Raw genomic sequence first — 57,671 nt, 5'->3', positions numbered from 1 at the left:
AAGAAGCGGCGGCGCGCAGCAATTCGGCACGGGGTGGCGGTCGGACGATGGGAGGGCGAACTGATGCCGGACAACGATTTCGGGTACACCAGGTGGGGCAAGGACTGGGTCCGGCTCGCCGAACCACTGCGCCAGACGCGGCCCGAGCCGCTGCTCCCCCGCGCGCGTTCGATCGCGCGCAACCACGGGGTGCAGGCCACGATCGACGGGCGGATCGTGCGCGCCACCATCCATCGCGGCAGCGAGGCGTCGGTGATCCATCTGGAGGTGGCGCCGCTGACCCGCGCCGCGATCACCGCGATCGACGAGATCGTTCCGGATACCTCTGTGCTCACCGACGAGATGCACGCCGCAGTGCTCGCGGCCGGGCACTCGATCGCGCCGGTGCTGGCGGGCACGGACTGCTCGTGCAAGGCGCGCACGGCGCGGTGCCTGCATGTGCTGGCCACCTTCTACGACATAGCCTCCCGGGTGGACGAGAATCCGCGGCTCGCGCTGGAGATTCAGGGATTTTTCCAAGCGGCCCAGGATGATTCGCCGGCATTCGTGGCGGAGCAGCGGTGGGTGCCGATCAACACCTACGACCCCGCCCGCTACTTCGGCGACCTGACAACCGCCTGATCTCAGGACGCCATGTCCCAGCCGAGTCCTGTCGACCCGGCCTACTTTCACGGATGCCACACGCCCTCAGCGACTCCGCGGGTCTCGTAGGTCACTCGGGACGACGGGCGCGGAAGCGGAAACTGGTTGCGCCGGTTTCGATTTCGGCGTCGGTGAAGCCGACGCGGGTGAGCCGATCGACCGCGTCCTCCGGTGGCACGGGGACGCAGGTGTCCCCGACGTGCATCAACCGGAAAATGCGGCTGTCGAGACCGTCGCTGCCGGCGAACACGCCGCCGGGACGCAGGACGCGCAGCGCTTCGGCGAACAGCGCGTCCTGCGCGGCGGGCGAGGGCACGTGATGCAGCATGGTGAAACACACGACCGAGTCGAATTCCTTTACCGGGAAAGGCATATCGGTGCCGTCGCCCTCTACCACCGTCATCGCCGATCCGTGCCGGGTACGTAACCGGGCGGCGAGGTCGGGGTCGATCTCGACGCCGGTGAGGGTGGTCGCGCGGTCGAGCAGTGCGCGCACGTTCGCGCCGTAACCCGGACCGATCTCGAGCGCGGAGCCGCCGAGGTCGAGGCCGGACAACGCCCACGGCACGATTTTCGTCGCGCTGGTGCGTTCCCACATCGCCGAGCGGCAGCAGAATCGGTGGAAGATGTTCATCGCCATGCCCTCGACGCTATGAGCAGACGGCGATGACCGCGACGAGCTACGGTGACATATTGTGTCGCGAAACGGCCATCCGTCCGTCCAGCCCGACCCGCCCGGCTCCACCGCGATGGTGCTCGGTGCCGGGGTGCTGCCCGCCGGCTACTGGTTCGATCTGCACGAGCATCCACTGCACCAGATCGCCTGGGCCGCAAGGGGAGTCATCGCGGTCGAGGTGGGCGACAACCGCTGGGTGCTCCCGCCCACCCGCGCCCTCTGGATCCCCGGCGGCATCCCGCACCGCACCGGCAGCGCGGAGGGCGCCGAGATGCGCGGCATCTACGTCGACCCCGAGCGCTGTCCCGTCGCCTTCACCGCACCGACGATCCTCCGCGTCACCCGCCTGATGCACGAACTCTTCGACCACCTCGGCGCCCCCGGCACCTCCTCCGACCGCCGAAAACGCGCCGAAGCCGTCGTTTTCGACCTGGTCGAACCGGTCGAGGTGATCCCCATCGGCGCCCACACCCCCACCGACCCGCGCGCCGCACAGGTCGCCGACACCCTCACCACCGACCCCGCCGACCCCCGCACCCTCACCGAATTCGCCACCGCCGTCGCCACCAGTCCCCGCACCCTGGCCCGCCTGTTCCTCACCGAAACCGGAATCACGTTCGGCCAGTGGCGAACCCAGATCCGCCTCGCCGCTTCCCTCCCCCTACTGGCCGCCGGCCTCCCCATCGCCCGCATCGCCGGCCGAGTCGGCTACGCCACCCCCAGCGCCTACGTCGCCGCCTTCCGCCGCGCAGTAGGCGTCTCCCCCGGCAAGTACTTCACCGGCTGACCGGAAGCGACCCGCACCCTCACACCCGGGATCCACACCCACTTTGTGGCGTTGGTGCCGCGGTCGACGGCGAGGATCGAGCCGGGCATCGGCGACCGGAACGAGTTGGCGCGCCGGGGTATTCGGGCCTCGGTGCGCAGGCCGAACATGAGCGCCGCGCGGTCGCCGCCGCCGCGTCGCCGGACCGCCGGCCGGATCAGACTCCACCGCAGGCGCACCCGAGACGCCATGCAGCGGACGCCCCAGCGCGCGATTCGGGCGAGCGCAGCGAAGTTCCCTCATGGCCGCACCGCCCAGGTGTGCACCGAATTGCCCTCGCGGACAAGCCGACTAGGCGTTGGTGCCGCCGTCGACGGTGAGGATCGAGCCGGTGATGTTGCGGCCGGTCTCGCCGGCGAGGAAGGCGACCATGGCGGCCATGTCCTCGGGCTCGGCGAAGCGGCCGAGGGCGTTGAGGCCGACTTGCAGGTCGTAGTGGCCGCCGTCGAGCGGGTTCATGTCGGTCACGGTGGAACCGGGCTGGAGCAGGTTCACCGTGATGCCGCGGGGGCCGAGTTCGCGGGCCAGCGCCTTGGTGAACCCGTTCAGCGCCGACTTGCTCAGGTTATAGAGCGAGAGTCCGGCGAAGGAGGCCTTCTCGGACAGGTTGCTGCCGATACTGACGATCCGGCCGCCGCCGGTCATGTGCGCCACCGCGGCCTGCGCGCCGACGAACGCGGCCCGCGCGTGGATGTTCAGCGCGCGGTCGATCTCGTCGAGGGTGAACTCCTCGAACGGCTTGGCCGGGAAGATGCCCGCGTTGTTGACCAGGATGTCCAGCCCGCCGAGGTCGGCCGCGGCCTGATTCACCGCACGCACCACGTCACCGGCGTCGGCACTGTCCGCCCGGATCGCCACCGCCCGCCGGCCGCGCGATTCGATCTCCGCGACCACGAATTTCGCCTGGACCTCGGCGTTCTGATAGGTGATCGCCACGTCCGCGCCGTCGGCCGCCAGCTTCTGCGCGATCGCCGCCCCGATTCCGCGGCTGCCGCCGGTCACCAGTGCCACCTTGCCCGTGAGATCCGACATCGGTCCTCCTCTATTTCTGTGTCGATCAGTACATAAATAGCTAAGCGCATCGACCGCGATCGCGTCAAGGGGTATATTTAACGATCGACACAGAAAGGATCGACCATGGCCGAACGGGGACGACCGCGCGCATTCGACCGCACGGACGCGCTGCGCCGCGCCATGGAGGTGTTCTGGGAGCACGGTTACGAGGGCTCGTCGATGAGCGACCTCACCTCGGCCATGGGCATCAACTCCCCCAGCCTGTACGCCGCGTTCGGCGGCAAGGAGGCGCTGTTCCGGGAGGCCATCGGCCTGTACGGGAAGACCGACGGCGGATACACCGCACGGGCCTTGCGCGAGGAACCGACCGCGCGGCAAGCGATCGATGCGATGTTGCGGGACAACGCGATCGCCTACACCGTCGAGGACAAACCGCACGGCTGCATGGTGGTACTCGCCGGCTCGACCTACACCACGCGCAGCGAGAGCATTCGCGACTTCCTGGTCGAAAAGCGCAGGGAGACAACGGAGGAAGTGCGCCAGCGGCTGGATCGCGGGATCGCGGAAGGCGATCTGCCCGCGGCGACCAACACCGCCGGGCTGGCCCACTTCTACACCACGGTGCTGTACGGCCTGTCCATCCAAGCCCGCGACGGAGCGTCACTGGCCGAATTGACGCAGTCGATCGACTGCGCGATGGCAGCCTGGCCGGCGTCCGCTTAGATCTATGCCGACTCGTTGCGACCTACATGCGCCGCAGCGCCGCGATCCGTTCCTCCAGCTGGTCCGCTGTCGCCAAAGCGGTCGGCGGCCCACCGCATTCGCGCCGAAGCTCACCATGGATCACGCCGTGCGGCTTGCTGGTGCGATGGTGATGCATGGCGACCAAGCTGTTGAGCTCCCGCCGCAACTCACCCAATCGGTCGGCGGTAGCCACTCGTTCGGCCGAACTCGCCACCTGCGGACCGGGTTCGGCGGCCGCCGATTCACCGCGATCGGCGATCTGCTTGCTCTGCCGCTCGCGCAGCAACGCCCGCATCTGGTCCGCGTCGAGCAGACCGGGGATGCCGAGATAGTCGGCCTCCTCGTCGCTGCCCGCGAAAGTCGCTGTGCCGAAGGAAGATCCGTCGTAGATCACCTGATCGAGTTCGGCGTCGGCGGCCAGCGCGACGAAGGATTTCTCCTCCTCGCCCGGCTCGTCCTGCTGCTTGTTCGCCTCGTTCAGCAGCTCGTCGTCGAGGCCGTCCTTTTCCCGATGCGGCTTGCCGATCACGTGGTCGCGCTGCAGCTCCAGCTGCGCGGCCAGATCCAGCAGCACCGGCACCGAGGGTAGGAACACGCTCGCCGTCTCGCCGGGCTTGCGGGCCCGCACGAACCGGCCGATGGCCTGCGCGAAGTACAGCGGCGTCGAGGCGCTGGTCGCGTACACGCCGACCGCGAGCCGCGGCACGTCGACGCCTTCGGACACCATGCGCACCGCGACCATCCACGGCTCGGTGCTCGCGCCGAACTGTTCGATCCGATCCGATGAGGTCGGCTCGTCGGACAGCACCAGCGCGGGCTTGGTGCCCGAAATGTGTTCCAGCAGTTCGGCGTAGTCGCGCGCCCGCTCCTGGTCGGTGGCGATCACCAGGCCACCCGCGTCCGGCATGCCCGTGCTGCGCAACTGCCGCAGCCGCATGTCCGCGGCGCGCAGCACGGCCGAGATCCAGTCGCCGGCCGGGTCGAGCGCGGTGCGCCAGGCGCGGGCGGTCTGTTCGGCGTTGAGCGGCTCGCCGAGGCGGGCGGTGTGCTCCTCGCCCGCACTGTCACGCCAGTGCGCCTCGCCGGAGTAGGCGAGGAACACCACCGGACGGACGACGCCGTCGGCGAGCGCCTCGGAGTAGCCGTAGGCGTGGTCGGCGCGGGAGCGCGGGAAACCCGACTCGTCGGGTTCGTAGGTGATGAACGGGATCTGGCTGTCGTCACTGCGGAACGGGGTTCCGGTGAGCGCGAGCCTGCGGGTCGCGTCGCCGAACGCCTCGGCGGTCGCCTCACCCCAGCTCTTCGCGTCGCCCGCGTGGTGGATCTCGTCCAGAATGACCAGGGTCCGGCGGTTTTCGGTGCGCACCCGATGCCGGGACGGATGCGAGGCCACCTGGGCGTAGGTGACGACGACACCGTGATAGTCACCGGACGTGCCGCCGGTCGCGTTGGAGAACCGCGAATCCAGCTGGATTCCCGAGCGCGCCGCGGAGTGCGCCCACTGGTGCTTGAGGTGCTCGGTCGGCGCGACGACGGTGATCTGGTCCACCGTGCGATCCGCGAGCAGCTCGGCGGCCACCCGCAGCGCGAATGTGGTCTTACCGGCGCCCGGCGTCGCCACCGCGAGGAAGTCGCGTGGCTTGGACGCGAGGTATTTGGTCAATGCCCGGCGCTGCCAGGCACGCAGCGAACCGCCGCTCGATGTACCGGAGCTGTTCGGCGTCCCCGACGCGTCGGGTCTAACCGAATCGCCCGGTGTCTCCGCTTTTCCCGCCACAGCGGCGCCACCCGACCCAGTCACCCGATCGACCTTACTGGCCCGGCACGGCGTGTTGCTAAACCGACGCGGCATGGGCGATCGGCATCACATGTTCAACTACCGACACGCCGGAGTTCACCGGCTGCCCGACGACACGTCGCCCCCGGAATCCGGTGCGGGGGCGCCGGGTGCGCGATGCTGTAGTCACGATGACCGACCAGAACGCCTTGCCGAGCGACCCGCTGCGGACCGACATACCGTCGCTCAGCGGGGGCATCGCCGCGCGCGAACTCACCTTCGGTCAACGTGTCACCATCCGGGCGCGTCGCGCGCGCCGCAATACCGTCAAGCTCGTCGTGCGGGTCGCGGTGAAGGCCTGGGACGATTCGATCTTCGCCAAATCCGCGGCCGCCGCGTTCTGGCAGACCCTCTCGCTCGCGCCGCTGCTGCTCGGCGTGCTCGGCAGCCTCGGGTACGTCGGCACCTGGTTCGGGCCGGACACCGTGCAGATCGTCGAAGCCAAGATCATTTCGTTCAGCCGGGATCTGTTCAGCTCGAGCGTGGTCTCGGATCTGATCGAGCCGACCGTCAAGGACGTGCTCGGCAAGGGGCGCGGCGCGGTCGTGTCGGTGGGTTTCGTGCTGTCACTGTGGGCCGGGTCGTCGGCGATGGCGACGTTCGTCGATTCGATCGTCGAGGCGCACGATCAGCAGGACCTGCGGCATCCGGTGTGGCAGCGGATCTTCGCGCTGCTGCTGTACGTCGCGTTCCTGGTCGCGTCGGTGTTCATCCTGCCGCTGGTGGCGCTCGGGCCCACGCTGATCGGCCGGGTGCTGCCCGCGCCGTGGCGGGCGACCGGGTTGCAGCTGCTCGATTTCTTCTACTACCCCGGTGTCGGGTTGCTGCTGATCATCGTGCTGACCACGTTGTACAAACTGGCGCTGCACACCTCGCTGCCCTGGCACCGGCTCTTCGGTGGGGCGCTGGTCGCGGCCGTGTTCTTCATCGCGGCCAGCGAGGTGCTGCGCCGGTATCTGTCCTGGGTCACCCAGACCGGTGTGAGTTACGGCGCACTCGCGACGCCGATCGCGTTCCTGCTGTTCACTTATTTTCTCGGGTTCGCGGTGATCCTCGGCGCGGAGTTCAACGCCGCCGTGCAGGAGTTCTGGCCTGCGCGGGCAACCCGGATGGAGCAGGTCAAGGAATGGATCACCAACCAGCTGAGCGGGGATTCGTCCGGCTCGGAGACAGCGACCACCGCGACGACGGAGAAGTCTCCGCCGTCAGCTGCGGACACACCCGATCAACCGCGCGCGGCGTCCTAGCCGGACGTCGCCTCAATCGCCCTTCTTGAGCCCGTCGTAGACCTTCTTGCAGTCCGGGCAGACCGGCGAACCGGGCTTGGGCGACCGCGTCACCGGAAAAACCTCACCGCACAGGGCGACGACATGGGTGCCCATGACGGCGCTCTCCGCGATCCGGTCCTTCTTGACGTAGTGGAAGAACTTGGGGGTGTCGTCGCTCGTCGACTCGTCGGTGGTCGAATCGGGGCGAACCATGGTGTCGGTGCTCACGGATTCCATGATGCCGCATCCGTGGCGGCGGTGACCGATCACGGTCCGGTGTCCGCCTGACCACGCTGTGTGCGCTGCTGCTCCGACAGTGGAAGACTCGAAGGCATGCAGCAGCACGGCGACTCCCCCAACGCCGACGACATCGGCCGTGGTGAGCGCCCGGACGTGACGATGCCCCCGGCCTCGACCGGCTCCGCCGGATACTTCCCCGGCACCGACGACAAGCGTCCCGTCCTGATCACCGAGGCCCAGCCGTCGCTGGAAGATCAACATCGTTCCCGGGTCCGCCGCTACACCATCATCATGGCCTTCCGCATCCCCTGCCTGGTCCTGGCCGCGATCGCCTACAGCACCTTCGGCAGCGCCCTGCTCGCCATCCTCATCATCGCCGTCTCCATCCCCCTCCCCTGGATAGCCGTCCTGATCGCCAACGACCGCCCACCCCGCCGCAAAGACGAACCCAGCCGCTGGGACGAACGCCGCACCGCGATCGAGGCCCGCTCCCACAAGTCCATCGACGGCTGACGGGTCGCCGTCCAACGGGACCGCTCAGCACGCGAACGACGCCCTAGCCAACGGGACATAACAGCGACGTCGTCGAGCCACCTCGCGTCCCGCTGCGAATCCCGTTGGCATCCACGCGGACATGCCAAGCTACCGGCCGAGTATCCCCTCGACGTCCCACTCGCGAATCGGGATCACACCTAACTGGCTGTCCCACTGGCGAACCAGCCCCCTCGACGACGTCGACACCTCATGGACATGACCCTGGCGTCGACGGACATGACCGAGGTGCCGAACGAGAAGCCCGCCTTACTGCCCGTTCGCGCGCGGGATGGCTGCGCGATGAACCAGGCGGGGCAAGGTGGAACATGGACAGCCGGCGAGCGCTCACGTGTCCCACTCACGAATAGCGTCGGCATCCAACGGGACATCGCTGAGACATCGGCCGAGTAGCGCCTGCCTCATGTCCCGTTCGCGGACAGGTTCGAGACCGCTCGGGACATGGCGGAGGCAACACGCCAGTGGAAGCCCAGTCAGGTCCCATTCGCGAACAACGCTGGCATCCAACGGGACATAGCTGAGACATCGGCCGAGTAGCCCCTGCCTTATGTCCCGTCCGCGAACAGGATATAGATCGGACGGGGCACAGCCAAGGGATTGCGCAGCTAGCGACTCGTCAGTGCCCTTCAGCTACAGCGCCGACGGTCGATGGGGACATGACGGCGGTCCGGGCGAGTGGACCCTCTGTCATGACCCGCCCGCGAGCAGCTCCAGTAACCAACGGGACACGGCGAGCGGAAGCGGCCCAGCAGCCGCGCTTTCATGTCCCGCTCGCGAATCGCGTTGGCATCCAACGGGACATAGCCGAGACATCGGCCGAGTAGCCCCTGCCTCATGTCCCGTTCGCGCCCAGGTTCGACACCGCTCGGGACATGGCGGAGGCAACACGCCAGGGAAAGCCCAGTCAGGTCCCATCCGCGAACAACGCTGGCGGCCAACGGGACACGGCGGCGACAGCAGCCGAGTAGCACCTGCCCCACGTCCCGTTCACGCCCAGGTTCGACACCGCTCAGGACACGGCGGAGACAACACACCAGTAGAAGCCCAGCCAGGCCCCATCCGCGAACAACGCTGGCGACCAACGGGACACGGCGACGACAGCAGCCGAGTAGCACCTGCCCCACGTCCCGTGCACGCCCAGGTTCGACACCGCTCAGGACATGGCAGAGGCAACACGCCAGGGAAAGCCCAGTCAGGTCCCATTCGCGAACAACGCTGGCGGCCAACGGGACTTGGTGGCGACAGCGAGTGGCCCCTCCGTCACGTCCCGCTCGCGCACAGGGGTGACGTTGGATGGGACACGGTTGAGGAATTGTGCGGTTGGAGGCTCCAGGATGTCCCGGTCGCACGCGTAGGCCGTGCCGGGCGGGAGATAGCTGAGGCATCTGGTGAGGAGGGGTGCTGCCGGACGTCGGCAGTCGGCAGGGGTTGCTGCGCGGTCAGCGGCCGACGCTGCGTCGTTCACTTGGCCGGTGGCGGGTCGGTATCGGTCGATTACGTCGGTGGCGACCGCGGGGTCAGGCCTTACGGCGGATGACGGCGGACATGATCGCGGCGGTGGCGCAGAGGGCGCCGGCCAGGTACCAGGCGAGGTCGTAGGTGCCTTGGATGTCGCGGATCACGCCGGCGCCGGTGGCGGCTACGGCGGAGCCGATCTGGTGGGAGGCGAAGACCCAGCCGAAGGCTACGGGGCCGTCGTTGCCGAAGAGTTCGCGGCAGAGCATGACGGTGGGCGGGACGGTGGCCACCCAGTCCAGGCCGTAGAAGATGATGAAGACCCACAGGCTGGGCTGGGTGTGCGGGCCGAGCAACGACGGCAGGATCAGCAGGGACAGGCCGCGCAGGACGTAGTAGCCGACGAGCAGATAACGCGGGTCGATCCGGTCGGTCAGCCAGCCGGAGGCGATGGTGCCCGCGACGTCGAAGATGCCGACCACGGCCAGCAGGCTCGCGGCGGCCGTCGGTGGCATGCCGTGATCGTGTGCGGCACTGACGAAGTGGGTGCCGACGAGCCCGTTGGTGGACGCGCCGCAGACCGCGAATCCCCCTGCCAGCAACCAGAATCCGGGCGTGCGCGCGATCTTGGCCAGCACGGTGAGCGCGCGCGTCGCGCCGACCGTCGGTGGCGTCCGGACACCGATCGCACTGCCCGGCTCCGCGCCGTACGCGGTGACTCCGACATCGCTCGGGAAATCTCGAATGAACAGCAGTACCAACGGCACAACGGCCAACGCGGTCCCGGCGACGATCAGCGACGGCACCCGCCAGCCGTGCTCGTGCGCCAGCATCGACACCAGCGGCAGGAACACCAGCTGACCGGTCGCCCCCGCCGCCGTGAGCACCCCGGTGACCAGCCCGCGCTGCCGCACGAACCAACGCCCGGTGATCGTCGCCACGAACGGCATCGACATCGACCCCACGCCGACGCCGACCAGCAGACCCCAGGTCATCATCAGATGCCACGGCTGCGTCATGAACACGGTCAGCCCGGCGCCGGCGGCGACCAGCACCAGCGCCCCCGACACCACCTTGCGAATGCCGAACCGATCCATCAACGCCGCCGCGAACGGCGAAATCAACCCGTACAAAAGCAGATTCAGCGAAACCGCCGCCCCGATCGTCCCGTGCGACCAGCCGAACTCCGCGTGCAGCGGATCCATCAACACGCTGGGCACCGACCTGAATGCCGCGGCCCCGAGCAAGGCGATGAACCCCACGCCGGCGACGGTCCACGCGGGATGCGGCCGACGCCTGGTCACGGGGTCGTTCGGCGGAACAGTCGGCGGCGTCTGCAGTTCGGTCACCCGCTGAGCGTGCCGGAAAACCGCGCACCCAACGAGTGGCCGGAATGCCACAAACCACCAAGATCGTGCCAGCACGGCCGACACGCCAATGCGCTCGACACCGCGCGCGGCGTTCCCTATCGTGTCCCGAGGCACTAGACAGGAGTGAACATGATTCGGTGGATCTGGGCCTTCCTGGACCGCCCCGCACAGCGATTCGACGACTGCGCGAAGTTCTGGTCCACCATCACCGGTACCGAACTGTCCGCGCGCCGTGGCGAACACGACGAATTCCTCACGCTGCTGCCCGATCCCGCGCGCTTCGCCGCCGCCGGAGTGAAGATGCAGTCGGTCACCGGCCTCGGCGGCGTCCATCTGGACCTCGACGTCGACCACATCCCGACCGCCGTGCGCACCGCGCTCGACCTCGGCGCCGACCTGGTCGCGAACCACCCCGACTACGCCGTCCTGCGCTCCCCCGGCGGCCAAACCTTTTGTCTCACACCGAGTGGCCGCGCCAAAGGCACCCCCGCACCCGCCGTCACCGCCCCCGACGGCACCCTCAGCCGCCTCGACCAGGTCTGCCTCGACATCGGCCCCACCGACCACGCCGCCGAGACCGAATTCTGGAAGTCGTTGACCGGCTGGAACTTCCAGCAAGGCCGCCGCCCCGAATTCGCCCGCCTGCGCGCCACCGAGCACCTCCCCATCCAACTCCTCCTGCAACGCCTGGACGAAGACCGCACCACCAGCGCCCACATTGACCTGTCGTCCTCCGACATCGCCGCCACCGCCACCTGGCACGAAACCCTAGGCGCCACAGTCATAGAACGCTTCGACCACTGGATCGTCATGACCGACCCCGCCGACGCCACCTACTGCATCACCGCCCGCGACCCCAAGGCTTCTGACTAATCGAGTCGAGTCAAAAGGTCGCCAGATGATCTTCAACAGCAACCTTTTGACTCGACTCGATGAGCACGAACGACCTTTTGACTCGACTCGACGAACGCGAACACCCCTCGACTCGGCTCGATGAGCGCACACGCCCCCTCGACTCACCGCGATGGGCGCGCACGCCCCCTGTGGCACCTCAATGAACGCGCCGCCCCATCGACTCACCGCGATGAGCACATGCACCCCTTTGACCGACCTCGGTGAGCGAACTGACCTGACTCGACTCGACGAGCAGTGGACGACTACTCGCCTCACCACGATCACCCAACCGACCACTCGACTCCCTTTCTCCCCCAGCCTCTTTGAACCGGACCACAACCCGATGACCACGCCGGAACTCCCGCGCTGCCCATACCAACTGCGTAAGTAGGTCGGGGACCCCGCCTGACGTGCTCAGCACTATCGATCATCTCTGGGAGCAGGCGCACCTGACTGCTAGGTATCGTCAGGGACTTCCCAACGCGACCTGACAAGGAAAACTGAAGACCTACCCATGTTTTCACTGAAGTAGTGCTGAGCACGTCGCCTGCCGTACCCGGCCTTAGGCGCATGTCGATCACGCGATGTCGAGTCCCAGCGTGGTCATCTGGCTGTGGTTACGTCACAAACGCTTCGGACAAGAGGCGGCCGGTCAGCGACAGTCGGTCAGCGACGGTCGCTGCGGCGGTCAGGGGAGGTCGGCAGTGTCTACTGCGACGATTCCGAAGGCAGCGGCAGCGGCAACTACGGAGATTCGGGCGGTCCGCGGTTCCTGCTGCGGAGGCTTCGGGCCGCTCTCCATGCGAACCTGTCCGCGAAGGTGATTGCCTGCCGGTATTTCCCATGATCTGCACCCGTTCGGAAGCAACACCGCCAACCTCATCACGACAAACCTTACAAATCAGGTTTCGCGATTACCCCGTCAAACCCGAGCCAGCGCAGATCGGAGCTGAGGTGCGGATTCCGTAGTGGCGCGGATCGCGCAGGTTGCCCATAACAGCGGTCGTGGCTACTCGTAGCCACGACGCCAGTGAACCTGCCTGCAAACAACGCTTCGAGGAGGCGCATCCGAATCCGCACTCCCTCCCGAGATCCACACTGGGAGTACGGCATTCAACCAGCGCCGATCCCGGGCGAAGATGCGGCCGTCCACGTTGGCCCTCAGGAGCCGCACGCCGTTCAACGAGGGTTCTTCACACATTTGCTCCGTGCTTCGCATATCTCGTCGCTTGCCGAGACGTGTGTAGTGGCGCAAGCAAATGTGCGATGTCTACCTATCTGACGCTTGGTCATTTAGCGCGGGCACTCGGGGCGGTCGAGCGGGTCGAGTGCGTACTAGAAGGTGATGGTTTGCGTTGCCTCGATCTTTGGCGGGAACGGGGCGATGGCAGAGTACCGATGTGCCTACTAACCGATCTACGACCACTGGATCTCTGCTCACCGCGTTGTGCCCGGAGCTGCGGGTGGCGCTGACTCGGGTCGGGTATGACGCCGACACGCTGTTGGAGGTGCTCGGCGAGGACGTGCACGCGGCGCTGGGGCGGTCGGAGCCGGTGCCGGTGCGACGGGCCGCGCGGGACGCGGGGGAAGTGGGCACGCTGATTCGGTTGCTGCTGCTCGGGGATCCGCTGCCGGAGCGGGACGTCGCCGCGGCAATAGCACCGGTGCAGGTCGAGCGGGCGGTGGCGGCGGGTCTGCTCGAACGTGACGGCGACCTGATCAGGGCGGCACTCGATCTGCGCCCGTTGGATGCGGGAGCGGGTACCCGCTGGATCCTGTCCGACCTCGATGACTCGATGCACCGGCGCACGCTCACCGAAGACCACGTGCTCGGCGTCGGCCACGCCTCCCTTTCGCTGCTGCGCGCGACACCGACCCGCAAGGTCGGCTCCGTCCTCGACCTCGGCACCGGCTGCGGCGTACAGGCCGTGCACGCCGCCTCCTACGCGAACACCGTGACCGCGACCGACGTCAACACCCGCGCCCTCTGGCTCGCCGAGGCAACCGCCGCGCTCAACGGACTCGACCTCGAACTCCTCGAAGGCTCCTGGTTCGAGCCCGTCGCCGGACGCCGCTTCGATCAGGTCGTGGCGAACCCGCCGTTCGTCGTCGGCCCGGCCAGGATCGAGCACACCTACCGCGACTCCGGCCTCGCCCTCGACGGCGCCAGCGAGTTGGTCATCGGACAGGCGGCAGACCTGCTCGCCCCTGGCGGCACCGCCGCGATGCTCGCCGCCTGGGTGCACGTCGACGGCGAGGACTGGCGGCACCGGGTGTCGTCCTGGCTGCCCGCGCACGGCATCGACGCCTGGGTCGTCCAGCGTGACGTCGCCGACCCCGCCCTCTATGTCGGCACCTGGCTGCGTGACGCCGGACTCGATCCGCGCGACCCCGCGGCCCAGGCGCGCGCCGAACAATGGCTCGACGCGTTCACCGCCGCCGACGTCGAGGGCATCGGTTTCGGTTTCGTCTACCTGCGCGCCATCGACGCCCCGACCGAGTTGCTCGCCGAGGACCTCACCCACGGTTTCGACGATCCGCTCGGCGACGAAGCCACCCGCTACTTCGAACGTTCGGCCTGGTTGCGCGCCGTCGCCGGCGACGAAAAGCTCGCCTGGACTTCACGTTTCGTGGTCGACCCGGCCACCGCGCTGGAACGCGTGTCGCTGCCCGGCCCGGACGGCTGGGCGCCGCGGGTGGCTCGTGTGCATCGCGGCGACGGACCCCGCTGGCAGCATGAGGTGGACGAGACAACCATCTCCTTGCTCGCGGGAATGCGCGCCGATGGGCTCCCGTTATACGAATTGATCGAACTGCTGGCGGTTGCCCACGGATCTGACGAGGTGACCACGGAGTTCGCGGCCGACGCGCTGTCCGTGGTGGCCGGATTGGTCCGCCACGGACTGGTACGCCCCGTGTAATTCCGGCAATCGCGGGTAGGTCGGTGCAGGCACCGGACAACAGGCTCGTTCCACGTCTGAGACCTTCTCAGGAACTTCTCAGACGAGAGTGATGAAAACCGCACGTCAGAGCGGTTTATCTGAGCCGAGACGGGGAACTTTCTCTCTGTCGGGTCCGTTGTTCGGAGTGAGACACCACCGACAGGAGGCAAGTCATGACAAGCCCCGCCACCACTCGTGTGCGCATCAGCGATCAGGACCTCGACGCCCAGAGCCCCGCAGCCGACTTGGTACGCGTGTACCTGAACGGGATCGGCCGCACCGCACTGCTCACGGCCGCCGACGAGGTCGAGCTGGCCAAGCGTATCGAGGCGGGCCTCTACGCCCAGAACCTGTTGGAGACCGGCAAACGCCTGTCGGCCACACGCAAGCGGGATCTGGCGCAAATCGTCCGCGAGGGTCAAGCCGCGCGGTCGCACCTGCTGGAAGCCAACCTCCGCCTTGTGGTCTCGCTCGCCAAGCGCTACACCGGCCGCGGCATGCCGCTGCTGGACCTCATCCAGGAAGGCAACCTGGGTCTGATCCGCGCCATGGAGAAGTTCGACTACGCCAAGGGCTTCAAGTTCTCCACCTACGCCACCTGGTGGATCCGGCAGGCCATCACCCGTGGCATGGCCGATCAGAGCCGCACCATCCGGCTGCCCGTTCACCTGGTCGAACAGGTGAACAAGCTGGCCAGGATCAAGCGTGAGCTGCACCAGCAGCTCGGCCGCGAAGCCACCGACGCCGAACTGGCCAACGAGTCCGGCATCCCGGTCGAGAAGATCTCCGATCTGCTCGATCACAGCCGCGATCCGGTAAGCCTGGATATGCCGGTCGGCAACGACGAAGAGGCGCCGCTCGGCGACTTCATCGAAGACTCCGAGGCCACCTCGGCCGAGTCCGCCGTGATAGCCGGTCTGCTGCACCACGACGTCCGCAGCGTCCTGGCCACCCTCGACGAGCGCGAGCAGCAGGTCATCCGCCTGCGCTTCGGTCTCGACGACGGCCAGCCGCGCACCCTCGACCAGATCGGCAAGCTGTTCGGCCTGTCCCGCGAGCGGGTCCGGCAGATCGAGCGCGAGGTCATGTCGAAGCTGCGCAAGGGCGAGCGGGCCGACCGCCTCCGCGCCTACGCCAGCTGATCCCCTCCCCCGTGCCGGAACACTCCGGCACCTTCATGACGCCGGACCATTCCCCAGATCGGTCCGGCGTGCGACTCGGTGACCTTCGGGGTCACCTGCCAACGCCGGCCGGTGCCGCGCTCTCCGCCCCTCCGGGAGCCGCGAACCGGTCGGCGTGAATCCTGTCCGATCCGTCGATGCGATCGGTCCGACAAACTCAGCGCACGCATTTCGCAGGCCTGACGGCTCCGTGAAGCGTCAACAAAGCTCTCGGCTAACCTTTCCCTCCCTACGCTCATGGTGAGCGCAGGAGAGCCCGCAGCCAACAATGCATTCCGCGTAGTTCGTCGCGGCCCGGCTCGGTGCGACTTGGCAGGCGCCGGACTCGGTGGGCGGTTCGGTACTGCGCGGCGAGTGCCAGTTCGGTAAGACACCGCCGGTCCGGTGCAGCACCACTGGTTTCAGTCCCTACGCCCCGCAATCCCCGCACCGGGAAATGGCTCGCGTGTCGACGAAGCTGTCATGGGCCGATGTCGAAGCGGCCCAGTTCCGCGATGCAACCCCGCGAATACCAGCTCACGCCACGTTGACGGAGGCACGCATGGGCCGAACGCGAACCCGCGCGGCTTCCGAGGTGGCACGGCCCATGTCAAAGCGACTCGGTTCCGGGCCGACACGACCTCGCAGACACATGCTCACGCCGAGCTGACTCGGGCACGCACGAGGCGAAAACGAACTTCCACGGCTCCCACAGGCCCGCCCGAGGTGGCGCGGCCTATGTCGAAGCGATTCGGTTTCGGGCCGACGCGCCCTCGCAGATACAAGCTCACCCCGAATTGACGGAAGCGCGCGGGCGAACGCGAAGCCATGCAGCTCTCACCGATCAGCCCAGTCGTCGCGGGCCGGTGTCGAAGCGGCTGGGTTCGGGGCCGATTCGGCCTCGGGCGTAGAGGATTTCGGCGGAGTTGGTGGAGGCCAGGACTGGGTCGAAGGAGAGTTCGCGCATTTCCGGGAGGTCGTCGAAGAGGGCTGAGATGCGTTGGGCCAGTTCGGCCAGGGCCGCTTTGTCCACGCGGGGGCTGGCGGGGGTGCCGGAGAGGAGTGGGGCGGCGCGGGGGGCGTCGATGAGGGCGGTTGCTTCGTCGGCGGTGAGGGGCAGGGCTCGGTAGGCACGGTCGCCGAGGAGTTCGATGATCAAGCCGGAGAGGCCGAATTCGATGACCGAGCCGAAAGACGGGTCGTCCTGGACGCGCAGGACGCAGCCGACGCCCTTGGTGGCCATCTTCTGGATGTGCAGGACCGGGTCACCGCACAGCTCCGCGAGGTCGGCATACCCCTGCCGCACGGCCTCCGGCCGCCACAGGTCCAGACGGACTCCGGTGAGATCCGGTCGGCGACGCCACATTTCGCCGGTCGCCTTAGCGGCGACCGGGTAGCCGAGTTCCTCGGCCGCGGCGACGGCTTCGTCGGCGTTGCGCACTTCACGGAACTCGACCACCGAAATGCCATAACAGTCCAGCAGTTCGACGGTTTCCAGGTCGGTGAGCCGGCGGCCACCCGATTCGGCGACCCACCCGGCCATCAATCGGCGCGCGCGTTCGGTATCGATTCCGCTGGGGCGCAACACCTGTGACGCCGGCCGGGTGCGCCACTCCGCGTAGCGCCGGACGCGAGCCAGCGCTCGCGCGGCCCGTTCCGGATCGGGGTAGGAGGGAATCGACCCGCGTACTGCCGAAGCACCGACACCGCGAACGGACAGCAGATTCGGAATGCCCTGTTCGGCAACGAAAGTGGTCAGGATCGGCTTGTTCGAATCGGGCACCTCCGCTGCCGCGGCGCGGATCGCATCGGCGAACCCCGCCATCGGTAGCGGCACCGGCGGCGCGAAAACCACCAGCACCGAATCGATGTCGTCCGAACACAACGCCGCGACCGTGGCGTCGAGGTAAGCGCCAGGCGTCGCTTGCGGGCCCAGATTCACCGGGTCGCCGACATCCAAACCCTCGCTCTGCGCCGCGTCGACGGCCAGCCAATTCAATGCCGCGCTGTTGCCCACGACCGCTAACCGAGACCCACCCGGCAACGGCTGATAGCCGAGCAGCGCGGCGCAGTCGAACAGCTCCGAGATCGAGTCGACCTGCACGATTCCGGCCTGCGCGAACAGGTCTCGCACGATGGAGCGATCCATATCGCCGGCCGGCCGGGCCGCGTGCCTGCCGCTGCTGACCGCGACGATCGGCTTGGTCCTGGCCACCCGGCGCGCGATCCTGGAGAACTTGCGCGGATTACCGAAGCTCTCCAGATACAGCAGGACGACGTCGGTGTCCGGGTCGGTGTCCCAGTACTGGAGCAGGTCATTGCCGGACACATCGGCACGGTCACCCGCCGAGACAAACGTCGACAGGCCGAGATTCCTGGCCGCGGCCTCCCCGAGGATCGCCGCGCCCAACGGCCCGGACTGACAGAAGAATCCGATCCGCCCGCGGCCGGGCAGCAGCGACGCCAGCGTCGCGTTGAGCGCCACCGCGGGATCGGTGTTGGCGATGCCGAGCGCGCTCGGCCCGACCACCCGCATCCCGTGTCCCCGTGCGGCGGCGACCAATTCGCGTTCGGCCTGCCCACCTCCGACGCCGGTGGTGTCGAATCCGGCGGTGAGCACCACAAGTCCCTTGACGCCCTTGGCCATACAGTCGTCGAGCACCGAGCCGATCGCCTCCGGCGGCACCGCGACCACCGCGAGATCGACCTCGTCCGGAATCTCGCGCACCGTCGCGTACGCCCGCACTCCGCGCACCGAGTGCCGATTCGGATTCACCGGGAACACCGGCCCCTGGAACACCCCGGACAGCAGGTTGTTCAGCACCGCGCCGCCCACCCGGCCCGCACTCGGCGTCGCACCGATCACCGCCACCGACCGCGGCGTGAGCAGATTGCCCACACTGCGGGCCTCGGAAGCGCGTTCCCGTGAATCCCGCACGGAGAGCAACGCTTCGGACGGATCGATGGCGAATTCCAGGTGCAGCACCGACCCGTCCCGGCTGCGCTCGACCTGATATCCGGCGTCCCGGAATACCGTCACCATCGTGGTGTTCTCGGCGAGCACCTCGGCGACGAAGGTCTCGATCTTGTTCTCCGCGGCGGCGCCGGCCAAGTGCTCCAGCAGGATCGATCCGAGCCCGCGCCCCTGATGCCCGTCGGCCACCACGAACGCGACCTCCGCGGACCGCGGGCCGACCCGGTCCAGCCCCTCATAACGGCCCACCGCGATGATCGCGGTGCCGAGCACCAGCACCAGTCCGACCCGGTCGTGATAGTCGACGTGCGTGGTCCGGTACAGATCCTTCGGCGAAATCCGCGGGTACGGGCCGAAGTAGCGCAGATACCGGGTGCGGTCGGACAGCGCCGCGTGGAATTCCTGCAACGCGTCCGCGTCGTCGGGCGTGATCGGCCGCAGCCGGACCACACCGCCGTCGGAGGCGAGCACATCGGCGAACCAGTGCTGCGGCGGGGGAGGTGGAACTGCCGGGGTGTCCGGAGTGTCTACGGGGTCAGTCACGAGGGTCCTCCGGGTCCAGGCCGAGCAATCCGAAACTCGCGCGGCGGGTGGCCAGCACGGCCGTGTCGATGGCGCGTTGGGCGCGGTCCTCCCGCGCGTCCCCAGTCTCCCCCGTGCCGCCCGGCCCATCCCACGGGCGGTAGGCGATGTCGCCGCCGTCCCCCATGGTGCGCGGGGGATCCACCTGCGGCGCCTCCGCCTGTACCTGGTCGATCCAGTCCTGCGGGATCGCGGTCTCCGGCGCGACGGTGCGGTCCAGCGCGGTGGCGAGCAGATGTGTCCAGGCGCGCGGCACCACCCGGAACAGCCCGTACCCGCCGCCGCCGACGGCGAGCCAGCGGCCTTCGGCGTATTCGTCGGCGAGGTCGCGCATCGCGCGGAAGGCGGCGCGCTGGCCGTCGACCGTGAGTTCGAGATCCGCCAGGGGATCCTCGCGATGGGTATCCACCCCGCATTGGCTGACCACGATCTGCGGACGGAACGCCGCGACCGCGCCCGGCACCACGGCGTGAAAACCGCGCAGCCACTGCGCGTCTCGGGTGCCGGGCAGCAGCGGCAGGTTGATCGCGGTGCCCTCGGCGGCGCCCATGCCGGTCTCCTCCGGCCAGCCGGTGTTCGGCCACAGCGTCGCCGGGTGCTGATGCAGTGAGACGGTGAGCACCCGCGGGTCGGCGTAGAACGCCCCCTGCACGCCGTCACCGTGGTGCACATCGACGTCCAGGTAGGCGATGCGGTCGAAGCCGTGGTCGAGCAGCCAGGAGATGGCCACGGCCGCATCGTTGTACACGCAGAACCCGGCCGCCGAGTCGGCCATCGCGTGATGCATGCCACCGCCGATGCTCACCGCGCGGCGAGTCCGGCCCTCGGCGATCTCCCGCGCCGCGGCCAGCGTGCCGCCGACGATCACCGAGGCCGCCTGATGCATGCCGGGGAACACCGGATTGTCCGGCGACCCCAGGCCGTACGGCGGTGCCTGCGGCGATCCGGCCGGCGGCGTGGCGTGCTCGACCGCATCGATGTAATCAGCGGTGTGAATGCGAAGCAGGTCTGCCCGATCGGCCGCGGCGGGTGCCAATAACTCGACACCGTCGAGTAATCCGAGACTTTCGGCGAGCGCCATGGTGAACTTCAGGCGCGCCGGTTTCATCGGATGCTCCGGGGTCCAGGTGTAGTCGAGAAACCGGTCGGTCCAGACGACGGTTCCGCGGCTGCTTTGTTCGCCGGGTGGCGCCAGGTGTTCCCTGCGCGGTGCAGTGGCCATGGTCGCAACGCTACGCGGGAAGGTACGGACCCCGTCGAACGTTGCTATGCAGTAGAAATACAGGAAAGAGCGATCGCGGCGGCAAGCCGTGCGCCGACCGGAATCCCGCATTGCCGCACACCGCGCGGCGCGACACCGTCCGGCGCAGGGCCGTGTCGGCGTGCGTAGGTAGAATTCGTGCCGACGAAGGGGTAACAGGTGAAAGATCTGGTCGACACCACGGAGATGTATCTCCGTACCATCTACGACCTCGAGGAGGAGGGCGTGGTGCCCCTGCGCGCGCGCATCGCCGAGCGCCTCGAGCAGAGTGGACCGACGGTGAGCCAAACTGTCGCGCGGATGGAGCGCGACGGTCTGCTGCTGGTCGCCGGAGACCGGCATCTCGAGCTGACCGAGAAGGGCCGCGGCATGGCGGTCGCCGTGATGCGCAAGCACCGCCTCGCCGAGCGCCTGCTCGTCGACATCATCGGACTGGACTGGCAGAACGTGCATGCCGAGGCCTGCCGCTGGGAACACGTGATGAGCGAGGACGTGGAGCGGCGCCTGGTCGAGGTACTCAACCACCCGACCACCTCCCCTTACGGCAACCCGATCCCCGGCCTGGACGAGCTGGGCATCGTGGCGCACAACCACGCCGAGGAGACGCTGGTCCGGCTCTCGGATCTGCCACACGGCCAGGTGCACGCGGTCGTCGTGCGCCGGCTGGCCGAGCACATCCAGACCGATCCTGAGGTCATCGGCCAGTTGCGGGAAGCGGGCGTGGTGCCCGACGCGCGCGTCACGGTCGAGAACAAGCCGGGTTCGGTGGTCATCACCGTGCCGGGTCATGACGGTTTCGAGCTGTCGGACGAAATGGCCCACGCCGTTCAGGTGAAGCTGGTCTGACGGGTGAAACTTCTCGTCACGGGTGGCGCCGGGTACGTCGGCGGTGTGTGCGCGCAGGTGCTGCTCGAAGAGGGTCATGAGGTCGTCGTCGTCGACGATCTGTCCACCGGCAACGCCGACGGTGTGCCGTCCGCGGCCCGGTTCGTCGAGGGCGACATCGCACAGGCCGCGACCGCGCTGCTGGGCGCCGAATCCTTCGACGGTGTCCTGCATTTCGCGGCGCAGTCGCTGGTCGGTGAGTCGGTGCAGCAGCCGGAGAAGTACTGGCACGGCAATGTGGTGAAGACCTTCGAGCTGCTGGAGGCGATGCGCCACGCGGGCACGCCACGGCTCGTGTTCTCCTCTACCGCGGCCGTGTACGGCGAACCCGAACAGGTGCCGATCACGGAGGACGCGCCGACCCGGCCGACCAATCCGTACGGTGCGTCGAAACTCGCCATCGATCACGCCATCACCTCCTACTCGATCGCGCACGGACTGGCGGCGACCAGCCTGCGCTACTTCAACGTCGCCGGCGCCTACGGTGGGCTCGGCGAAAACCGGGTGATGGAAACACATCTCATCCCGCTGGTGTTGCAGGTCGCGCTAGGGCACCGCAAGGCGATTTCGGTATTCGGCACCGACTGGCCGACCCCGGACGGCACCGCGGTCCGCGACTACATCCACATCCGTGACCTCGCCCAAGCCCACCTGCTGGCCCTGGCCACCTCCGAGCCGGGTACGCACCGCGTGTACAACCTCGGCAGCGGCACCGGATTCTCGGTCCGCCAGGTGATCTCGGCCTGCGAACGCGTCACCGGCCTACCCATCACCGCCCAGGACGCACCTCGCCGTCCCGGCGACCCGGCCACCCTCATCGCCTCCAGCGCCCGCGCCGTCGCCGACCTGGGCTGGCACCCCGAGCACAACGACCTCGACGAAATCGTCTCCGACGCCTGGGCTTTCCTCCAGACCCTCGGCGATCGCGCGCACAGCGCCCACTGAGTTCACCGTCTCCCATTGACCGGGGCGGCACGGCTTTCCACGCCGCGCCGCCCCGGTCATTTCGCTACCAAGCGGCACAATTCGCATCCACCACCGCCGAGCACAGGGCTCGCCAAGCTACCCAATCCCTCGGCCGCTTACCCGCACAACACATTCCGCATCAGTCAACTGCCTGTCAAACTCTGTGGGCACTGACACAAACGATCCGAATTCTTCGTTGCCCTGCGCGCCCGAGAAATGGGGCCAGAACGCACACGCGACGCGTTGTGCTCACCGACCGCCAAAATCCGCCTCATTGATAGCCTCCCGGCTCCGCAGCGGGCGACGGAAGCCGCTCTCACGCACGCATCCTCTTCAACTCTGTCGGCACCGACACGGCCGATCCATATTCCTTGCCTCAGCGCGCCACCGGGAAATGGGTCCAGGCCGCACACGCGACGACTAGTGCCCACCGACCGCCGAATCCCGCCTCATTTGATAGCTTCCGATTCCACCGCGAAGGCGACAAACGGTCGCCTGCACGCACGCGATCCCCTCAACTCTGTCGGCACTGACAACGACGATCCGAATTCGCACCGATTAGTCGAACGCGCAGCTAACGACGAGCAGGCCTCGGACGCAAGCGCAGCCCCGGGAGCTGGCTGATCAGCGCGGCGACGGTGATGATGCCGCCTCCAGCGTGCCACCGAGAAACGCGGATCAGAACACGCACACCCGACGGCATACTCACGCTGACCGCCGAATCCCGCCTTGATTGACAGCTCCCGGCTCCGTTGCGGGCGACGGGCGGCCACTGTCACGCACGCAGCGCGTCCGTCACCCCTCGAACTCCGTTGATAGCAACCAGATTGGCTAACGAGCGTGAGCTTGTGGCTTCCTCGCGCCCAGCCGGGACAGTGTCGGCCGCGCCGTTGCCTAATTCACGGCGTCGGCGAGCCCAGATCTATGCCGAGGTCGGCGGCTGTGTCGTAGCCGCTGCGGGCGAGGCGGCGCAATTGATCCGGGCGCATGCCGACCATGAGTGAAGCCTCCAGCAATGTGGCGAGTGGATGGTCGGGGTCTGCGTCCAGGGCGGCTTCGAGCGCGATGCCGGCGAGCGGGCCGTCGCCGCGGACGTAGGCGCTGTAGCCGAGCAGGGACGCGGCTTCGGCACGGTCGCGACCGGTGAGGGCTCGGGTGAGGGCGGCCCACAGGCCCTCGGCGGCAACGGCGTGGTCGCCGACGGCGAGCGCGAACATGGCGTCGCGGACGGCGCGGTCTCGCAGGGCGGCAGCGAGTTCCGCGAGTTCGGGGACCATGAGCTCGATGCCGGACTCGGTGTTCGCGATCTGCCACAGGACATAGTCGAGGGCCTGCCTGCTGTAGTCGCTCGGATCGCCGCGGCGCACCGCTCGCGCGTACCGGTCGCGAGCCACCGACAGCGCGCCGTCCAGAACCGCCGCCACCTGATCGCGCACCTCGGCGTCCTCCGCCACCAGCGCGGTCAACTCGGCCCGGGAGCCGCGAATCTGCCTGCCGTCGAGGACATGCGACAGCGCCACCGACGAGGAGGTAGGATCCGGCACCGTCCCCTGCCGGTCCGGGCCGATCAGACTCCACCAGGGCTGTTCCGGCTCGATCGCGCGGACCGCCCAGGCCCCGGTCAGTGCGATCTCGTGGGTCGCGAGCCGCCGGTCCAGCGCGTCGATCAGCACCTCAAATCGTCCGGTGCCACACCGCTCGCCGGTCTCCGATCGCCGCGGCGATTCCACCGCCCGATCATCGACCACGACGACGAGCACCTCCGCGATATCGTCGTGCGCACAGATCTGCAACACGCACTGGGCCACCATCCCCGCCCGCAACCGGCGCCGCCCACCGTCCTGATCCAGATCGAACCGCACCACCGCGTCGATGATCGCCCCGGCGCCACGCCCCGAGGACCGCAGCACCAGCACGACCAGCGACCGCTCCGGCGGAAACCCGATCATCGCGGGCACCGCCGCGATCACCTCCCCCGGTTCATCCACGCACACAGCACAATCCGGCGCATCCGCATCGAACGGCGGCGCCTGATCCGCACAAACGAGCACCCGCCCGCGATCACCCGAACCGTACGCACCCCCGGCAACACGGAAATCCGCATCTGCGGACTCATCGAACTCCTCGTCATCAACGAACTCGTCCGCATCATCGCGATCCCGGTTCGCGGTCGTCCCGATGCCGACACGATTGGCGTCCCCTACCGTGCCGATCTCGGTGCGCCGCATGCCGTCCGGATGCGTCGCACTGCCCGGCTGCGCGGAGTCGCCGAGTCGCACCACGTCGTCCGGCCGCAGCACGGCATCATCCGATACCCCCGCGCACCCCAACTTCGCTGTGTCCTCCCACTGCTCGGCGGGATCATGGTTCGCCGTGACGTCCTGCCGCGCAGCGCGATCTGGGCACACCGATTCGTCCAGGCGCCCTGCATCATCCGGGTACGCCGCTTTATCCGGCCGCACAGGACCGTTCAGCCGCACTGCGCCCTCTGGACGCACTGCACCATCGGCACGCACCATTTCCTCCGACTGCGCCGCAGCGTCTGCCCCCACGAGGCCGGCGGAAGGCATTTCATGCACCGTGTCTTCCTGTGGCCTCGCACCATCGGATCGCGCACGGTCACCGGATCGGAGGAACTGGCACGAGCGCAATGCGGTGGCGAGGCTCACCGGCGCGCGGGAGGTCCGCTTGCCGCTGAGCATTGACGGACGCGAGCAGAAGAGTTCGTCCTGAGCCTGAGTGCTGTCGGCCGGGGAATCGGCGGGTGCGTCGGCACGGCCGGAGGGATGGGGATTCGCTGGAGTGGTCATGCCGTCGAGAGTGCTCGCTCAGACCGGCACGCCCGCCACGCCGACCAGGCGATTCACTCGCTCTGTGGAATTCCCGGGTGCTGTGGACAAGCGTCCTCGCCCACGCGGTTGCGACCGCCGGCGCTGTCCGCCGGCCCTGCTACCGTGCCGAGCCGGCTACCCCTTCCGCACCCGCTGCACCGCCGTCGTGAACAGCTGATCCACCGCCGTCATATCCGGTTCAGCACCCGAAAAAGACATATACGTCACAGTGATTCGCACATCACCCACCTGCCCGGCCAACTTCCGCATCGCCTGCTTCAACCCGGCCCCGCCGACATCCGGCTGCACGGTCCGCCGGAACGCCAGCGTGTCATCCGCGTCGATCGGCGGCGCCGGATCCAGCTCGGTCGTCACGGTCGTCGCCGCCGCAGCCCGGCTCACCCGCACCGATCCGCACTGTTCCAGTTGATTCCGCAGCATCGCGAGCGGCTGCGCGGTTCGCGTCAATTCGACCGTGATCGTCGCCCGCGCAGCATCATCGGTCCCGACCGCGATCGCCGTCTGGTCCGGCCCGAACTGCTGCTGCGGCGGCACACAACGCTCCGGCTGCACCCGCCCACCTCGCCCGATCCCGGTCAAGTCCCCCGCCGCCTGCGCCGCCGCCTCGGCGGGCAACACCACCGCCGGATACCGCGCCGGAAACTGCCCCGGTTCCACCAGCAACGCCGACAACGCCGCACCGACGTGCCGCGAAACCACCGTCTGCTCCCCCGCGACCGGATGCCCGTCCACCGTCGCCCCGCACCCGGCGAGCAGCGCGAAACACGCTGCGGACATGACGATGCCCGCCCCCTTGCGCGCCGAATCCGCCACAGTCACCCACCCCACTGTGCCAAACTCCCGATGCCCACCCGCGATGCCACGCCGCCGCACCGGGAATGCGCGAGGCGCTGACGCTGTTGCCTCGTCGTATGGGTCGGTGTCCGGCCGTGCGCGGTGCCTGTCACCCACATGGGGGACAATGGACATGGTTCCCGTCTCGGACGCTGCTGGTCTCGAATGACTTCGGTGTCGAAGACCGAGCATCACCCGTGCCGCAGGAACCGCGCAGGAAGGAGGACGCGATGGACCACGAGTCGCGAATGTACGAACTGGAGTTTCCCGCTCCACAGCTGTCGTCCGACGACGGCGAGGGTCCCGTTCTGGTGCACGGACTCGAAGGCTTCACCGATGCCGGGCATGCGGTGCGGCTGGCCACGACGCACCTGCGCGAGAGCTTGGAGAGCGAACTGGTCGCCTCGTTCGACGTGGACGAGCTGCTGGACTACCGCTCGCGCCGTCCGCTGATGACGTTCAAGAGCGATCACTTCTCCGAGTACGCCGAGCCCGAACTCAACCTCTGGGCCTTGCGCGACACGGCGGGCACCCCGTTCCTGCTGCTCGCGGGCATCGAACCGGACCTGCGCTGGGAGAAGTTCACCACCGCGGTGCGCCTGCTCGCCGAACAGCTCGGCGTGCGCCGCAGCATCGGCCTCAGCGCCATCCCGATGGCGATCCCGCACACCCGTCCGCTCGGCGTCACCGCGCATTCGTCGGACCGTGACCTGATCGCCGAGCATCAGCGCTGGCCCGGCGAACTGCAGGTGCCCGGCAGCGCGTCGTCGCTGCTGGAATACCGGATGGCCCAGCACGGTCAGGAGTCCGTCGGCTTCTCGGTGCACGTGCCGCACTACTTGGCCCAGACCGCGTACCCCGAGGCCGCCCAGACCCTGTTGGAGAACGTCGCCGACAACGCGGGCCTGGATATTCCGCTCGCCGCGCTCGGCGAGGCGGCGGCCAGGGTGCGTGAACAGGTAAACGAGCACATCGCCGGAAACTCCGAGGTGGAGACGGTCGTGCACGCGCTGGAACGCCAGTACGACAGCTTCGTCAGCGCCCAGGAACGTCAGTCGAGCCTGCTCGTCGGCGACGGCGAACTGCCCAGCGGCGACGAGTTGGGCGCCGAATTCGAACGCTTCCTGGCCGAGCAGGGCGGCTACGAGGGTGAAACCGGCCCGGAGACAGGCCAGCAGCGGTAGCCACCCTGCGGGCGCCAGCCCGTAGGGTGTTCGGAGTGGATCTGACCGAGCTGCTGGAGATACCGGGAACCGACGCCGACGCCCTCTACGAGTCCTTCGGGGCGTGGGCCGCGGAACAGGGCACCCCGCTGTATCCGGCGCAGGACGAGGCGCTACTCGAGTTGGCGTCCGGATCCAACGTCATCCTGGCGACGCCGACGGGTTCGGGTAAGTCGCTGGTGGCGGTCGGCGCGCACCTCATCGCGCTGGCCCAGGGCAAGCGCACCTACTACACCGCTCCGATCAAGGCGCTGGTCAGCGAGAAGTTCTTCGCCCTGTGCGAGGTTTTCGGCGCCGACAAGGTCGGCATGGTCACCGGCGACGCCGCGGTGAACGCGGACGCGCCGATCATCTGCGCCACCGCAGAGATCCTGGCGAACCTCGCCTTGCGCGAGGGTTCGGCCGCCGATGTCGGCCAGGTCGTGATGGACGAATTCCATTTCTACGCCGACCCCGACCGCGGCTGGGCCTGGCAGGTCCCGCTGCTGGAACTGCCCCGCGCGCAGTTCCTGCTGATGTCGGCCACCCTCGGCGAGGTCGACTTCTTCGCCGAGGACCTGCGCCGCCGCACCGGCCGCCCGTCGGCGATCGTCGCCGGCACCGAACGCCCGGTCCCGCTGACCTTCTCCTACGCGCGCACCCCCATCACCGAAACCCTGGAAGAGCTCGTCACCACCCACCAGGCCCCGGTCTACGTGGTGCATTTCACCCAGGCCGCCGCGCTCGAACGCGCCCAGGCGCTGACCAGCGTGAACTTCGCCACTCGCGCCGAAAAGGACGCCATCGCCACGGCTTTGGGTGAATTCCGCTTCGCCTCCGGCTTCGGCAAGACGCTCTCGCGGCTGATCCGCCACGGCATCGGCGTGCACCACGCGGGCATGTTGCCGAAGTATCGCCGCTTGGTCGAACGCCTCGCCCAAGAGGGCCTGCTGAAGGTGGTCTGTGGCACCGATACCCTCGGCGTCGGCATCAACGTCCCCATCCGCACGGTGCTGCTCACCGGCCTGACCAAGTACGACGGCGTGCGCACCCGCCGGCTGAAAGCCCGTGAGTTCCACCAGATCTCGGGCCGGGCCGGGCGCGCGGGCTACGACACCATGGGCACCGTCGTCGTGCAGGCGCCCGAGCACGAGGTGGAGAACACCCGACTGCTCGCCAAGGCCGGCGACGATCCGAAGAAGCAGCGAAAGGTGGTGCGCCGCAAGCCGCCCGAGGGTTTCGTCTCGTGGAGCGAGGAGACCTTCGACCGGCTGGTCGCCGCCCAGCCGGAGCCGATGGTGTCACGGTTCACCGTGACGAACTCCATGCTGCTCAACGTGATCGCCCGTCCGGGCAACTGTTTCGACGCCATGCGCCATCTGCTCGAGGACAACCACGAGCCGCGTCCGGCCCAGCGCACGCACATCCTGCGGGCCATCCGCCTCTACCGGGCGCTGCGTGACGCCGGGGTGGTCCAGCAGCTCGACGAGCCCGACGCGCAGGGCCGCCGCGCCCGCCTCACCGTCGACCTGCAACGCGACTTCGCGCTCGACCAGCCGCTGTCTCCGTTCGCCTTGGCCGCCTTCGAGCTGCTCGACAAAGACGCGCCCAGCTATACCCTCGATGTGGTGTCCCTCATCGAATCGACCCTCGAGGATCCGCGCCAGCTGCTGATGGCTCAGCAGCACAAGGCGCGCGGCGTGGCGATCAATGAGATGAAGGCCGACGGCATCGAGTACGACGAGCGGATGGAACTGCTCGAAGAGGTCACCTGGCCCAAGCCCCTGGCCGAGCTGATCGAGCCCGCCTTCGAGACCTACCGCGCGGGGCACCCGTGGGTGTCGGAATTCGCGCCGTCGCCCAAGTCGGTGGTGCGCGACATGATCGACCGCTCGATGACCTTCGCCGAGCTGATCTCGTTCTACGAGCTGGCCCGCTCCGAGGGCGTCGTGCTGCGCTACCTCGCCGACGCCTACCGCGCGCTGCGCCGCACCGTGCCGGACTCCGCGCGCACAGAGGAACTCGACGACATCACCGAGTGGCTCGGCGAACTGGTCCGCCAGGTCGACTCCAGCCTGCTCGACGAGTGGGAGCAGCTCACCAACCCCGGCGCGGAGATCGACGCCGACCAGCTCGCGTTCGGCGCCGAGACGGTGCGTCCCATCTCGGCCAACGAGCGCGCGTTCCGGGTGATGATCCGCAACACCATGTTCCGCCGCGTCGAGCTGGCCTCGCTGCGCCGCTGGGACCTGCTGGCCGACCTGGGCACCGGACCGGATTGGGAGACCGATCTGGCCCCGTATTTCGACGAGTACGAGCGCATCGGCATCGGCCAGGACGCGCGCGGACCGCAACTGTTCCAGATCGAACGAAGACCCGGTTTCTGGCAGGTGCGTCAGGTCCTCGACGACCCGGCGGGCGACCACGGCTGGTCGATCGTCGGCGTGGTGGACCTGGCCGAGTCCGATGCCGCCGGTGAGGTCGTCTTCGACGAGATCACGGTGTCCGCAGGCTGACCGCACCGCCCGTCCCACCCGAATAACTACGGAATCCATACAGGTCAGCGGCTATCTCCGGCCCGTTAGCGGGTGCTTCGCTGGGATGCCGCCCACACCAGGTTTGATGGATTCGTTTCTGGGTAGGGGCCGCTGATACTCTCTCCGCTGCTGCCAAGCGAAAGATCAACTATGCTTACCCACCCCGTCGGCTCTGCCTCCTGCCCTGCCCCGGCGCCCGAATCACCTTTTCTGGTCGTCTATCCCGAGCGAGTGCGTGCGAATTTCCACGCGCTCCATGCCGCCATGCCCGCGGCCAGGATTCGCTTCGCGGTCAAGGCGAGTCCGGTGCCGGAGATCATCCAGGCGCTCGACGAGGAAGGCGCCGAGTTCGATGTCGCCAGCATCGGCGAGATCGAACTGTGCCTGGCGCTCGGCGTCGAAGCGGACACGCTCTGCTACGGCAACCCGATCAAGAAGGCCGCCGACATCGCCCGCGCCTACGCGCTCGGCGTGCGCCGGTACGCCTTCGACACCGAGGACGACCTGCTGCGCATCGTGGAGCACGCGCCGGGCTCGGAGGTCGAATGCCGGTTCCTCGCTTCGGCTCCCGAGTCGCGCACCCCGTTCGGCACCAAGTTCGGCTGTACGCCGGGCGAGGCGTTCCGGCTGCTGGTGCGGGCGCGTGATCTGGGGTTGATCGTCGGCGGGCCGTACTTCCACGTCGGGTCCCAGCAGCTCGATCCGGACGCTTGGCGGATCGGTATCGAGCAGGCGGGCCGGATCGTGGAAGCGTTGGCCGACAAGGATATTCACGTTCCGTCGGTGAATATCGGTGGCGGACTACCGATCGCGTACGCCGATCCGGCGCCCGCCCTCGCCGAGATCGCGGCGGTGATCAACGCCGCCGCGACCGAATTCCTGCCCGGGACCGCCGGATTGGTGGTCGAACCCGGCCGCGCGCTGGTCGGTTCCGCGGGCATCATCCACGCCGAAGTCATCGGCGTGCGCATTGCGCCGGACGCCCGGCGCTGGGTGTATCTCGACATCGGCCGCTACAACGGAATGGCCGAGACCGAGAACGAGTACATCGCCTATCGATTCGTTACGGATCGGGACGGTGACCCTGTCGACGAGGCAGTGGTAGCTGGTCCGACTTGCGACGGAGACGATGTACTGTATCAACGCACGCGAGTCCTCCTACCGACCACGTTGCGAGCCGGTGATCGCATCCAGATCCTCGACACCGGCGCCTATACCGCGAGTTATTCGTCGGTGTCCTTCAATGGTTTTCCGCCCCTGACCGTTCATGTCTCGGGCGCTGAGCGAGAGTGAGTTTGCCCATGACGGCGGATTTCACCGGCTGGCACGTGCTGGCCGAGTTCGGTGGTGTCGACGCGACCCTTTGCGACGACCTCGAACGACTCGAATCGGCGTTGCGTGAGTCTTTGATCGCGGCGGGCGTCACCATCTGCGATGTCGTTCACAAGAAGTTCGATCCGCAGGGGGTGACTGTCCTCGCGCTGTTGTCGGAGTCTCACGCCTCGATTCACACCTATCCGGAGTCCGGCGACATCTTTGTCGACGTCTTCACCTGCGGCAGTATCGGCGCGGGCGCGTCGAAAGCCGTCGAACTCCTACGAGACAAGTTGTCGCCCAAGGATGTTCGTATGCAGGTCATCCGCCGCGGCCACGGCTCGCAGCGAATAGAGGAACCAGTAGGCGCGGGCCTGACCCGCATCTGGGACCTGCACGAGGTCATCGTGGACACCCATACTCCGTTCCAGCACATGGTGATCGCGCGCACCGAGCAGGGCATCAGCCTGTTCTCCGACGACGATCGCCAGTCCACGGAGTTCTCCCAGGTGACCTACCACGAGGCGATGATGGTCCCGGCCTTCGCGCTGGCCGAGAAGCTGGAGAAGGTGCTCATCATCGGTTCCGGTGAGGGCGTGGCCAGCCAGATGTCGGTCGAGGCCGGCGCGTCGCTGGTCGATCACGTCGACATCGACCAGCTCGAGGTCGAGCTGTGCGCCGAGCACCTGCCCTACGGCTACACCACCGACGAGCTGACCGCGGCGGTCAAGGGCGAGGGCCCGATCAAGGTGCACTACGCCGACGGCTGGGACTTCCTGGCCGAGGCCGCCGAGGCGGGCACCCGCTACGACGTCATCGTGATCGACCTGCCCGACGAGCGGGTCGAAGACGCGCAGCACAACCGCCTCTACGAGTCGGAGTTCCTGTCCCGATGTCGGGCGCTGCTCGCCCCCGGTGGCGTGCTGAGCGCCCAGGCGGGCTGCGCGACCATGTGGCGCAACGAGACGTTGAAGCGGTCCTGGAACCGCTTCCACGAGCAGTTCGACACCGTCGTGCAGTACGGCAGCGACGAGCACGAGTGGACGTTCCTGTTCGGCCGCAACGAGCAGCTGGCCGACCCGGTCCAGACCATGACCGATCGTCTGCCCACCCTGCCCTACCGTCCGGAAACCGTCGACGCCCGCGCCCTCGTCCGCGGCGCGATCGAACCGTACTCCCTGCGCGTGTAGCACCGAACACACCGGCCCCCGAACGCTTTCGCGCTCGGGGGCCGGTGTGTTTCGCACTTGACGCACGTCGCGGCCTCATGACGCAGGCTGCAACATACGTCAGGAGCACGTTTCGTACGTCGAGTCGTGGCGTTTCACGGTCACGATCGGTTGCGGTAGTCCTCGACGGCGAGGCCGCCGACGCCCCAGTTGGCGAGGTCGACCTCGTCGATGACCACGTAGGTGGTGGCCGGGTCCTTGCCGAGGACGTCCTGGAGCAGGTCGGTGACTCCGCTGATCAAGCGCGCCTTCTGTTCCCGGGTGACGTGCTCGTCGGTGACCTTGATGTTGACGTAAGGCATCAGGCGGCCCGCCCGGAAATGAAACCGCCGTCGACGGGGAAGATGTGGCCGGTGGTGAACTCGGCGTCCGCGAGATACAGGACGGCGGCGGTGGTTTCGGACACCTCGCCGATCCGGTTCAGCAAAGCCAGTCGGCCCGAAGCGGTTTCGTCGCCGTCGCCGAACAGCGGGGTGCGGATGACGCCGGGGGCCACCGCGTTGACCCGGATGCCGTCGGCGGCGAGTTCCGCGGCGAGGCTGGTGGTGAGCGCGTGTACGCCACCCTTGCTGACCAGCGCCGCGGAGGCGGGCAGTCCCGCCAGCGCGTGGTTGATGAGCACCGTGCCGATGTTCACGATGCTGCCGCCGGCGCCCTGCTGCTTCAGCTGCCGCACCACCGCCTGAGTGGTGAAGTACGTGCCCTTGAGGTTGCCGTTCAGGTAGCTGTCGAGGTCCGCCTCGGTGACGTCCACGAACGGCTTGGCGCCGAAGATCCCCGCGTTGTTCACCAGCACGTCCACGCCGCCGAACCGCTCGACCGCCGCCGTGACCAGCTCGGAACCCGTTGCGGGAGCGCCGATATCACCCGCGAACGTAGCGACTCGCCCGGGGGTGCCGAGCGCGGCGGCAACGTCGGCGAGCTTGCGCGCGTCCCGTCCGTTGAGCACCACATTGTCCCCGCGCTCCACGAAGGCGCGGGCGATATCCTGCCCGATCCCGCTGGAGGATCCGGTCACGATCACCGTCTTCGGCATATGCTTCTCCTTCTACTGATACGACCGGTCGTCTTGGAACGGTCATAGAAAACTACTCGAACAAAAAGCCCAGCTCAGGGCAGGAAGTAGTCCCCAAGCAAACGATCCAAACACTTGTTCAGCGGTGCCAGCGTCCGGTCGATCTTCATCCGGATCACCGCCCCCTCCCACGATTCGAGCAGCAGATCCGCCAGGTCGGTCGCATCGATATCGCTACGAATCATCCCGCGCCCCTGCGCTTCTCGCAGCTGCTCGGCCACCCGGTCCCGCCACGCGCCCCACGCGCTCGACAACGACTCCCGAAGCAGCTCACTGCCTTCCAGCTCGCCACCCAGATTCGCGATCAAGCATCCGCCGGTGAATTCCGCCTCGACGAACTCGTCCATCAGTCGCCCGAAGAACGCGCGCAACCCGCTCACCGGATCCGGCGCGGCGCCGAACGCCTCGGTCAAATTCCGCTGCACACACAGCGAATGATGTTCGATCACCGCCCGCCCGAAGCTCTCCTTGCTGTCGAAGTAGTTGTAGAACGACCCCTTCGGCACCCCCACCTTGTCCAGCACCTGCTTGATCCCGGTCCCGTGATATCCACTCGCCAGGAACCCCGCAGCCCCCTCCTCCACCAGAAGCTGCCGAGTGTCCCCACTCCGTCGCGGTCGCGCCATGCTCCGAATATACGACCGGTCGTCTACAAACGCCAACCCAGCACCCCAGCGGTCTTGAAATGCCCCGTCGCCGTCACCGCTGGACGGATGATCACGAGGAACTCATGTCGGCAAAACGCGAGAAGCCAACAGCATCGGTTCCCTCTCGCCGATCAGCCGGCACTTGTCCCGTGGGGGCGCAATTCCGGGGGGCGCCTTGACTAGAACCCGCGGCGCCAGTCGGCGCAGTGCGCGACGAAGTCTGGAAGATAGGTTTCGGTGAACTGGTCCGGGTGCCAATCGTCTTGTGCGACAGCGGCTGTCCAGACGTAGGTCGAGACCCGATCCGCCGAGGACGGCAAGGAGATTGCGCGCAGGTCGTATTGATCGTCTTCGAAGGCGTCGAGGACCGCCCACTCCGCAGCGTTGAGACCACGCAGCACGAGACCGCGGGCCAGCGCGTCCGGTTCCGGAACCAGGCCCGGGTACAGGAGGCCGGGTAGCGCCGCGACTCGCCAGCCCGTTACCGTGGCGGCTCGCCGTTGCGGCACCCGGCCGATCAATGCGTCCAGCACCTCCGGGAATTGCAGCGTGCCGTAGACGAACAATGAATAGCCCTGTGCCGCACACTGTTCCCATCGCCTCGCCGACGGCTCCATTCGTAGCTCCTCCCGATCCACACATCCGCGCCGAACCATCATCGCAAGATCGACGTCGAAACCGCCTGACGCCCAACGTCTCCTACACCGGACGCTGGGTGCGGACGATCGCGGCGAGATACTCGTAATCCTCCGCACGGGCCGTCGAGGCGCGGTAGGCGAGGCCGATGGTGCGGCCCGGAGCGGGCGTAGCGAAGTGCGCGGTATCCAGTGTGCCCCGGGCGGTTTCGGACGCTACGGCCATCTCCGGAATCAGCGTCACGCCGAGACCGCCTGCGACACACTGGACTATGGTCGCCAGCGAGGCGGCGCGGGTGTCACCGACCGCGGCGGGATGGACCTCCGCGGAGCGGCACAGGTCCAGCGCTTGGTCGCGCAGGCAGTGGCCCTCGTCGAGCAACAGCAACGGCAGCGAGTCGAGAATGGACGGGGCAAGGTCGGTCCGGCCGGCCAGTTCGTGCCCACGCGGAGTCACCAGCACGAATTCCTCGGTGTAGAGCGGGATCTCGACCAGGCCGGGCACCTCGGTCGGCAACGCGAGCAGCGCCACATCGAGCACGCCGGTCCGCAGTCCGTCCAGCAGCCGCGCCGTCTGATCCTCGACCACCTGCGGATGAAGCGCGGGTAACTTCTGCCGCAATTCGGGAAGAAGACCCGGCAGCACATATGGAGCAACCGTCGGAATGATCCCCATCCGCAATGTGCCACCGAGACCGTCACCGGTCGCCGACGCCACGAAACGGTCCGCCGCCTCGAGCGTCGCCATCGCCTTCGGCAGCAACCGCATCCCCGCCGCGGTGACGAGCACCCGCCGCGTGCTCCGCTCGATCAGTTGCAGTCCGAGCCCGTGTTCAAGTGCCGCGAGCGCCTGCGATAGCGTGGGCTGGCTCACACTGAGCCGCGCTGCGGCAGTGCCGAAATGGCGGTATTCCGCGACCGACACGAACGCACGCAGCTGTGACAGGGTCGGCTGATAAGTCTGATCGGTCACGGCTATCAGTGTAGTGCGACTGATCACCTTTACCTTTCAGCAGCCCTTCGGCAAGATCGCAAGTGAGCTTTTCTGCTTTTCTGCACAGTGCTAGCAAACCCATCACAGAACTGAGGAGATTAGGCATGGCCTTGCTGACCATCGGCGACCAATTCCCGGCATACAACCTCACCGCTGTCATCGGTGGTGATCTGTCGAAGGTCGACGCTCAGCAGCCTGACGACTACTTCACCACGATCACCAGCGACGATCACGCGGGCAAGTGGCGGATCGTCTTCTTCTGGCCGAAGGACTTCACCTTCGTGTGCCCGACGGAGATCGCCGCGTTCGGCAAGCTCAACGAGGAATTCGCGGATCGTGACGCGCAGGTGCTCGGCGCCTCGGTCGACAACGAGTTCGTGCACTTCCAGTGGCGTGCCCAGCACGAGGACCTGAAGACCCTGCCGTTCCCGATCCTGTCCGACCTCAAGCGCGAATTGGCCACCGCCACCGGTGTTCTCAACGCCGACGGCGTCGCCGACCGCGCGACCTTCATCGTCGACCCGAACAACGAGGTGCAGTTCGTCTCGGTCACCGCGGGTTCGGTCGGCCGCAACGTCGACGAGGTGCTGCGGGTGCTCGACGCGCTGCAGTCCGACGAGCTGTGCGCCTGCAACTGGAAGAAGGGCGACCCGACCATCAACGCGGGCGAACTGCTCGCCGCGAGCGTCTGACACCCAGCCCCGAAGCACGAAAATCTTTGAACCAGAAAAGGATAGAGACATATGAGCATTGAGAACCTGAAGAACTCCCTCCCCGAGTACGCCAAGGACCTCAAGCTCAATCTGTCATCGCTCGCGCGCACCACCGTGCTGAACGAACAGCAGTTGTGGGGCACCCTGCTGGCGTCGGCGGCCGCGACCCGGTCGGCGACCACGCTGCGCGAGATCGCCGAGGAGGCCGCGGATGTGCTGTCCGAGCAGGCGTACAACGCCGCGCTGGGCGCCGCCTCGATCATGGGCATGAACAATGTGTTCTACCGGGGCAAGGCGTTTCTCGGCGGACGCTACGACGACCTGCGGGCCGGTCTGCGCATGCAGATCATCGGTACCCCGGGGGTCGACAAGGCCGATTTCGAGCTGTGGTCGTTCGCGGTGTCCTCGATCAACGGCTGCGGGCACTGCCTGGAGGCGCACGAGCACACGCTGCGCGAGGCGGGCGTGTCCCGTGAGGTGATCTTCGAGTCGCTGCGCGCGGCCGCGATCGTCGCCGGTGTCGGCCAGGCCGTGCAGTCCACCGAGACGCTGGCCGCCGCGGCGGTCTGAGCAAACCCGGGCGCAGGCCGTCGCCGGTCCGTTGAACGGACCGGCGGCGGCCTTTGCCGTACCCCCGGCGACCTGCGGCGACGCCGCGATGAACGCGAGTTGTGGGCTACGCGACAGTTTCCTTCCGGACGGGACTAGTAGGCTCGGCGACCATGGGCACACAGGTTGATGTGGTGCGGGTATTCACCGATCCCGCCGGACGTTTCGGCAACGAGCTCGGCATCGCGCGGGCTGCGGACGTACCCGAGGCCGAGCACCAAGCACTCGCGGCGAAGGCCGGATACAGCGAGACCGTCGTGGTCGAGGACCCGGTCGATGAGATCGCCCGCGTGCGGATCTACACCCCCGCTGTCGAACTGCCGTTCGCCGGACACCCCTCGGTGGGCACCGCGTGGTGGTTCGCCGAACAGGGCATCCCGGTGCGTCGGCTGACCGTGCCGGCCGGCCCGGTCGCCGTCGAGCTGTCCGAGGGCCTGACCTGGATCACCGCCCGCGGTGAATGGGCGCCCGACTTCACCTTCCACCAGCTCGAAGACCTGGACGAACTGGCCAACCTGCGCCCGGACGACTTCACCGGCGGCCCGCACTACTTCTGGGCCTGGATCGATCAGAACCGCGGCACCCTGCGCTCGCGAATGTTCGCCCCCACGTTGGGCATCGCCGAAGACGAGGCGACCGGCGCGGCGGCCGTCGCCATCACCGCGCTGCTACGCCGCGGCCTGGTGATCACCCAGGGCGAGGGCTCCCAGCTCTTCACCGCGTGGGATTCCGACGGCTGGGTCCGCCTCGGCGGCCGGGTAGTCGCCGACCAGCCGGTGGAGATCTGAAACGTCAGCGATCAAGGCAGGAGCACCCCGGCGATCGGTTCGGTCGTCGGCGCCTTGGATCCGCCGGACGGCTCGACCGTGACCGCCAGCGTCTCCCCTGACTCGAACGCCATCACGAACGGCCTTGCCACCGTGGGCAATTCGGTGAACACGCCGGCCGACTGCGGCACCGGCTGCGTACCGGAGGGCACCAGCCAAGCCTGATACACCCGCCCGGACGGCGGCGCGGGCACGCCGTCGAACGCCATCGTCGCCAGCCGCTGCTGTGCCGAGAACTCCACCACCACGCTGCCGCCGCCGACGACCGGTTTGGACAACGTCCGCGCATCGGGTTGCCGGTGCACCTGCTCGGCCCCCGGTACCGAGGAGGGCTGCGTGCCGATCCGGTCGGCGACCAATCCGCCGCCGATCACCAGGCAGGCCGCCGCGGCCACCGGCACCACCCACCGCATCCGCCGCTGCCACGCGGACGGAAGGCGGTCGCGCCCGTCGTCGGGCAGCGCCGCCAGGATCCGCGCCTCCAGCTCCGGCGGCGGCGCGTGCGCGTCCAACTCCGTGACCCGCGCCATCACCTCGTGCATTCGCTCGACGGTCTCCGAGAATGCTTGCCGCACAGCCGGATCGGCTTTCGCCAACCGCTCCTCGATATGCCGGCGTTCGATGTCGCCCACGGCGTCGAGCGCGCACGGATACGCCAGGTCGAGCAGTTCCGCGTCGGATCGCGGGAGTTGGTCAGCCATCGGCGCCTTCTACGGACAAGCACTTCTCCAGTCTCTTCAGACCATCACGGATGCGGGTCTTGACGGTCGGTAGCGGCACCGACAGATGATCTGCGACTTCACGGTACGTCCGCCCGCTGTAGTAGGCGAGGGTGATCGCCTCACGCTGGGTGGGGGTGAGTGTGCCCAGGCAGCCGAGGACCTCCCGCTCCTCCATCCGCTGGGTCACCGATTCGGCGACGACGTCGTGATCGCGGCCGCCGTGCGAGTGGGCGTAGGCCAGGTCGCGGACCGCGGACGCGGCCTCCGCGCGCACCCGGTCGACCGCGCGGCGGTGTGCGAGCATCATCAGCCAGCCGATCGGGCCGGCCAGCGCGGCGTCGTACTGATCGGCGGTCGACCAGACTTGGAGGTACACCTCCTGGGTGACCTCCTCCGCGGCGGCGTGGCTGCGCAGGATCCGCACGGCGAGCCCGAACACCCGCGAGCTGGTGAGGCGGTAGAACTCGGTGAACGCGGCACGGTCCGCGGCGGCGGTTTCCGCGAGCAGTACGACGAGTCGGCGGGCGGCCAGGGCGGCGCGGTGCCGGTCGAGTTCACTGGGCAGCGGACACAGCCGTAACAGGTCATCGTCGGCCCTGCCGATCGCCGGCTCGCCGGGCCGATGGGCTATCGCGAAACCGTGCTCCGTCATCGCCGAATGCCTGCCTGCATGACAGGGGTTCGGTATGCGCTACCTCATGGATTGGTCTGCGGCGCCGGTCAACTCGAAACTGCCGCGATCAGCATGTACGCGGTACCCAGGTCCATCACCACGTGCGGCACCATCGCCGCGCGTTGCCGCGGCCAGGTCAGCGCGGCGACACACCCACCGGAGCGCAAGAGAACACCCAGGTAGCCCGGCGTGTCGACGAACGAACGGCCGACCGCGAGCGCGACCACCAGCGCGTCCGCGGCGAACACCGCGGCGAGCCCGAGCGCCGGAATCGGGGCGGGACCGCCGGAATGACCGGACATCGCGTGCCCGGACATCGCGTACAGCATGGCCGCGGCGGTTACCGCGTGGTAACCCAGCGGCACGAGCCGCTCCGCCGGCGGCCGATCAGGCGCGCTGCGCCCCTCCAGGATTCGACTGGCAGGCAAGGCCACGAAGACCACGACCATCGCGGTGAGTACGCCGCGTACGGCTGCCGGGCTCGCGGCCGCCGGAAAGACCAGCATCGCGAGCATCACCAAACACATGATCAGGTGCGCGGCGTCGGATTCGTGATACCCGGCCATCGGCTGCGAGCCGTCGGGAGTCGAAACACCTTGCCGCCGAGACTGATCCACCGAACCGGAACCTACCGATTCGGCACCTTCCATCAGTCGAGCGGGCGCCGCCAACCGCCCGAGCACGATCGCCCCCGCGATCAGGAACGCCGCCACCACCGACCACCGCAACGCGGGGTACTCCTGCACGAACTGCGCCACACCCCACCACCTCTCGTCGCGGCGACCGTGGACCTGCCCGTTCTATGCTCGCACCCGGCACCGACAGTGGTGCCTTTTTCGCCGGGCTCGCTCAGTGCGGCACCGTCTGCCGGTAGCGATCGACGGCCGTGCGCGCGAATCGTCCTGGCGACACGCCCCGCCACTGCTTGAACGCGTTCGAAAAGCTCGGCGCGCCCGAATATCCCATCCGGTAGGCGACGTCCTCGACGGTGAGTCCGGTGCAGAGCAGTTCCTCCGCGAGCGTGCCGAAGGTTTCCGCGCAGAGCTGGCGATAGGACGTGCCCTCCTCGGCCAACCGGCGGCGCATCGTGCGCAGGCTCATGTGCAACCCGGCCGCGACGTCCTCCTGACTGAGCCTGCCGTTCATCTGATGCATCAGCATCGCCCGCACCGATCCGGCCACACCTTGGCGCAGGCCACGCCGCTGCAACAGGTCGTCGCACTGCTCCTCGAACAGCTGCGCGGTGAGCGGACTGGCCTGCGGCATCGGCTCGTCGATGCCGGTGGCGTCGAAGATCGCGGTCTGTAGCTCCGCGGAATCGCTGCTCGGGATCTCGAACTGGTCGAAAATCGGTGCCAGCCTGGGCCGTAGCCCGCCGGCCACCTCGACCCGGATCACCGGCGGCGGCACGCCGAACACCAGGAACCAGTTCGTCAGCAGCGCGGACACATCGCGTTCGGCGAGAAAGCCGCGCAGGTCTTCGGGCAGCTCACGGTCGTCGCCGTAGAGCCAGATCTCCTCGCCCCGGTAGACGTGCCAGGCGCGGGAGAACGAGGTCATCAGGCTGAAATAGCGCATGGCGACGTCGATCGCCTGCCGCATCGTCGGACTGCTGAGCACGGCCAGCGCGAATACGCCGAGGGTGGTGATGTGCGTGCGGGTGCCGGCCTCCAGGCCCAAGCCCGGCTTGTCGTCGAGCAGCGTGACGAGATTGCGGACGATGCCGAGTTCCTGCGCGGCGGTGATCTCCGCTCCGGGCGTCTTCAGCACGCGTGGGTCCAGCTCTGTGCCACGCAGGCACTGGTTTTGCGTGAGACCGTGATCCTCTCCCAGCTCGACAAGGATCACCGCGTGTGTCACCGACCGCCGCCACTCCCATGAGGCCACGCTTCCATCGTTGCTTGCTATGGCCGATATGCGCAAGGTTTCTGGCCGGAGATCGTATGTTCCGTTCTCCCAACGGGTTCGACCGGCGAACAAAACCGTCTGACCGGTTCGATGCGTCCCGCTTGGCCGGATTGCGCAAAGCCCTGACCCGATATCGCATGGAGAGCGGTCCAGCGACAATCTAGCGTTTGAACGAGACAAAGGCAGGCGAAAACATATGTCTCGGAAGACACTCGCTGGCAAACGGGTCGCGATCACCGGCGGCGCGCACGGCATCGGACGCGAGACCGCGCTGGCGTTCCTGACGGCGGGGGCCGATGTCGTTCTCGGCGACGTGGATGTCGGCGCGGTCCGCGCGGCCGCCGAGCAACTCGGCAGGTCCCACGGCGGCACGGTGATCGGGCTCGCCCTCGACGTCACCGACGGCGCGCGCTTCGGCAGCTTTCTGACCTGCGCGGAACGCAAACTCGACGGACTGGATGTGGTGGTGAACGCCGCCGATGTCCTGCCGGCGGGACTGTTCCGCGCGAACTCGGAGGCCGAGCCGGATCTCCGGATCGATGTCGATCTGCGCGCCGTGACCATCGGAACCCGTATGGCCGCAGAACGATTCGCCGGCCGAGGGCACGGGCAGGTGGTGAACATCGGCACCGCCGCCGGGGTGACCGCGGCGCTCGGCGTCGCGGTGTACTGCGCGACCAGACACGGCGTGGCCGGCCTCGGTGCGGCGCTCGATCAGGAGCTGTCGGGCACGGGGGTGATCCTGAGCACCGTGGCGCCGGGCTCGCACGCGGACCACGAGGCGGTCGCGGACGCCGTCGTCGATTGCGTCAGGCACCGGCGCGGCGGCCTGATCAACGTGCCGCCCGCCGGTGCGCTGCGGACCCCGGGTGGATTCTTGCGGCACCTGTTCACCCGCGAAGGGCAGCGCTGATCACAGCTCGCGCAGCACCCGTTTGAGCACCTTTCCGGTCGGGTTGCGCGGCAGTTCATCGATGAACAACACATCGCGCGGCACCTTGAAGCGAGCCAGATGCGCCTTGACGTGCGCCCGCACCTCGTCCTCGGCGAGCGAATGGCCTTCTCGCACAACGATCACCGCGCGCAGCCGCTGCCCGTAGCGCTCGTCGGGCACACCGAAGGCGCTCACCTCCTCGACCGCCGGATGCGCGGCGAGCAGCTCCTCGACCTCGCTGGGAAAGACGTTCTCGCCGCCGGAGACGATCATGTCGTCGTCCCGTCCGTCGATGAAAAGCCTTCCCGCACTGTCGAAATGACCGACGTCGCCGGTCGACATCAGATTGCCGACGCGGACCTTGTCGCCGCCGCCGGTGTAACCCTCGAACTGAAAGTTGTTGCCGACGAAGATCCGTCCGGTCCGCCCCGCCGGCAGCTCCGCACCGTTCTCGTCGAGGATCTTCACCGTCGCGCTCGACACCGGACGACCGACGCACCCTGGTTCGACGGCCAGGTCAGCAGGGGTGGCGATGGTCGCGTAGGCCACCTCGGTGGAGCCGTACAGGTTGTAGACCACGGGACCGAACGCCTCGGTCACCTTGGTGCACAGCTCGGCGCCGAGCTGCGAGCCGGCGACGAAGACGATCCGCAACGCGGAGAAGTCATGTCCCGCACGGGCTTGCGGCCCCAGATCGAGCATCCGCTGCAACATCACCGGCACCGCGACCAAGGCGGTGACCCGATTGCGCGCCAGGCTGTCCAGCACGGCCTGCGGGTCGAACCGGCGCCGGATCACCAAGGTCGAGCCGAACCCCAGCGCGATGAACACGTGCGCGAAGCCGAGCGTATGGAACAGCGGCGCCGGGCATTCGGTGATCTCGCGGGCCCGGAACGGCACCTTGTCGAGGATCGCGCCGAGCGGTGCCAGCGAGGTCGGCTCGCGGCGGGGCGCGCCCTTCGGGGTGCCGGTCGTGCCGCTGGTCAGCAGGACCACCTTCGCGGTGGTGGTGGCGCGCCGCGGGGTCGTGCGGGCCGCGCCGGCGATCAGATTGTCCAGCGTGTCGACGCCGGGCTGCTCGGCCCAGGCGCGATAGCGGCCGCGCGGCGGGGTGAGATCGCCGAGGATGTCGGCGTACTCCTCGTCGAACACCAGCAGATCGGCACCCTCCCTGGCCACCACCTCGCGCAGTTGCGGACCCGCGAAATCGGTGTTGAGCAGCACGATTCGAGCGCCGCACTTGGCCGCGCCGAAGACCGCGTAGTGGAAGCCGCGATGATTGCGCGCCAGGATCGCCACCACCTCGCCGTCGCGCAGGCCGCGCGCCCGCCACGCGTTCGCCCAGCCCCGCGCGCACCGCCAGTGCGGCGTAATAGGTTTCGTCGGCGGCGCGGCGAGCAACGCCCGCCGCCAGCGTGGTGACCTTGGCGAGGTTCATGATTCATACCCCCTGGCCGGACAGCGGTGTCCGCCGAGCAAGTGCGGGCAAGTGCCCTCTCAGTAAAGCCTGTTCGATCGGGGTCCGTCGAGTGCGCGCGATCCCGTGCGGGAATGCATCATGGACGAATGCTGAGAAATACCGACCAGTCCGCAATCGCGGACGCCCCGGTTACCGGCTCGGGCCAGCTGGACCTGCGCATCGCCATCGACGACCTGTCCGGACCGGAGGTCGCCGCCTTGCTCACCGAGCACGTGGCCGAATTGGCCACGCACTCCCCCGCCGACAGCATGCACGCCCTCGACCTCGACGCCCTGCGCCGCCCCGAGATCACCTTCTGGAGCGGATGGGACGGCGACACCCTGGCCGGCTGCGCCGCCCTCAAACATCTGGACGACGAGCACGCCGAACTCAAGTCCATGCGCACCGCCCCAACCCACAAACGCCGCGGCGTCGCCTCAACCCTGCTCCGCCACCTGCTCACCGAAGCAACCGCACGCGGCTACCGGCGAATGAGCCTGGAAACCGGCACCTCCACCTTCTTCCTCCCCGCCCAAACCCTCTACACCGCCCACGGTTTCACCCCCTGCGCCCCCTTCTCCACCTACCTCCCCGACCCCCACAGCCTCTTCATGACCCGCACCCTCTAACCCCACCGCACCACTTCTGAACTCACGCACCGAAATTCGCATGCAATTCCCGGTGCGAGAAATCAGAAAGCGTGCGGGAAATCAGAAGTGGTGCGGGAGGCCAGGAGGTGTGCGGCCATCTTCGGCTGCCGGGAGGTGAGCCTGCGCAGTAGTCAGCTGCGCGCCGGAGACCAGCGGCACGCTCGGTCAGCCGAGGGCGCGGGTGAAGCCTTCGACCAACTCGTCGACCTGTTCGTCGGTCATCACGAACGACGGGGAGATCTGCATGGCGCCCTGGCCTGCGGCACGGCTCGAGACGCCGTGCGCGCGAAGCGTTTTCACCATCGGCAGGCCCTCGGCGGGATCTACGAGCTGAACGGCGGCGACGGCGCCGAGGCCGCTGCGCACCTCGGCGACGCGCGGGTGCTCGGCCAGTGGGGCGAGCTTGGTGTGCAGCGTGGCTTCCAGCCGGGCCGACTCGGCCAGCAGGTTCTCCCGCTCGACGATGTCGAGGTTGGCCAGCGCGGCGGCGGCGGCGCCCGCGTGCCCGCCGTAGGTGTAGCCGTGCCGCCACCAGACGCCGCCGGCGAAGAACGGTTCGGCGATGTGCGGCGCGATGAACACCGCGCCCATCGGGACGTAACCGGAGGTGAGGCCCTTGGCCGTGGTCATCAGGTCCGGCTCCAGGTCGAAGCGGGACGAGGCGAACCACGAGCCGCCGATCCGGCCGAAGCCGGTGACGACCTCGTCGACCACGAACAGGATCTCGTGCTCGCGGCAGATGCGGCGCACCTCGGCGAGGTAGCCCTCGGGCGGCAGGTAGATGCCGCCCGCGCCGATGATCGGTTCGCAGAAGAACGCGGCGATGCGGTCGGCGCCGACCTCCTCGATCAGGGCGAGCAGCGACTTGGGGTCGTCCCATTCGATGGTGCGCGCGTCGGCCATGAACTCGCCGTAGCCCTCGCGGTTGACCGGGATACCGGCCAGCGCGGTGCCCGCGACGTGCATGCCGTGATAGGCCTTCTGCCGGCCGACCACGATGGTCTTGTCCGGCCTGCCGAGTTCGTGCCAGTAGCGGCGGGCCAGCTTGGCGGCGGTGTCCACCGAGTCCGAGCCGCCCGAGGTGAAGAAGATCTTGCTGCCCGGCACCGGCGCCAGCGCCGACAGTCGCTCGGCGAGCTGCTGGGTGGCCGGTTCGGTGAAGTCGCCGAAGTTGGAGTAGTGCGCGACCTGGCGCAGCTGCGCGGCGACCGCGTCGGCGATCTCGCCGCGGCCGTGCCCGACGTTGGTGAACCAGAGCCCGGCCGTCGCGTCCAGGTAGCGGTTGTCGTCGGCGTCGTAGATGTAGGCGCCCTCGCCCCGGGCGACGACGAACGCGCCGTCCCGCTCGACCGCACCCATGTCGGCAAATCCATGCCATAGCGAGTTCATGTATCCACCTTTACCGGAGGAAGGTGTCACCCTCCGAATCGCGCCGATCGGCCGTCTGCTCATCGATCCCCGCAAAACCTATCTCACCTGGCCGAATGCGGTCTCGGCCGATGACCCGTATGGCCATCGACACGTCCACGCGGGCAGCGAACGGGACAGGGCGCCTCGGTGCGGTACCGCGCGGTGAGCTCATGGTGTTCGGCGACGGGCCAGACCGCCGACGGCCGCTATCGCCACCGCCAGCAGGGTGAAGACGGCGGTGAGGACGATCAAGCCGATAGCAAGCGAGACGTAACCCTGCTGCCGCGGATCCAGGAACGGATACGGATACCAGCCGACAATCGGGCCGCGAACAAGACTGTAGATGCCATAGATCAGCGGATAGATCAGCCACAGCCCGACCAGCCGCGGCGAAAGGGCCAGCCGCTGCCGGGCCGGCACCAGTATCCAGTCCGCGACCAGCACGATCGGCATCACCCGGTGCAGGATGTCGTTGATCCAGCGATCGGTGAGCATCACATCGATATTTGCCAGCAGCACCGCGTAGACCACGCCGGTGATGAGCAGATACAGCGCGCTCGCGCCGCGCAGCATCTCCCAGCGACGACTGTCCGGGTCCCGCAGACCGCCGATCAGCAACACCAGCGCGGCGAACACATTCGACTGAATGGTGAAGAAGCTGAAGTAGTTTCCCAGCGAGAACGCCGTCTCGTGCAGATTGCGCAGCGGTATCCACGCCAGCGCCACGACGCCGAGCACACCGAAGGCGACCCGTAGACCGCGATACACCCAAGCCGTGCCCGAATCGGCGTCCATCGCCCGATCCTCGCATATCAACCCCGGTGAACCCGGGAAATCCGGACAGTCCGCACACTGCCCGCAACCCGATCCGGCCGCCTGACGGAAATACCAGTTGCCGCCCTTCGCTACGCTTATGAATGCAATGACCAGGACAGCTGACACCGGACCCCGCGAGCTCCGCACCCGCCTGGCGAATCTCTCCCTCCGCGACGAATACCGGCTGCGCCGCCGGCTCGATCGGGCGCGTGGTGGCGACCTCGGCGAGGTCGAGGCCGAGATCGCCGCGGCCGAGCTCCGCGTCGACGCGCGCCGGGCCGCCGTGCCGGAGATCCGCTACCCCGAGCAGCTGCCGGTCACCCAGCGCCGCGAGGACATCGCCGCCGCCATCGCCGAACATCAGGTGGTGATCGTGGCCGGCGAGACCGGCTCCGGCAAGACCACCCAGATCCCGAAGATCTGCCTGGAACTCGGCCGCGGCATCCGCGGCACCATCGGCCACACCCAGCCCCGCCGGCTGGCCGCGCGCACCGTCGCCGAGCGCATCGCCGAGGAACTCGGCACCGAGCTGGGCGACGTCGTCGGCTACACGGTCCGGTTCACCGACCACGCCTCCGACCGCACGCTGATCAAGCTGATGACCGACGGCATCCTGCTCGCCGAGATCCAGCGCGACCGGCTGCTGCGCCGCTACGACACGATCATCATCGACGAGGCGCACGAACGCAGCCTCAATATCGACTTCCTGCTCGGCTACCTCAAACAGCTGCTGCCGCGCCGTCCCGACCTCAAGGTGATCATCACCTCGGCGACCATTGATCCGGAGCTGTTCGCCAAGCACTTCGCCGACGAGAACGGCACTCCCGCACCGATTGTCGAGGTCTCCGGCCGGTCCTATCCGGTGGAGTTGCGCTACCGGCCGCTGTCGCTGGAACTGCCCGGCGCCGACGACGAAGACGACGAGGACACCCGGGTGGTCGACCGCGACCCGGTGGACGCCATCGGCGACGCGGTCGCCGAGCTGTTCGACGAGGGCGACGGGGACGTGCTCGTGTTCCTGTCCGGCGAACGCGAAATCCGCGACACCGCCGACGCTTTGCGCGATCTGAAACTGCCGCGCACCGAGATCGTGCCGCTCTACGCCCGCCTTTCCACCGCCGAACAGCATCGGGTGTTCGCCCCGCACACCGGTCGCCGGGTGGTGCTGGCCACCAACGTCGCGGAGACCTCGCTGACCGTGCCGGGCATCCGGTACGTGGTCGACCCTGGGACAGCACGTATTTCGCGCTATTCGATGCGCACCAAGGTGCAGCGGCTGCCGATCGAACCGGTCTCGCAGGCCTCGGCGCGGCAGCGCGCCGGACGCTGCGGCCGGGTGGCCGACGGCATCTGCATCCGGCTCTACTCCGAGGACGACTTCGAATCCCGGCCCGCGTTCACCGAACCGGAGATCCTGCGCACCAACCTGGCCGCCGTCATCTTGCAGATGACCTCGCTCGGGCTGGGCGACATCGAGAACTTCCCGTTCGTCGAGGCGCCGGACAAACGGGCGATCCGCGACGGCATCGCGCTGCTGGAGGAGCTCGGCGCACTGGGCCGCCGAACGGGCAACGCCCCCGAATCCGACGCCGGGCTCACGCTCACCCCGATCGGGCGCGACATGGCCCAGCTTCCGGTCGATCCGCGGATGGCCCGCATGCTGGTCGAGGCGCACGGCAGCGGAAACCTGGCCGAGGTGCTGATCATCGTTGCGGCACTGTCGATTCAGGACGTGCGCGAGCGCCCCGCCGACAACCAGCAGGCCGCCGACACCAAGCACGCGCGGTTCATCGTCGAAGGCTCGGACTTCCTGGCCTACCTGCGCCTGTGGGAGTACCTGAACGAGCAACGCAAGTCGTTGTCGTCCAACCAGTTCCGCCGGATGTGCCGCGAGGAATTCCTGCACTACCTGCGCATCCGGGAGTGGCAGGACCTGCACGGCCAGCTGCGCACCATCACCAGGGGCCTCGGCTGGTCGGCCGACGGCAGGCCGGACCGTGATGATGAACCAGGCGACTCAGCGTCGGCACCGGCAGGCCGGCGTTCGCGCCGTGGACAGTCGGGGGGCCGCGACGGGCAGGGCGCGGACAATGCGCAAGGCGAACAGCCCGGTTCGCCCCGGGGCGCTGAGAGTGGTTCGCGCCGTGGGCAAGCGCGCGGTGCGGATCGAGTGGGCGGCCAGCCGGGCTCCCGGCAGGACGCGGACGATCGTTCGCGCCGCGGGCGGTCGAGGGGTAAGGCCGCTCCGCTGTCCGCCGAAGGGAGCGCTGCGGGGAGGGCCGATGCCAACGCGTCTCGCAGCGGCCGGGCAGGCGGTTCGAAGGGCGGCCGTGGGCAGGCCGGCGGCTCGTCCCTCGAATCCGATGACATGCCTTGGGATTCCGTCGGCATTCACCAGGCTCTGCTGGCGGGCATGCTCTCCCATATCGGGCTGCGGGAGGCGGAGTCGCGGGAGTTCCTCGGCGCGCGCAACGCGAAGTTCATGATCTTCCCCGGCTCGTCGCTGGCGAAGAAACCGCCGCGCTGGGTGATGGCCGCCGAGTTGGTCGAGACCTCGCGGCTCTGGGGGCGGATCGCGGCGAAGGTGGAGCCGGAGTGGGCCGAGCGGCTCGCGGGCGATCTGGTGAAACGCACCTACTCCGAACCGCATTGGTCCGCCAAGCGCGGCGCGGCGAGCGCTTACGAGCGCGTCACCCTGTACGGCATACCGCTGGTGACCGGCCGGCAGGTGGACTACGGCCGGATCGATCCGGAGCTGTCCCGCGAACTGTTCATCAGACACGCACTGGTGCAAGGCGAATGGCAGACCCGCCACGACTTCTTCCACCGCAACCGCGAATTGATCGACGACGTAGCCGATCTGGAGCACCGGGCCCGCCGCCGCGACATCCTGGTCGACGACGAGGTGCTGTTCGAGTTCTACGACAAGCGCCTGCCCGCCGACATCGTGTCCGTGCGGCATTTCGACAGCTGGTGGAAGGGCGCGCGCCGCAAAGACCCGGCCATGCTGGACTTCTCCACCTCGACGGTGGTCAACGCGGGCACCGCGGCACTGGATCCGGCCGCGTTCCCCGACGCCTGGCGGCAGGGCGAGCTCAGCTTCCCGCTCACCTATCAGTTCGAGCCGGGCAACGAGGAAGACGGCGTCACCGTCCGCATCCCGGTCGAGCAGCTGGCCCACGTGCGGGCCGTCGGCTTCGACTGGCTGGTGCCGGGCATGCGCGACGAGCTGGCCGCGGCGTTGATCAAGACGTTGCCGAAGGCGTTGCGGCGCAGCGTCGTTCCCGCCCCGGACTTCGCGGCGGCAGCACTGGCCGCACTCACCCCGCGCGCGGAACCGCTGCGGATCGGGCTGGCGCGCGAACTGTCCCGGCTGGGTTCGATCACCATCGACCCGACCGACCTGGACCCCGCCGCGCTGCCGGACCATCTGCGGATGACCTTCGCGGCCGTCGACACCGGAGGCAAGGTGCTGGCCAGGGGCAAGAGCCTGCCGGTATTGAAAACCCAACTCGCCGAACAGGTTGCCGCGTCGGTCGCCCGCGCGACCGCCGGCGCCGAGCGCGCGCCCGCCATGGCGTGGACCTCGGAATCGCTCGGCACGGTGGAGCCGACGGTCCGCCGTGAGGTGGCCGGACAGACCGTTACCGGCTATCCCGCGCTCGTCCCCGAGGGCGACGGCGTGGCCGTCCGGGTGCTCAGTTCCCCTGCCGCGCAGGCCACCGCGATGCGAGCGGGCACCCGCACCCTCGTGCTGAACGCGCTGCCGACCTCGGTCCGCGCGGTCACGTCGAGCCTGCGCCCCACGGATCGCCTTGCGCTGACCCAGAATCCGTATGGCTCGCTGGAGGCGCTGATCGAGGACTGCCGCGCCGCGGCCGCCGACGAGCTCATCGCCGCCGCGGGCGGCCCGGTGCACAATCCGGACGACTTCACCGCACTGGTCGCCAAGATCCGCCCCGACTTCGTCTCCGCTGTGGCGCAACTGGTCCGCCTGGTGGTGCCGGTTCTGGCCGAGGCACACCGGGTTTCGGCCGCGCTGGCCGAAACCTCCGAACGCGACATCGCCGACGACGTGCGCGACCAGCTGGACAACCTCGTCTTCCGCGGCTTCGTCTCCGAATGGGGCAGCACCCGCTTGCGCGAACTCCCCCGCTACCTCCAGGCTGCGGTGGTCCGCCTGGAGGCGCTGCCCGCCTCCGCCGTCCGCGACCGCCAGGGCATGATCGAACTCGACCGCGCCCTCACCGCCTACGACCGTCTGGTCAACTCCCTGCCGGAGAACCGCCGCCACGCCCCGCCCGTCTCCGAGATCTGGTGGATGATCGAGGAATTCCGGATCAGCCTGTTCGCCCAGAAGCTCGGTACCCCATACCCCGTGTCCGCCAAGCGAATCGAGCGCGCCATCGCCGCCATCCGCAGGTAATCAGCCACACGCGTTCCAGACGACATGACCTGCGATTCCGACGGCACAACAGAATTCGTCGACGATTCCGGTGCGACCGATCAAAAGGCGTGCTGCTGTTGCCTATTCGACCGGGACCGCGGCGGCCTCGCGCGCGCTGCGCATCTCCTGGATCTCGCGTTCGAAATCCGCTGCGGAGGTGAAGGACCGGTAGACGGAGGCGAACCGGAGGTAGGCGACCTCGTCGAGATCGCGCAGCGGGCCGAGGATGGCCAGGCCGACCTCGTGGCTGGGCACCTCGGGGGAACCCTTGGCGCGCACCGCGTCTTCCACCTTCTGCGCGAGCAGGTTCAGCGCGTCGTCATCGACCTCGCGGCCCTGGCAGGCGCGGCGCACGCCGCGGATGACCTTTTCCCGGCTGAACGGCTCGGTGACGCCGCTGCGTTTGACCACGGACAGGATCGCGGTTTCCACCGTGCTGAACCGCCGCCCACAGTGCGGGCACGCGCGGCGGCGGCGGATGGCCGCGCCTTCGTCGGCCTCGCGCGAGTCCACCACCCGGGAGTCGGGGTGTCGGCAGTACGGGCAATGCATCCGGGAGATCCTTCGTCGATGCGAGCGCTCGCGGCCGGCCCGGCAACCGATCGGGGTGACCGTCCCGGCGAGCACGTGTACAGGGGCCTAGACCCCGGCACCAGGTAAACCTCAGGCGATATGCGGAATACCTGCATAGCACTTCGAGGATACCCGTCCGGGTACTCGGCTTGTCCCACTCACCCTTTACCGGGCGGCGATGCCCCCGCAATCGCCGCCTCCGGCCGGGCTATTCGACGACCTGCCACTGCGCGGTCAGGTCCGCGATGAGCTCGGGCAGGCGCGGGATCAGGCGGCCACGGGCGAGTTTGTTCCAGAACGACTCGCCGAGCACGGCGGGCGCGAGCGCGGGATTCAGTTCCATATCGATATGGCGCGGAACCAGGTCGCCGGTGATGTAGGTCCAGCGAGTGTCGCGATCGGCCCAGTTGAAGCCGGGCAGCGGGGTGCGCAGCGCGAGGGTGCGGCCGCCGAGGTCGGCGCGGACCGTCGACGGGGCGAACACGCCCGGGGCGCGGACGCCGGGCACGGCGGGTTTGCCTGCGATGGTGCTCACATAGGTGAGTACTCGGCCGATCGGGGCGCGCCCGGACGAGGTCGCGTCCCACTGGTCGGCGATCACCCGGTTCTGTTCCCGGTCGGTCATCCGGATCAGCGCGTCGATGTTGCCCTCGCGGGTCCCAGCGGCGATGGACTGCCACGCGGTGTGGATGTCGGCGTCCAGCACGCCCGCGTCGTACATCTCATCGATGCCGCGCATGCCCAGCGCGACGTACGCCTCGTGCATCGGGACCAGGTCGGTGAAGATGTGCTTCTGCATGATCATCAACCGGGTCTGGTACCAGACGACATCCTCGGCGGTGAGCCGCGAGCCTTCGGCGGCCAGCAGGCGGATGTCGGCGGGCAGCTCGCGCACCAGTTCCGGTGGGGTGCCACGCAACAGGTCGGCCACCGCGTCGCCGAGTTGATGAATGCCCGGCACGTCGAGCACCACGCCGACGTCGCTCATGTCGAAGAATCCGGAGGCGAACGAGCCGCCGGCGATGCCGGCCAGCCCGGCCCAGTAGAACTCCGGGTGCTGGGTGGTGAGCCGCAGGTAGTTGACGTACACCTGGTTGAACGTGCGCTCGTTGGCGGGTACACCGCGCGCCGGATCCCAGGCCGCGAGGTCGATGCCGGCGTTGCGCGTCGCTACCACCAGCCAGTACTGATGCAGCAGGGTGGCATAGCGGCGGGGTGGCACACCGTCGGCGCGGGCGTCACCGAGCGCCGCGGACAGGGCCGATTCGTCCAGCGGGAGGGCCGGATTCAGGCCGCCGCCGCCCGCGCCGTCACCGTTGACGGACGGCAGGTCCAGATACTCCGCGTAGGCGGGTGCCGCGTGGGCGGCCGGGATCGAAGCGAACCCGAAGACCAGGCACAGGGCGAGCCCGACGATTCGGGCGAGCAGCCGGGTGGGGCGTGCGGCGGTGGCGAGGTGCGTCATTGCTAGCTGTCCCGAACTCGTCGATGGGCCAAGGCCATGTCTGGCAAAGATCCTTGCCAGATCACGTTTTCAGCACACTAGCAACATGTTCTAGTCGACGATCAACAAATTCGGTCACTTCCCGACCGGCCGGCACAATCGGGCGTCGAGCCCGCTACTCGGCAGAATTCACGAGTCGGAGGGGATCACCGGCGGACCCGCCGATCAGCGCGGCGCGATATCGCCTTGCGGCAGCACACTTCCGGGCACGACATCCACCGGCGCCGACCGGCCGTCCACCACAGCGGGCACCGTGTTCGTCGAGGTGTCGCCACCCCAGTCCCCCGCCCGCAGATGCGCCAGCGTGATGAGCGCGACCACCACGAACGCACTCATCAGCGCGGCCACCGCCAGCACGGCGAAACCCACCTGCGCCTGCTCGACCAGCTCTCCCGGATGCGCGCCGCTGGGCTTGCGCACGGTCGAAGTGCGTGTGCCGCGGTCGTATACGACCACCCCGCCGCCGGGGCGCGCGTTGCGCGGACGCCGATCGACAACGGATCGATGGGTGGAATCCAGTGTCCGCGTACGCAAGGTGCCCCGGTGCACCCGCGGGACGGTCTCGAAGGCGAGATCTATCTCCGCCGCACCGATCTCGCGCGGATCGACCACGCGAGTATCGATCGCACGGACATCGCCGGTCCGGAGCGCGAGCTCCTTGCCGGTGGTGCCGATCTCCGTGTTGATGTCGCTGATCGCAGTGCTCATCGGACAAACCTCCGTGGTGGGTGCTCCGTCTGTGTTCGAGCTGGGGTGTTCGAGCCGGGTAGACCGGTGGGACTGGTCGCTACCGCTGTTCAGTGCCGCTTTTCGATGCATTGTTCGCTCAGGTGTTCGAAGAACTGATGTTCGATTTCTACCACGTGCCACCGACAATGTCAGCAGGAAACGCCCGACACTCTCGAACAGATGTTTGAAACATCGGCTCGACCGGACTAGATTCGAAAGACGAAATTCAGGACAGGCCATGCACAGATATGCCGGGCGGCGGATCAGCCCGGACACAGCAAGGAAGGGCGGTTGCGGTGAGGCACACAGACGACACGGACGTAGAGAGCGAAGGCGGCGTCGACACGGCGGTTACCGAAGCGGATCTCACCGTGCGTCAACGCAAAGTGCTGGACGTGATCCGGTCTTCGGTGAGCGAGCGCGGGTACCCGCCGAGCATCCGGGAGATCGGCGACGCCGTCGGGCTGACCTCCACCTCCTCGGTAGCGCATCAGCTGCGTGCGCTGGAGCGCAAGGGCTTTCTGCGTCGCGACCCGAATCGTCCACGCGCCGTGGACGTTCGCGGCCTCGACGAGGTGGGGCGCGCGGTCACCAGCCTGCACGCCGCCGCGGTCGACGAATCCGACAGCGTCGCAGCCGATTCGGACCGGCCCACGCCGACGTTCGTGCCGGTCCTCGGCCGGATCGCCGCCGGTGGCCCGATCCTGGCCGAGCAGGCGGTGGAGGACGTGTTCCCGCTGCCGCGCGAGCTGGTCGGCGAGGGTTCCCTGTTCCTGCTGAAGGTCGTCGGCCAGTCGATGATCGACGCGGCGATCTGCGACGGCGACTGGGTGGTGGTGCGGCAGCAGAACGTCGCCGATAACGGGGACATCGTCGCCGCCATGATCGACGGCGAGGCCACGGTGAAGACGTTCAAGCGCACCGGCAAGGACGTCTGGCTGATGCCGCACAACCCGGTGTTCGAACCGATTCCCGGCAATGACGCACAGGTACTCGGCAAGGTCGTCACGGTGATCCGCAAGATCTAGCCGAGCTCGACAGGCGAACGGCCGCACGGTGATCCGTGCGGCCGTTCGCGTGTCCGCAGCGTTCACAGCACATTGCCAGCGAGTGCCCAGCGCCTTCACCGCTGCGCCGGTCATGCTCCTGCAGTGACCACGATCAGCGCCGACCCGGCCCTGCCCGCTGCGACCGACCCCGCAGGCCCGCCCGCGCCGGACGGCCTGCCTCCGGCTCGCCGCTGGGAACAGGTGGGACTCGCCGCGCTCCTGATCGGCACCGCCGTCGCCTACCTCTGGCACATCACCGTCAACGGCATGGGCAACAACTTCTACGCCGCCGCCACCTGGGCGGGCTCGCGCGATTGGAAGGCACTGCTGTTCGGCTCGCTCGATCCCGGCAACTTCATCACCGTCGACAAGCCGCCGGTATCCCAGTGGGTCATGGGACTGTCCTGCCAGCTGTTCGGCTTCAGCAGTGCGACCATGCTGATCCCGCAGGCGTTGATGGCCGTTGCCGCCGTCGCGTTGACCTATGCCGCGGTCACCCGCGCGACCGGCAGTCGCGGCGCCGGACTGCTCGCCGGGGCGGTGCTGGCGGTTACGCCGGTGGTGGCGTTGATGTTCCGGTTCAACAATCCCGACGCGGTGATGGTGCTGCTCATGACCGCGGGGGCGTACTGCACGATTCGGGCGCTGAAGCACGCGAGCCCGCGCTGGCTGATGCTGGCCGGTGTCGCGCTCGGCTTCGCGTTCCTGGCCAAGATGCTCGAAGGGTTGATGGTGCTGCCCGCCTTGGGCATCGCCTATCTCGTCGTCGCGCCGACTTCGCTGCGAAATCGTTTGTGGCACTTGGCCGGCGCCGCCGTCGCATTGGCTGTCTCGTCGGGTTGGTATGTACTGCTCACCATTCTGTGGCCGGCGTCCTCGCGGCCATATCTGGCCGGGTCGACGAACAACACCTTCATGGATCTTGTGTTGGGCTACAACGGGTTTGCTCGGTTTCTCGGGCAAAATCACCGAGGCGGCGGCAATCGGTTCGAATTGCCGGCCGGTTATGCGATGCCGCGCGACCTCGGTGGTGGTTTCGGCGGCTTCGGCGGATCGGGTCCTTGGAAGCTTTTCACCGGCGAGATCGGCTTCGAGATCTCCTGGCTGCTGCCCGCCGCGTTGCTGGCGTTCGCGGTGGTGCTGGTCTCTCGGTGGCGTGCGCCGCGTACCGATCAAATACGAGGTGCGGCATTGGTTTTCGGCCTGTGGCTGATCATCGATGGAATCGCGTTCACCGCGATGAAGGGCGGCATGCACGCCTACTACACGCTGGCCATCGGGCCGGCGGTGGCGGGGATGTTCGCCATCGGTGTGCACGAGGTCTGGCGCCGGCGCGCCGAGGGGTTCGGCCGAATCGGTTCCGCCGCAATGGTTCTCGCTACCGGCGTCTGGTCCTTCGTGCTGCTGAACCGGAATGCCGACTGGCTGCCGTGGTTGCGCTGGACCTTGCTGGCGGTGGCGGTGCTCGCCGCTCTCGGACTGCTGGCCACCGCCTTCCCTGCCGTGTCGCATCGCCTGCGCGTCCGGGCCATCTCGGTTCTGGTGATCGCGGGCCTGCTGGCCGGACTCGGCGGAACCACCGCCTACGCGGCCGCCACGCTGCCCAGGGAACACACCGGCGGCAGTCCGTCCGTAGGCCCGGCAAAGCCCGAAAAGCCCGGCCCCGCAAACCAAATGCGCCGCGCCGTCACCGCGTTCCTCGACGGCTCGACCGAACCTCGAGTCGTCGAACTGCTGCGCAACACGAACACCACCTGGTCCGCCGCCGTCGACCGCTCCGCCACCGCCGCCGGCCTGGAGCTCGACAGCCGCACCCCCGTGATCGCCATCGGCGGCTTCACCTCCGACGACCCGGTCCCCACCCTGCCCGACTTCGAACGCCTCGTCACCACCCACCAGGTGACCTACTACCTCGCCCAGGAAGTACAACTCCCCGACTCCTGGAAGATCCCCGACCAACCCGGCATCATCCCCGACCCTGCGCAACCATCAACCGCGCCCGGCCAGCCCTCCGCCACCCCCGCCCAATCCCCTGCCACCCCAGGCCTATGGCGCCCCTCCGGCAACAAGGAAATCGCCGACTGGGTCGCCGCCCACTACACCTCGATCCACATCGGCAACGTCGCGGTCTACGACCTCACCACCCCTGCCCACCCCTGACCGCACTGCCGATCAGCGCCGCTGAGCCATAACGGACGCAGTTCGCCCGCGGACACAGTTCGCCCGCGGGAGAGCGGATCTCGGCACCCCGATGCCCACTGTCCCGCCGGTGGCGGTGTCGACCACAGTCAACGGGACCTGCCGGAGCGCCGACCGGCACATTGCCGCCCGCATGTCCCGTTGATCGACAGCCGGAATGTGTCGGTGGGCGGTGGGATAGTGGATCCGTGGCTAGTTGGCGCGATTTCGAAAACGAGGCTCCGGAGCTGGCGGCCGAGGTGAAGCGACGGTTCGAGCTACACGAGAGCCATGTGCTGGCAACGATCCGGCGGGATGGTTCGCCCCGGGTCAGCGGTTCGGAAGTCGCGTTCCACGGTCCGGACCTGACCTTTGGATCGATGCCCGATGCGCGGAAGGTCCGGGACCTCCAGCGGGACGGTCGTTGTGCGATTCACGCGCATCCGTCCGATGGTGATGCCAAGGTGTCCGGCGTCGCCGTCGAACTGACCGACCCGGCAGAACGGGCGGCAGCCGGCGCAGAACCCACCGGCGAAGACCACGCATTCCGCCTCGACCTCACCACCGCCGTCCTCACCAGCGTGGACCAAGAACAGCAGCTGCTGGTCGTCGAGGTATGGCACCCCGGCCAAGGCGTCCACACCACCAAACGCCACTGATCGCGGAGGCGGCAATGTCCGAGTGAGGCCACCGCCATGTCCCACCCGGCGACGGTATTCATGGCCAACGGGACATGACAGCGGCAACGTACGAGTAGGAGCGCCGTCATGTCCCACCCGGCGACGGTATTCATGGCCAACGGGACATGACAGCGGCAACGTACGAGTAGGAGCGCCGTCATGTCCCACCCGGCGACGGTATTC

48 protein-coding genes (1 of these 48 cut by a window edge) are annotated in these 57,671 nt (G+C 68.0%); 24 read left to right on the top strand and 24 right to left on the bottom strand.

What is annotated here, in order from left to right:
• On the top strand, positions 1-64 hold the 3' end of the coding sequence (locus tag ACFYO1_RS07640) for a DEAD/DEAH box helicase (protein WP_387228161.1). 1,730 nt of this gene lie to the left of the window's left edge; only the last 64 of its 1,794 coding nucleotides appear in the window; its start codon lies off the left edge, out of view; the stop codon is at positions 62-64.
• Positions 64-621, top strand: a complete 558-nt coding sequence (locus ACFYO1_RS07635) for a hypothetical protein (RefSeq protein WP_387228159.1) — start codon at positions 64-66, stop codon at positions 619-621. The genes ACFYO1_RS07640 and ACFYO1_RS07635 overlap by 1 nt, the downstream gene beginning before the upstream one ends.
• 91 nt (positions 622-712) lie before the next feature.
• Here the strand turns inward: ACFYO1_RS07635 and ACFYO1_RS07630 are convergent, their stop codons facing one another.
• A complete protein-coding gene (locus ACFYO1_RS07630; protein WP_387228157.1) occupies positions 713-1,282 on the bottom strand; it encodes a class I SAM-dependent methyltransferase in 570 nt (189 codons plus the stop codon).
• 55 nt (positions 1,283-1,337) lie between these two features.
• Here ACFYO1_RS07630 and ACFYO1_RS07625 point away from each other — a divergent pair, with 55 nt between their 5' ends.
• Entirely contained in the window at positions 1,338-2,105 is a 768-nt protein-coding gene (locus tag ACFYO1_RS07625; RefSeq protein WP_387228156.1) for an AraC family transcriptional regulator, read from the top strand.
• A 330-nt stretch (positions 2,106-2,435) separates the two neighbouring features.
• On the opposite strand, the gene ACFYO1_RS07620 is transcribed toward ACFYO1_RS07625, so the two are convergent.
• A complete protein-coding gene (locus tag ACFYO1_RS07620) occupies positions 2,436-3,176 on the bottom strand; it encodes an SDR family NAD(P)-dependent oxidoreductase (RefSeq protein ID WP_387228154.1) in 741 nt (246 codons plus the stop codon).
• Between the two features lie 105 nt (positions 3,177-3,281).
• Here ACFYO1_RS07620 and ACFYO1_RS07615 point away from each other — a divergent pair, with 105 nt between their 5' ends.
• Entirely contained in the window at positions 3,282-3,881 is a 600-nt protein-coding gene (locus ACFYO1_RS07615) for a TetR/AcrR family transcriptional regulator (protein WP_387228152.1), read from the top strand.
• Between the two features lie 22 nt (positions 3,882-3,903).
• On the opposite strand, the gene ACFYO1_RS07610 is transcribed toward ACFYO1_RS07615, so the two are convergent.
• Positions 3,904-5,589: a DEAD/DEAH box helicase gene (locus ACFYO1_RS07610; protein WP_387231759.1), complete on the bottom strand. Its 1,686-nt coding sequence runs from the start codon at positions 5,587-5,589 to the stop codon at positions 3,904-3,906.
• Positions 5,590-5,870: 281 nt separating this feature from the next.
• On the opposite strand from ACFYO1_RS07610, the gene ACFYO1_RS07605 reads away from it, so the two are divergent.
• Positions 5,871-6,986, top strand: coding sequence for a YihY/virulence factor BrkB family protein (locus ACFYO1_RS07605; protein ID WP_387228150.1), 1,116 nt, complete (start codon positions 5,871-5,873; stop codon positions 6,984-6,986).
• 12 nt (positions 6,987-6,998) lie between these two features.
• On the opposite strand, the gene ACFYO1_RS07600 is transcribed toward ACFYO1_RS07605, so the two are convergent.
• Positions 6,999-7,244 (bottom strand): DUF3039 domain-containing protein, encoded by a 246-nt coding sequence (locus ACFYO1_RS07600; protein ID WP_085998233.1) that lies wholly within the window; start codon positions 7,242-7,244, stop codon positions 6,999-7,001.
• A 96-nt stretch (positions 7,245-7,340) separates the two neighbouring features.
• On the opposite strand from ACFYO1_RS07600, the gene ACFYO1_RS07595 reads away from it, so the two are divergent.
• A complete protein-coding gene (locus ACFYO1_RS07595) occupies positions 7,341-7,760 on the top strand; it encodes a DUF3099 domain-containing protein (RefSeq protein ID WP_387228149.1) in 420 nt (139 codons plus the stop codon).
• A gap of 1,556 nt (positions 7,761-9,316) precedes the next feature.
• Here ACFYO1_RS07595 and ACFYO1_RS07590 read toward each other — a convergent pair.
• Positions 9,317-10,594: an MFS transporter gene (locus ACFYO1_RS07590; protein ID WP_387231757.1), complete on the bottom strand. Its 1,278-nt coding sequence runs from the start codon at positions 10,592-10,594 to the stop codon at positions 9,317-9,319.
• Positions 10,595-10,753: 159 nt separating this feature from the next.
• Here ACFYO1_RS07590 and ACFYO1_RS07585 point away from each other — a divergent pair, with 159 nt between their 5' ends.
• The 3 genes from ACFYO1_RS07585 to ACFYO1_RS07575 all read left to right on the top strand — a co-directional run bounded on the left by ACFYO1_RS07585 (position 10,754) and on the right by ACFYO1_RS07575 (position 15,602).
• On the top strand, positions 10,754-11,497 hold the full coding sequence (locus tag ACFYO1_RS07585) for a VOC family protein (protein ID WP_387228147.1): 744 nt from the start codon (positions 10,754-10,756) through the stop codon (positions 11,495-11,497).
• Positions 11,498-12,918: 1,421 nt separating this feature from the next.
• Complete coding sequence (locus ACFYO1_RS07580; protein WP_387228145.1) at positions 12,919-14,439, top strand: methyltransferase; 1,521 nt, start codon at positions 12,919-12,921, stop codon at positions 14,437-14,439.
• Positions 14,440-14,633: 194 nt separating this feature from the next.
• Positions 14,634-15,602, top strand: a complete 969-nt coding sequence (locus ACFYO1_RS07575; protein WP_150405907.1) for a sigma-70 family RNA polymerase sigma factor — start codon at positions 14,634-14,636, stop codon at positions 15,600-15,602.
• 862 nt (positions 15,603-16,464) lie between these two features.
• Here the strand turns inward: ACFYO1_RS07575 and ACFYO1_RS07570 are convergent.
• Together ACFYO1_RS07570 and ACFYO1_RS07565 are read right to left on the bottom strand one after the other, a co-directional pair.
• Positions 16,465-19,137 (bottom strand): GNAT family N-acetyltransferase, encoded by a 2,673-nt coding sequence (locus ACFYO1_RS07570; RefSeq protein ID WP_387228143.1) that lies wholly within the window; start codon positions 19,135-19,137, stop codon positions 16,465-16,467.
• Positions 19,130-20,398, bottom strand: coding sequence for an acetoin utilization protein AcuC (locus tag ACFYO1_RS07565; RefSeq protein ID WP_387228141.1), 1,269 nt, complete (start codon positions 20,396-20,398; stop codon positions 19,130-19,132). Before ACFYO1_RS07565 ends, ACFYO1_RS07570 begins: the two co-directional genes overlap by 8 nt.
• A gap of 198 nt (positions 20,399-20,596) precedes the next feature.
• Here ACFYO1_RS07565 and ACFYO1_RS07560 point away from each other — a divergent pair, with 198 nt between their 5' ends.
• A complete protein-coding gene (locus ACFYO1_RS07560; protein ID WP_387228138.1) occupies positions 20,597-21,283 on the top strand; it encodes an iron dependent repressor, metal binding and dimerization domain protein in 687 nt (228 codons plus the stop codon).
• A gap of 3 nt (positions 21,284-21,286) precedes the next feature.
• The gene (gene galE, locus ACFYO1_RS07555) at positions 21,287-22,267 is read left to right on the top strand and encodes a UDP-glucose 4-epimerase GalE (RefSeq protein ID WP_387228136.1); all 981 of its coding nucleotides are present in this window, start codon (positions 21,287-21,289) and stop codon (positions 22,265-22,267) included.
• Positions 22,268-23,187: 920 nt separating this feature from the next.
• Here galE and ACFYO1_RS07550 read toward each other — a convergent pair.
• Together ACFYO1_RS07550 and ACFYO1_RS07545 are read right to left on the bottom strand one after the other, a co-directional pair.
• Positions 23,188-24,588 (bottom strand): DUF4192 domain-containing protein, encoded by a 1,401-nt coding sequence (locus tag ACFYO1_RS07550; RefSeq protein ID WP_387228133.1) that lies wholly within the window; start codon positions 24,586-24,588, stop codon positions 23,188-23,190.
• Between the two features lie 666 nt (positions 24,589-25,254).
• The gene (locus ACFYO1_RS07545) at positions 25,255-25,959 is read right to left on the bottom strand and encodes a sensor domain-containing protein (protein WP_387228131.1); all 705 of its coding nucleotides are present in this window, start codon (positions 25,957-25,959) and stop codon (positions 25,255-25,257) included.
• A 170-nt stretch (positions 25,960-26,129) separates the two neighbouring features.
• On the opposite strand from ACFYO1_RS07545, the gene ACFYO1_RS07540 reads away from it, so the two are divergent.
• The 4 genes from ACFYO1_RS07540 to speD all read left to right on the top strand — a co-directional run bounded on the left by ACFYO1_RS07540 (position 26,130) and on the right by speD (position 32,217).
• The gene (locus ACFYO1_RS07540) at positions 26,130-27,158 is read left to right on the top strand and encodes a proteasome assembly chaperone family protein (protein ID WP_387231755.1); all 1,029 of its coding nucleotides are present in this window, start codon (positions 26,130-26,132) and stop codon (positions 27,156-27,158) included.
• A 35-nt stretch (positions 27,159-27,193) separates the two neighbouring features.
• Positions 27,194-29,692 carry a DEAD/DEAH box helicase gene (locus ACFYO1_RS07535; RefSeq protein ID WP_387228128.1) on the top strand — a complete coding sequence of 833 codons (2,499 nt, stop codon included), beginning with the start codon at positions 27,194-27,196 and terminating at the stop codon, positions 29,690-29,692.
• A 171-nt stretch (positions 29,693-29,863) separates the two neighbouring features.
• Positions 29,864-31,006, top strand: a complete 1,143-nt coding sequence (locus ACFYO1_RS07530; RefSeq protein WP_387228126.1) for a type III PLP-dependent enzyme — start codon at positions 29,864-29,866, stop codon at positions 31,004-31,006.
• 8 nt (positions 31,007-31,014) lie between these two features.
• A complete protein-coding gene (gene speD / locus ACFYO1_RS07525; RefSeq protein WP_387228124.1) occupies positions 31,015-32,217 on the top strand; it encodes an adenosylmethionine decarboxylase in 1,203 nt (400 codons plus the stop codon).
• A 140-nt stretch (positions 32,218-32,357) separates the two neighbouring features.
• On the opposite strand, the gene ACFYO1_RS07520 is transcribed toward speD, so the two are convergent.
• The 5 genes from ACFYO1_RS07520 to ACFYO1_RS07500 form a co-directional block, all read right to left on the bottom strand.
• Positions 32,358-32,558 carry a 4-oxalocrotonate tautomerase family protein gene (locus ACFYO1_RS07520; protein ID WP_387228121.1) on the bottom strand — a complete coding sequence of 67 codons (201 nt, stop codon included), beginning with the start codon at positions 32,556-32,558 and terminating at the stop codon, positions 32,358-32,360.
• Complete coding sequence (locus tag ACFYO1_RS07515) at positions 32,558-33,292, bottom strand: SDR family NAD(P)-dependent oxidoreductase (protein WP_387228118.1); 735 nt, start codon at positions 33,290-33,292, stop codon at positions 32,558-32,560. Before ACFYO1_RS07515 ends, ACFYO1_RS07520 begins: the two co-directional genes overlap by 1 nt.
• A gap of 74 nt (positions 33,293-33,366) precedes the next feature.
• A complete protein-coding gene (locus ACFYO1_RS07510; protein WP_387228116.1) occupies positions 33,367-33,957 on the bottom strand; it encodes a TetR family transcriptional regulator C-terminal domain-containing protein in 591 nt (196 codons plus the stop codon).
• 200 nt (positions 33,958-34,157) lie between these two features.
• Positions 34,158-34,595: a gamma-glutamylcyclotransferase family protein gene (locus tag ACFYO1_RS07505; RefSeq protein WP_387228114.1), complete on the bottom strand. Its 438-nt coding sequence runs from the start codon at positions 34,593-34,595 to the stop codon at positions 34,158-34,160.
• 82 nt (positions 34,596-34,677) lie between these two features.
• Positions 34,678-35,586: a hydrogen peroxide-inducible genes activator gene (locus tag ACFYO1_RS07500; protein WP_387228112.1), complete on the bottom strand. Its 909-nt coding sequence runs from the start codon at positions 35,584-35,586 to the stop codon at positions 34,678-34,680.
• A 125-nt stretch (positions 35,587-35,711) separates the two neighbouring features.
• Between ACFYO1_RS07500 and ACFYO1_RS07495 the strand changes: the two genes are divergently transcribed.
• The 3 genes from ACFYO1_RS07495 (at position 35,712) to ACFYO1_RS07485 (ending at position 37,717) form a co-directional block, all read left to right on the top strand.
• On the top strand, positions 35,712-36,299 hold the full coding sequence (locus tag ACFYO1_RS07495) for a peroxiredoxin (protein WP_014986752.1): 588 nt from the start codon (positions 35,712-35,714) through the stop codon (positions 36,297-36,299).
• 51 nt (positions 36,300-36,350) lie between these two features.
• A complete protein-coding gene (locus tag ACFYO1_RS07490) occupies positions 36,351-36,890 on the top strand; it encodes a carboxymuconolactone decarboxylase family protein (RefSeq protein WP_150405890.1) in 540 nt (179 codons plus the stop codon).
• Between the two features lie 152 nt (positions 36,891-37,042).
• On the top strand, positions 37,043-37,717 hold the full coding sequence (locus ACFYO1_RS07485; RefSeq protein ID WP_387228109.1) for a PhzF family phenazine biosynthesis protein: 675 nt from the start codon (positions 37,043-37,045) through the stop codon (positions 37,715-37,717).
• 11 nt (positions 37,718-37,728) lie between these two features.
• Here ACFYO1_RS07485 and ACFYO1_RS07480 read toward each other — a convergent pair whose 3' ends face one another.
• The 4 genes from ACFYO1_RS07480 to ACFYO1_RS07465 form a co-directional block, all read right to left on the bottom strand.
• Entirely contained in the window at positions 37,729-38,457 is a 729-nt protein-coding gene (locus ACFYO1_RS07480; protein WP_387228107.1) for an anti-sigma factor domain-containing protein, read from the bottom strand.
• Positions 38,450-39,130 carry an ECF RNA polymerase sigma factor SigK gene (gene sigK, locus ACFYO1_RS07475; protein WP_387228105.1) on the bottom strand — a complete coding sequence of 227 codons (681 nt, stop codon included), beginning with the start codon at positions 39,128-39,130 and terminating at the stop codon, positions 38,450-38,452. The genes ACFYO1_RS07480 and sigK overlap by 8 nt, the downstream gene beginning before the upstream one ends.
• A 68-nt stretch (positions 39,131-39,198) precedes the next feature.
• On the bottom strand, positions 39,199-39,909 hold the full coding sequence (locus tag ACFYO1_RS07470; protein ID WP_387228103.1) for a DUF5134 domain-containing protein: 711 nt from the start codon (positions 39,907-39,909) through the stop codon (positions 39,199-39,201).
• A gap of 91 nt (positions 39,910-40,000) precedes the next feature.
• The gene (locus ACFYO1_RS07465; protein ID WP_387231753.1) at positions 40,001-40,999 is read right to left on the bottom strand and encodes an AraC family transcriptional regulator ligand-binding domain-containing protein; all 999 of its coding nucleotides are present in this window, start codon (positions 40,997-40,999) and stop codon (positions 40,001-40,003) included.
• 256 nt (positions 41,000-41,255) lie between these two features.
• Here ACFYO1_RS07465 and ACFYO1_RS07460 point away from each other — a divergent pair, with 256 nt between their 5' ends.
• Complete coding sequence (locus ACFYO1_RS07460; RefSeq protein ID WP_387228101.1) at positions 41,256-41,972, top strand: SDR family NAD(P)-dependent oxidoreductase; 717 nt, start codon at positions 41,256-41,258, stop codon at positions 41,970-41,972.
• Here ACFYO1_RS07460 and ACFYO1_RS07455 read toward each other — a convergent pair whose 3' ends face one another.
• Entirely contained in the window at positions 41,973-43,394 is a 1,422-nt protein-coding gene (locus tag ACFYO1_RS07455; protein WP_387228099.1) for an AMP-binding protein, read from the bottom strand.
• 165 nt (positions 43,395-43,559) lie between these two features.
• On the opposite strand from ACFYO1_RS07455, the gene ACFYO1_RS07450 reads away from it, so the two are divergent.
• Positions 43,560-44,081, top strand: a complete 522-nt coding sequence (locus ACFYO1_RS07450) for a GNAT family N-acetyltransferase (RefSeq protein ID WP_387228097.1) — start codon at positions 43,560-43,562, stop codon at positions 44,079-44,081.
• 186 nt (positions 44,082-44,267) lie between these two features.
• On the opposite strand, the gene ACFYO1_RS07445 is transcribed toward ACFYO1_RS07450, so the two are convergent.
• Together ACFYO1_RS07445 and ACFYO1_RS07440 are read right to left on the bottom strand one after the other, a co-directional pair.
• The gene (locus tag ACFYO1_RS07445) at positions 44,268-45,491 is read right to left on the bottom strand and encodes an aspartate aminotransferase family protein (protein WP_387228096.1); all 1,224 of its coding nucleotides are present in this window, start codon (positions 45,489-45,491) and stop codon (positions 44,268-44,270) included.
• Positions 45,492-45,680: 189 nt separating this feature from the next.
• Positions 45,681-46,307, bottom strand: coding sequence for a Pr6Pr family membrane protein (locus ACFYO1_RS07440; RefSeq protein WP_387228094.1), 627 nt, complete (start codon positions 46,305-46,307; stop codon positions 45,681-45,683).
• A 127-nt stretch (positions 46,308-46,434) separates the two neighbouring features.
• On the opposite strand from ACFYO1_RS07440, the gene hrpA reads away from it, so the two are divergent.
• A complete protein-coding gene (gene hrpA, locus ACFYO1_RS07435) occupies positions 46,435-50,754 on the top strand; it encodes an ATP-dependent RNA helicase HrpA (RefSeq protein WP_387228092.1) in 4,320 nt (1,439 codons plus the stop codon).
• A 102-nt stretch (positions 50,755-50,856) separates the two neighbouring features.
• On the opposite strand, the gene nrdR is transcribed toward hrpA, so the two are convergent.
• The 3 genes from nrdR to ACFYO1_RS07420 form a co-directional block, all read right to left on the bottom strand.
• Positions 50,857-51,327 (bottom strand): transcriptional regulator NrdR, encoded by a 471-nt coding sequence (nrdR, locus tag ACFYO1_RS07430; RefSeq protein ID WP_378726049.1) that lies wholly within the window; start codon positions 51,325-51,327, stop codon positions 50,857-50,859.
• Between the two features lie 229 nt (positions 51,328-51,556).
• The gene (locus ACFYO1_RS07425; RefSeq protein WP_387228090.1) at positions 51,557-52,813 is read right to left on the bottom strand and encodes a hypothetical protein; all 1,257 of its coding nucleotides are present in this window, start codon (positions 52,811-52,813) and stop codon (positions 51,557-51,559) included.
• Between the two features lie 204 nt (positions 52,814-53,017).
• Positions 53,018-53,560 carry a hypothetical protein gene (locus ACFYO1_RS07420; protein WP_387228088.1) on the bottom strand — a complete coding sequence of 181 codons (543 nt, stop codon included), beginning with the start codon at positions 53,558-53,560 and terminating at the stop codon, positions 53,018-53,020.
• A gap of 317 nt (positions 53,561-53,877) precedes the next feature.
• On the opposite strand from ACFYO1_RS07420, the gene lexA reads away from it, so the two are divergent.
• From lexA to ACFYO1_RS07405, 3 genes are all read left to right on the top strand, one after another.
• Entirely contained in the window at positions 53,878-54,609 is a 732-nt protein-coding gene (gene lexA, locus ACFYO1_RS07415) for a transcriptional repressor LexA (protein WP_387228086.1), read from the top strand.
• 123 nt (positions 54,610-54,732) lie between these two features.
• Positions 54,733-56,790, top strand: a complete 2,058-nt coding sequence (locus tag ACFYO1_RS07410) for a glycosyltransferase family 39 protein (protein ID WP_387228085.1) — start codon at positions 54,733-54,735, stop codon at positions 56,788-56,790.
• Between the two features lie 227 nt (positions 56,791-57,017).
• Positions 57,018-57,467 (top strand): pyridoxamine 5'-phosphate oxidase family protein, encoded by a 450-nt coding sequence (locus ACFYO1_RS07405; protein WP_387228082.1) that lies wholly within the window; start codon positions 57,018-57,020, stop codon positions 57,465-57,467.
• Positions 57,468-57,671 lie beyond the last annotated feature (204 nt).

Origin of the sequence: Nocardia sp. NPDC006044 (assembly GCF_042871115.1) — a bacterium.
Lineage (GTDB): Bacteria > Actinomycetota > Actinomycetes > Mycobacteriales > Mycobacteriaceae > Nocardia.
Note: the sequence above shows the minus strand (reverse complement) of the source record. Positions and strands in the feature narration are given on the sequence as shown.

Coding starts and splice junctions, on each gene's coding strand:
- ACFYO1_RS07635 (WP_387228159.1), top strand. CDS start 64: ATGCCGGACAACGATTTCGGGTACACCAGGTGGGGCAAGGACTGGGTC.
- ACFYO1_RS07630 (WP_387228157.1), bottom strand. CDS start 1,282: ATGGCGATGAACATCTTCCACCGATTCTGCTGCCGCTCGGCGATGTGG.
- ACFYO1_RS07620 (WP_387228154.1), bottom strand. CDS start 3,176: ATGTCGGATCTCACGGGCAAGGTGGCACTGGTGACCGGCGGCAGCCGC.
- ACFYO1_RS07615 (WP_387228152.1), top strand. CDS start 3,282: ATGGCCGAACGGGGACGACCGCGCGCATTCGACCGCACGGACGCGCTG.
- ACFYO1_RS07605 (WP_387228150.1), top strand. CDS start 5,871: ATGACCGACCAGAACGCCTTGCCGAGCGACCCGCTGCGGACCGACATA.
- ACFYO1_RS07600 (WP_085998233.1), bottom strand. CDS start 7,244: ATGGAATCCGTGAGCACCGACACCATGGTTCGCCCCGATTCGACCACC.
- ACFYO1_RS07595 (WP_387228149.1), top strand. CDS start 7,341: ATGCAGCAGCACGGCGACTCCCCCAACGCCGACGACATCGGCCGTGGT.
- ACFYO1_RS07585 (WP_387228147.1), top strand. CDS start 10,754: ATGATTCGGTGGATCTGGGCCTTCCTGGACCGCCCCGCACAGCGATTC.
- ACFYO1_RS07575 (WP_150405907.1), top strand. CDS start 14,634: ATGACAAGCCCCGCCACCACTCGTGTGCGCATCAGCGATCAGGACCTC.
- ACFYO1_RS07565 (WP_387228141.1), bottom strand. CDS start 20,398: ATGGCCACTGCACCGCGCAGGGAACACCTGGCGCCACCCGGCGAACAA.
- ACFYO1_RS07530 (WP_387228126.1), top strand. CDS start 29,864: ATGCTTACCCACCCCGTCGGCTCTGCCTCCTGCCCTGCCCCGGCGCCC.
- speD (WP_387228124.1), top strand. CDS start 31,015: ATGACGGCGGATTTCACCGGCTGGCACGTGCTGGCCGAGTTCGGTGGT.
- ACFYO1_RS07520 (WP_387228121.1), bottom strand. CDS start 32,558: ATGCCTTACGTCAACATCAAGGTCACCGACGAGCACGTCACCCGGGAA.
- ACFYO1_RS07515 (WP_387228118.1), bottom strand. CDS start 33,292: ATGCCGAAGACGGTGATCGTGACCGGATCCTCCAGCGGGATCGGGCAG.
- ACFYO1_RS07510 (WP_387228116.1), bottom strand. CDS start 33,957: ATGGCGCGACCGCGACGGAGTGGGGACACTCGGCAGCTTCTGGTGGAG.
- ACFYO1_RS07505 (WP_387228114.1), bottom strand. CDS start 34,595: ATGGAGCCGTCGGCGAGGCGATGGGAACAGTGTGCGGCACAGGGCTAT.
- ACFYO1_RS07495 (WP_014986752.1), top strand. CDS start 35,712: ATGGCCTTGCTGACCATCGGCGACCAATTCCCGGCATACAACCTCACC.
- ACFYO1_RS07490 (WP_150405890.1), top strand. CDS start 36,351: ATGAGCATTGAGAACCTGAAGAACTCCCTCCCCGAGTACGCCAAGGAC.
- ACFYO1_RS07485 (WP_387228109.1), top strand. CDS start 37,043: ATGGGCACACAGGTTGATGTGGTGCGGGTATTCACCGATCCCGCCGGA.
- ACFYO1_RS07480 (WP_387228107.1), bottom strand. CDS start 38,457: ATGGCTGACCAACTCCCGCGATCCGACGCGGAACTGCTCGACCTGGCG.
- sigK (WP_387228105.1), bottom strand. CDS start 39,130: ATGACGGAGCACGGTTTCGCGATAGCCCATCGGCCCGGCGAGCCGGCG.
- ACFYO1_RS07460 (WP_387228101.1), top strand. CDS start 41,256: ATGTCTCGGAAGACACTCGCTGGCAAACGGGTCGCGATCACCGGCGGC.
- ACFYO1_RS07450 (WP_387228097.1), top strand. CDS start 43,560: ATGCTGAGAAATACCGACCAGTCCGCAATCGCGGACGCCCCGGTTACC.
- ACFYO1_RS07445 (WP_387228096.1), bottom strand. CDS start 45,491: ATGAACTCGCTATGGCATGGATTTGCCGACATGGGTGCGGTCGAGCGG.
- ACFYO1_RS07440 (WP_387228094.1), bottom strand. CDS start 46,307: ATGGACGCCGATTCGGGCACGGCTTGGGTGTATCGCGGTCTACGGGTC.
- hrpA (WP_387228092.1), top strand. CDS start 46,435: ATGACCAGGACAGCTGACACCGGACCCCGCGAGCTCCGCACCCGCCTG.
- nrdR (WP_378726049.1), bottom strand. CDS start 51,327: ATGCATTGCCCGTACTGCCGACACCCCGACTCCCGGGTGGTGGACTCG.
- ACFYO1_RS07425 (WP_387228090.1), bottom strand. CDS start 52,813: ATGACGCACCTCGCCACCGCCGCACGCCCCACCCGGCTGCTCGCCCGA.
- ACFYO1_RS07420 (WP_387228088.1), bottom strand. CDS start 53,560: ATGAGCACTGCGATCAGCGACATCAACACGGAGATCGGCACCACCGGC.